We start from the raw sequence: 57671 nt of genomic DNA, 5'->3' as shown, positions 1-57671 counted from the left end.
AGCATCAACACGACGACTTCGTCCTGTGTTCGGTCTGGTACGAAGACGATGTACGCAATGTGGATGCGTCCGCCACAGATGAAGAAGCCAGGGCTGCATTACGCCATGCCGCCCGACACCACGATGCGGATCAGGGTATAAACTGGGACTCCCTGAAAACCGCGCTGGATGTCATACGGCAGTAACGTACCGCGTTAAATCCGTCCGCCATTAATTCCTTTCTTTTATTCACAGAGAACTAACGATGAGAATTTTACCTGTATCCCGAGAACGGGAGGCGCAGTCCTGCCCGTCGCCTGTGACCGTCTGGCAGACTCTGCTTACATACCTGCTGGACAAACAGTATGGCCTGACGCTCAACGACACGCCGTTTGGCAACGATGGCGTGATCCAGGAGCATATCAACGCAGGGATCTCACTGTGCGATGCCGTAAATTTTATCGTGGAGAAATACGACCTGGTGCGCACCGATCGTCGCGGCTTCAGCGCAGAAAAGCAGTCACCGCTTATCAGCAGCATCGATATTCTTCGTGCCCGTAAGGCAACCGGGCTGATGACCCGCAGCGGCTACAAAGCCGTCACCAATATCACTGGCGGCAAATACAGCGGGGAGGTCCAGTGAAGCTGTCCGTTAACGTGGAAGCCGACACCATCAACGTTCTGGCCCTTAACATGGGCCGGATTGCCGTTGATATTGATGGTATTGAATTATCTGAACTGATCGCCGCAGTAAACCTGAATGGCTGTACGCTGCGGATCGCAGATGAACCGGGGAAGATTACCGTGGAATCACCTCTGCCCCCTTTTACGTCATTACCGGGGATCTGCTGCAGCACCGCGCACATCACGGCGGAAGACAATTCGCTGCTGTATGCCCTGTCGCATCAGGATCTGGATTATGGCGAGTCCGAATGGATCCATTATTCAGGCTCCGGCTACCTGATTCGCCTGGAGGCGTGGTCGTTTCCGGTATTACGCCTCAAACGTCTCGGCCTGTCGAAAGCCTGCCGTCGCCTGATAGTGACGCTTATCCGTCGCTACACCGTTGGCATTATTCACCTTGATGCCTTTGGGGCGTTGCTGCCGGGCTTTGACATTTTCGACTGGTGAATCTTCTCACCAGTAACCATAGGGAACATCTCATGCTGACATTAACCACCGAAACGGCACTCGATATTCTGATTGACTGGTTGCGTGACAACATCAACTGCGACACACCAATTATCTTCGACAATGACGAAGACAGGACGGATTCAGCCGCACTGCTGCCATGGATTGAGCAGGCACGAAAGGATGTCTGCGAACTGCGTCAGTTACGGGGGGGACTGACCGTGCGAACTGGCAACGTTCTCTGAATGGCATAAGCGCCAGCACAGGGGCTGGCGCGTTTATCGGTTCATCATCAGTTGATACAGGTGTTCACTCAGACAACGAGTATGGCGGTAACACCAGACCGGAGAGGAACGTCTGTGCCGGAACAGGTCGCGGCAGCATGCCACCAGAATATCATGGGCTATATCGCTGGTCGGGAGTGCGCTCAGTTCCGGGGCGTTCAGTAAAATAAAGCATCTCTCCGGGAGTCTGTCTGCTGTATCGCCTTTCAGAAAATAACCGCCCATATACAGCAACACAGCCAGCAGACGAAACTGCCGGGTGAGTACCGCTTCGGTATCGCGGTAATGCGCGGCTATCCACAGGCACTCCAGCCTTATAAACCGTCTGGCGCGCCGGTCAAGCTCGCCACCTTTATCATACCAGCGCTCGACAATATCCCTGGCAGAGCGGAAGGTACCATCACCTGTTGTTGCTGTCTGCCATGACCGGGTCAGAAGCGTTGCGATGTCCATTCCGTTAACGTCGCCCCTGCGTAATGGCTGTGGAAATCCGCGTACAGAAGGAAGATAAATGTTGCGTGCCAGCTTGAGGAGGAAAAAGATATCGCTCAGGCAGCTTATGCCGGGCAGTAACTGGCGACAGGCTATCCGTGTGCGAAAGCGGATACACAGCACCTGTTGATTGCTGACTTTGCGGCGGTACAGTCCGAGAAAATGGCGACTCTCCACCAGGGCATGTCTGACCAGAGCGCGTCGGGTAGCACAGTGTTGCTGTTGCGCACTGAGAGCGAGAATATCAGCAATCACGTCAATATAGCTGGCTGCACGAATATCGTAATAATCCTGACGGTGGGTAATGGACTCGGGATTGCTGATATAGGTGTAGTCTTTGCGGTCTGCAAAATAAAACCGACCGTTACCGGCAGCGAGGTGGATGGTCCAGAGAATGTCTTTGTGGCTTTTGCCTTCCTGGAACCGCAGGTTATGTTCGCGGATATACGCCGAACGGGTGAACTGCAGCCACAGGTAATGCGGCCATTCCCGCTGCTTCACACAATGGCGAATCCACTGCTGACCGGTGAGAGACTGGTTGTAAGGCTGTTTGTGGTGCACGGGGGAGCGTTGATAACCGGTACTGTCGGCTCGCCATCCATTGAACACGGTAACATCGGCCTGTGATTCACGGGCCATTCGCAGCCGCCCCTGCAGAAAATCTGCCGTAATTCGGTCATCGGCATCCAGAAATACCACCCACTCGCCACCGTGAATTGCCAGCGCGGCGTTACGTGCGGCATATACCCCCTGATTTTCCTGATGAATAAGCATCAAACGCTCATCGGTGATGGCGCTGAGTATGGTCCACGTTTCGTCGGTGGAACCGTCATCCACGACTATCACCTCCATGCTGAGCATCTGCTCGCTCAGGAGTTTGTGCACCAGGTGGCCGATGGTAGCCTGCGCATTGAAGGCCGGGATAATGACGCTGACATCAATTTCAGGCTTCATACCGACTACGCTTTCCCTTCGCTGTCATCTTTCTGACGCCTGACGGGGATAATGTGTTTTTCTCTGATTTCCTGCTCGGTATCAAATAAGCACTCGTCACAGAATTCTTTATCGAGCCCGAAAATCCGGTCCAGAACACACCTTTTCTTATTACAGCGTGCGCATCTTTTCATCACATCATCCGTTACGTTATTTCACTGCCGTGTTCTCAGGACAAAAGCCGGTCGCCCCTCGTCAAGACAGGAAATTCATTGATAAACAATTAATTAAATTCTTTTTCGGGATTCTGGCACAGGGACTGCACGGATGGATAATTCATTTTGCAGATCAATTTTCGAAAATCGATCGGTTACATCGATCGATGGTTTCGCTCCCTGTTTTACCCGCAATCCCGCTAACCCCACTGACGCATAACCCCAGGCCCGCATTCGTTGCGGGCCTTTTCTATTTATGGATATTTAACATGCAGACTGAAGCCGAAGTATTAACTGACCATACCGACGTGATTTGCTCGACCAGCATTAAACGTATAGTCACCGGACGTAACGCTGTGCTGGCGCAGATTGAGACGCTCATGCAACAACTGGACGATATCTCGACGCTGACTCGCAGCATCAGCGGTAAAACCGCTCTGGACTGGGCAATGAAGCAGGACTACCGCTGTGGCTGCTGGCTGATGGAGAAACCAGAAGCGGCGATGAAAGCCATTACCCGCAATATTGATCGCGGTATATGGCGGGATTTGATGAAGCGATCAGGGATGCTAAGCCTGATGGATGCCGCTGCTCGTGAGCAGTGGTACAACAGCCTGGAAAAGGAGGACATTCCGGTGGTCAGCGAAGCGAATATCCTGAGTACCTTTGAGCAGCTTCATCACAACAAACAGGAGGTCTTTGAGCGTGGCATCATCAATGTGTTCAGGGGATTAAGCTGGGATTACAAAACCAATAACCCCTGTTACTTCGGCAAGAAGATTATCGTTAACAATCTGGTGAAGTACGATAAATGGGGCTGTGGCCTGAATTGGGGCTGGCGGCGTGACCAGTTAGCCGATCTGGAGCGCATGTTGTTCATGCTGGATGGTAAAACCATTCCCGATAACCGGCACGATGTGACTATCCGACTGATGGATTTTATTCGCGATAACCCGCATCAGCAGGTCTTTGAGGATGAGCTATTTACTATTCGCTATTTTCAGAAGGGGAGCGGACATATCACGTTTAAGCGTATGGATTTGGTAGAGAAGATGAACGATATCATCGCGAAGCACTATCCGGGAATGCTGGCTGCTAAGTGAGTGTAAAAGGTCTTCTCTTTTGGGCAATGGTCTTTCAAATCTTCCACACTTATTTCGAATCTTCATCTGAAAACACATAAATGTGTATTTACGCTTTTTTGTGTTTTAATGCTTGTCACCAATCTCATCAGAAGAGCGATGCCATGTTACAGAACAACATCAAACAGCTTCGTACCCAATTGTCGATCACTCAGCGCGAACTGGCGTTTATGGTCGGCACCAGCCAGCAGCAAATCCAGCGCATCGAAACCGGGAAGGTTGCAGCAAAGTTGGGCCTTGCTCAGGCAATATGCAATGCTCTGGATAAACCTCTAAACGTCGTGTTCCCGGAAAGCGATCGGTTGATAGACGACTTCCGTAAGAAGCGTCGTAAAACCGATGAAGATCTTGAGGTAATAGCTACAAGTGGCATTGAAATGGATAGCGGTCTCTGGACCGTAAAACTTTGGCTACAGGGGCTGCAGGACTATTTATTATTGCCCATCTCTGCTGCGGATAAGCGGCGGTTTTATTATTATTTCCAGGAAACAGCTAGCCCAAATGTAGAGCGGTTTTTTGTCTTTGACTCGGACCAGTATCGCTATGCGTTAAATATGCGTGAAGTGGTATTTCACCAGTTCTTGTCTGATGGCCTACCGCCAATCGTTGCTGAAGAAGATGATGATTACGAAGATGATTATTTTAATGTCCATATCACCTTGGTGAACGGTGGCCCAGTGATTCCACTGAGCGTTGAGCCTGATGCACCGCAAAACGAAGAGACGGATGATATCGGTCAGTTGAATGCGTTCTTTGAAAAGCTGGACTGCGAACCTGAAACCACAGATCGTTATATGTTAACCGATGAAGACGGTGAAGATGCTTTTATCCGTATTGGTTCTATTGCCATGGTGCGAGTCGTACTTGGCGCGCTGGAGCCTGTGGAAGAGGATGAAGAGTAGTTTTTAGCTAGCTGTATTCACAGGGAATCGCGTTGAGTATACATGTGAGTATACATTGTGATTGATTGTTTTTATAAAATTATTTTTTTCAATAGGTTATGGCTTAAATCTCGGTGCGGCCTTCCCCACACACCCTAATTCGGCTAATAAAGCAAGCACCTCCCTGTGCCTCAAAACCCCTTACCCCCGCCTTCCCCGCATCAACTCCTTTCTCTCAACCATCACCCCATCCTTATAATACCGGCTTGGCCATATCGCTGATGGATGCTTCCCCAGCGCCTCTGCAATCAAATACTCACCCTTCGGCCATGGTCGCGACAGCGCATTAGCCAGTGTCGAAGAACTCAACCCCGCTGAACGTGACAGCGCAGCCAAAGATGTTCCTTTTTTACGTAAACCCGCGATGATATCTGCCGGATGCCAGTCGTGCATAATGAATCCCTCCATCGTTATTTGTTCAGTTAACGATTTGATTTTAGAAGGTGATTTTGAGGCTGGATACTACGAGTTTCGTAGCAACTGATAGTGATAAATGGAAGTCAGACAATCCTTTTCCACACACAAATACACCCAACAAACTCCCAAACCCGCTCCCTCGCACCCCTTGCCATCCCCTCATCAAACGTCGCGCTCTCCGCATCGCAAAACCCATGATGCGCATCGAACATGCAGCACTGCACCAACGGGAACTGCGCCAGCGTTTGCTGCAGCACGCTGGTGTCAAACGCCGGNGGGAGCCGTAGTGGCAAATCACGCCGTCGCACAATCCGCTTCGGGCGGCCAGCCAGGCGAGGGTAGCGCCGACGCTGTAACCGACGACGATAAGCGTGGTGTACTGCGCGCGTAACGTCTCAAGCAGCGAGACGACCGGCGCAGGGTCAAAGCCGACCTGCTGTGTAAAATGGCGATACGCCATCTCCTGCTGCGCATAAGTAAAAGGCGCGGTGTGGGGAAATAGGGCGGGGGTAAACACGTCGAATCCACGCCCTTGCCACGTCTCGCGCGCACGCTGGATGTGCGCGTTGATGCCATAGATTTCATGCAGGATGACGACAGCCTGACGGCTGGAAGCGGCCACGGTGGGGTTAGTCGTCCGCTTTGTGCGCCCAGGCTGGCATCGCGGTCAGGTATCGCTTCGCGCGCTTGCGGGCCTCTTCGGGGCCGACATGCTGCCAGCTGTCGAGAAACTCCGCCGTACCGGCAACGGCTTCTTCCCAGGGTTTCAGGTTCCCTTCTTTGTCGCTGCAATAGTAGCAATATTTATCGCTGGCGCTCGGCTGGTCCATCACGGACATCGGTACGCCGCAAGCCTCACAGAACTTATCGAATGTTGGCATGGTACTCTCCTTGTGTGGTGTTTGTGGTTAATAAATATACTTATTTTCCCGCCCCTGGAATGCCGTGTCAGATCAAACAATCCTGATGAGAACGTCACAATCATTGACGAAACGTATATATGTTTCGCTTAGGGACTGATACGCTCTGCACTCACTCATAAAACAAGGGACTGTTGTGCTGGAAATCTTTTCTTAACCCGCTGAAAAGTATCGCTCCGATATTTTTCGCATAACAAACGTAATGGTTCGTTTTTTAACGGACTCAGTTTTGTATGGGTTAAAGAAAGGTACAGTATGCAAGTCACATGGACGGTCAGCCCTGTGGGCTACCAACGGATTGCCAGACGCTGCCCGGCGTGCAACACAAAACGCGATTTTCTCCCTGCCGGGGCGTTTCGAATGAATTCACAGAAAAAGATACTCGATGTCTGGAGTATTTATAAATGTACCCATTGCGAATACACCTGGAATATCAGCCTGTTCTCGCGCCTGCCGGTGAGTCGCATTAATCGCGATCTCTACAGCAGGATCATGGCGAATGATAAAGCAACGCTTGAGTATTTTTCTCATGATGATCAGATCCTGAAGCGCAATAATGTCGAGCTGTCAGGGGTGCCTGAATTTCAGGTTCGGGAGCAGTGGTCCGCCGGTCACCTCTGCAATAAACGGCTGAAGATTACCGTCAGGCTACGTTGTTCGTTTCAGGTCAGTCTGTTGTCGATTCTCAGGAAACAACTTTTCCTCAGCGCCAGCGAAATAAAACGGCGGGTTGTCGCGGGGGAAATTGTCGGCGTCACGCTGAAGGAGCTTAAATCCACAACACGGCGGACCAGTGGGTTCGAGATAGGCATTTCTGTCGGTGCATTTTACTCCGCCAGAAAAATCGATTTACGCAACACTGGAAATCCGAAAAACTGAAAAAAGATGCCCCGGTAAAGGGGCATCGTCACAATTTAAGAACAAAGTCAAAAAAGGTTAAGCAGCGCGTAATCGTCAGTCGGGGAAGAAAAAAGGGATAATTATCACATTTCACTTTCCATTAACAAATATGTTTAAATAACACTTTGGTGGCAGGGTTGAGAAAACAAATCAATGGAAAATGTAAAATAACGTTACTGGATTTATGTTGTATTAAGAACTTTCTACACTCTCCGCGAGATCTTAATTTCTCATTTCAAATATCCGAAGTATATGTGGTTGATTTATCTCTCATTGTTGCAACCGATAATGCTCCTTGTTAGAATCTTCGTTAATATCTGCGGTCTCTTTTGATAAAAACCACTGATGGTGCTTTTGCATCTTATCCCGGATGACCTGACCATATTTTTCCAGCGGTAGTAACAAATGCCTGACTTTATAAATTGAAATGCCGCACTGGTCGGCAAGTTCCCTTGTAGACAGACCTGCAGTGCTATGCTTATTTAGTAGATCGAGAATAAATACTTGTTCCGGAACCCTGACCGTTGCGAAGCCACTTATTCCCGTTTCCACCGTCAACCGCTGTAGATTGTCCAGAGGAGCGTTGTAGTCCTGATGTAACGCACCTGAGTTGTAAGAACACAGTGAGAGTTTCATTTTGCAGACTCCAGGGTTTTAAAGGAGTTTACAGTATGCAACTCCGTCCGGCTGACTAGCAACGTTAGCTGAAGATTGACGTGCAAATAGAGTTTTTATCTGATATTTACTTAGTTTTATTAAGAAAGCTCTATGTAGAAAAAGGAAATGCGGTTTGGTATGGAGGTGACATGAGGTTCGATATAGAAGGATTTATTACTTTTGACACCGAGGATGCCTCACTCGTTAACGTGTTGACCGGGGATTGCATTGAATTATCCCAGACGTCGACCCGCCTGCTGGCGGAATTGCTTGATCATCACGGCGATCTATTGTCACGAAACGAAATTTTCCAGTCGGTGTTTGATAAATATGGCGCACGGGCGTCAAACAGCAACCTGAATCAATATATTTCTACGCTGCGCAGAAACCTGTGCGATCTTGGCGTGGAAAAAGAAATCATCGTCACGGTACCGCGTATCGGATTTAAAATATCTGAGGAAGCGATTATCAATAACGATCGCGAGTACCGGACCCCTTGTCTTGAAGAAAAACAGGCGGAAGCACCGGCGCAATATCCCATAACGCGCTACCGGCCGCTGTTCACGAAAGCCCTGATCGTCGCGTTCGTGTCTATGCTGCTGCTTATTAACGTTGAGTTCAGCCGGGTCGATAACAGCACACAAAAAGTCGTACAGGATAAATGCCGAATTTTTATGCCGTCTGCACTTTCATTGCAGGATGTCACCGACAGTTTTAATTTAGCATCGCAACCATTAGATTGCTCTTCTATTAAAGATGTTTATGTATATAGACAGCAGATAAAAAGTACCATTGGCAACTATATGCAATTGCTGATCGTTGAGTGTAAGCGGGAAAAAAGCAACTGCGTCAGTTTTTACGTCAGAGAACAGCGCAATGTTTAAAAGAATCGCAATGCCAACCGTTTTCGTGATCATAATACTGATCGTTTCGACCGCACTTTATGCCCGGCATTCGACTTTTTCGTGTATATCGCAATTTTCTATTGTGCGGAACATCAATACAGTTAATACTCGTTCAGAAGGTCTGGTGTTTGTTGACCTTAATGATGAAGACTTACTCATCAATATTGACGGACTGCTCACGAAAAACAATAAAAAGTATATTATATCGCGAACGCTCAAAGTGAAATATAAAACCTATAACGAGCGTGCTAATTTATATAAAATATTGCATGTCAGAACAACCCGTGATGATTCTGATAATGTGAATGATGAGATTGCTAATGATTTATTATTTGGGGAGGGCACGAACGAAAAACTTATTTTTATTAAGAAAGTCAACGGTGACGTAATCTTATTTGGTAACCACACCTTCCCGCAGTATGGCTGCAAGCGACGTTAATGGGTGCGGTTTTGCTTAATTGAAGCGCAAAAGTAAGTTAAAATTTCTTAATTATGATGAATATAAACCTCATAGAGTCACTGGCTTGCATCTCTAAAATAATAGACATGATCAACCCCAGACTTAACTTACATCATGTCAGAACGGCGTTTATCGCCTGGCATTTAGCCAGAGAATCACATTTTACGCTGGCGCAATGCCGGAAAACGCTGCTGGCGGCGCTTCTCCATGATATTGGCGGCCTGGACGAAGAGTCGCGGCTGCAGCCGCTCAGTTATTATGATAACGAACTTAACGATCACGCGGCGATTGGCGGGGAATTACTGGCGAGCGTTCCGTTATTGAATCCGTTACAGCAAATCGTGCGTTATCATCATATCCGCTGGGATGAAGGTAAAGGCGAAACGGTGAATGGCAAACGCGTACCGAAAGAAAGTCATATCATTTATCTTGCTGACCGAATCGATGTCCTGATTGCTCGCTACCGTGCCGAAGACCTTTTAGCTGAAAGAGACGCCATCACGGATATTATTGTGCAGGGTGAGCATTCGCTTTACAAACCTGAATATATCAACGCGTTCAGAAAAATAGCGAGCTGTGAACATTTTTGGTTAATGATGACGTCGACCGACTTCGACGAGTACATCAACGAAATACCCCGAATTCACAATGATTCGATTTCATTACATAATTTCCGCGATATTGCCGGAATGCTGGCGTTTATTATTGATGGCTTTAGTCAGCACGGGGTGCAACACTCGCTGGTGATTGGCCGAATATCAGGATATCTGGCACAAGAAATGGGCATTGCCCCTGTTCAGTGCCTGAAAATAGAAATCGCGGGGTTGTTGCATAACCTGACGTCGCTCGCGCTGTGTTCCGCGCCGGCCCATACCGGTGATGAAAACGTGGTCTGGGAAGTGCTTTCGCCCATCGAAGCCATCAGCGATATTGCCTGCTGGTGCAAGCGGCAAAAAAATGAGGAGGGCGCATCCGCAAACCTCCCCGAAGTGAATATCCTCAAGGCCAGTATTTATCTGGCGTCGCTGCTGCCGGAAGTCACTTTATTAACGGAATTCAATGCGCGTGTCGGGGAAACGGCGGAAATCGCGCCGGAACTGGCGGACCTGATCCGCCAGCACAGCGCCAGGCTGCTGCAAATTTTCCATGAATCCGTCAGGGAACGNGCTCGTGCTGGTACAGCACATTAATCAGTTAAGCCGACACTAGACGGATAAACCGCCGTCCACCACCAGCGTTTGCCCGGTCACGTAATTGCTTCCTTCCCCGACCAGAAACGCCGTGGCTTGTACCACGTCCTGCATGCGCCCGAGTCGACGCAGCGGAATATGCTGACGCAACGCCTTCAGTTTTGCTTCCGGAATGGTCTCGACCATGTCGCCTTCAATCAACCCCGGCGCCAGGCAGTTAACCCGAATCCCAAAACGTCCGACCTCCAGCGCCAGTGAATGCGCCAGCCCGATCATCGCCGCCTTGCTGGCCGCGTAAGCCGTCTGACCGCTGTTGCCTTTAATCGCTGAGACGGACGACATCAGCACGATGGCACCGCTGCCCTGCGTCATCATGGCCGGAAGCAAATGCCGGTTCCAGTTCACAATCGAGATCAGATTGTTGTTCAGGATCGTCTGCCAGTCTTTCGCGTTCTGATGAATATGCAGCGCATCCAGCGTCATTCCTGCGTTATGGACGATAGCGGCAGGCGCGCCGAATTCATGAATGAGCGATGTCGCCACCTGCTCCACCCGCGCTTCGTCGCTGCCATCGCAGCAAACCCCTTTAACCCAGGTGGAGGGGTTCAGCCCCCGGGCGAGCTCCAGCGTGTGGGCGATGCCCACCTCGCTGCGCCCGGTGAAGGCAATATTCCACTCCGGCAGCAGGTGCGTCACCAGCGCCTGACCGATCCCCCGGCTTCCCCCGGTAATAAGCATCCATTTCTGCGTCATATTATCCCGCCATCTGTTTTTCAATCGTCTGGCAGAGTTCCTGCAGCGTCATATGCGGGTTCTGAATAAACATCTCCGCCGTCAGCGTTACTGAAAATTCGCGTTTCGCCAGCACCATCAGCTCGACGTAATCGAGGCTGTCCAGCTCCAGCGCGGGCAGGGTGGTGTCGGGCGTCAGCGCATCGGGTTCCAGATCTTTGGCGTCGCAAATCATTTCACTGACTTTGGCGTAAATAGTGTCGTATTGACTCATGGCATGCTCCTTCGTTTATTGCGCGGCAGTGGGGCCAACTTTCAGGGTGATGGCGCTACTGATATCGTGGTGTTGATAACGGGTCTGCGCGACGATACGCACAATGGCACCGTGCTGCAGATCGCCCACCAGCAGAGCCGGTAAAGTATGAATTTCCAGGGATTCCGGTAGCGCATCTTCACGCCAGGGGGCCAGCAGTTGGCTGTCGAAAACCACTTCCTGATGGGTCTGCACCACCGGGTAACGTGAAAGCAGCGAGGCAAAGCTGGCGCAGTGCGGCAGCATGGCCGCGATGGCGTCCTGACGTAACAGGCTGTCGTCCTGAATCAGATGGCGAAACAGCAGCGCATCCAGAAAATGCCACTGTTGCGCCGTTGGCAGCAGCGGCCGGAATGTCTCCTGCAGCGCCACCAGCGTGGGGTTATCCAGCAGACAGCGGCTCTCCGTGGTGGCGGTCGGAAAGCGCGTTTCTGGCGTCAACTGGCAGGAGAGAAACACGTGCCCGGCGAGAACGTCGGTTATCACCGCCGCCCCTTTTTTGACCCCCTCGTGCGTCAGAATGTAGGTGGTGTCGTGCAGTAATGGTCGGCGCAGACGGGCGGTACATCTCAGAAACGGCGCGCTGTCGACCGCCGGGCTTATCGCCCGCTTAATATCCAGTAGCGCCCGCATGCCGTGTACGCTCAGCGCCGTGCCGCCCTGCGTTTTCACCCATGCTTCATCAAAATGCACCGGGTTGTAATCCCCCGAAAATGCCGCCCAGCGGTGGGCATCATCGAGGGTGTAGAGCAGCGACATCATACGTGCTTCTCCAGGATCAGCGCCGCGTTCGCGCCACCAAAACCAAAGCTCAGGTTCAGCGTCCGGCGCAGTTCGGCAGGGCGATGACCTTCGACGATGTAATCGAGATCGCAGAGCGGATCCGGCTGCTGATAGTTCGCTGTGGCGGGCATCACGCCGTGTTCAATGGCCTGCAGACAGACGATGCTTTCGAAACAACCCGCAGCGGAGATCAGGTGCCCCGAATACGATTTGGTGCTGGAAACCGGCGTCTGGTACGCCGCATCGCCGAGGGCAATCTTCAGCGACTGCGTTTCGTTGATGTCGTTCAGCGGCGTCGAGGTGCCGTGGGCGTTGATATAGTCAAGCTGCTGCGGCTCCAGCCCTGCCTGCTGCAGCGCATGGGTGATGGTCTGCACGCGGGCAAGGCAGTCGTCCGCTGGTGAGGTAAAATCCCAGGCGTCGGAGAAGTTGGCGTAGCCGGTGATTTCACCGAGGATCGTCGCCCCACGCGCCAGCGCGCTTTCGCGTTCTTCAAGGCACAGCACCGCCGCGCCTTCCGAGAGCACAAACCCGCTACGATGGGCGCTGAACGGGCAACTGGCTCGCTGCGGATCTTCAGTCTCTTTGCTTAACGCCCCCAGCACATCGATGTTCCACACGGCGCAGGTGCTGGTGAGCGACTCGCCGGCACCGGCCAGCATCATGCTGGCTCTGCCGCTGCGGATCACTTCAAACGCATCGCCAATGGCGATGGTGCCGGTGGCGCAGGCGGCAATCACCGTATTCTGATAGCCATTCAGCCCCCAGAACTGGCTGCAGGCGGCAGTGGTGACGCTGGGCATAGAGAAAAAACAGTTAAACGGCGAGGCCACCCCGGTCGAGGAAAATTCATCAATCGCGTCGTAGCTTTCATCGAGCCCGGCCCAGCCGGTGCCCATGATCACGCCGCAGGCGAGGGGACTATAAAACGTCTGTGGCGGTTCGTTGCCAAACGCCATTGCCATCGCCTGGCGCGCCGCCCCCAGCGTCAGGCGGGCAAAGCGCGGAAGCCGACGGCGAATCGCGGCGGGAACGCCTTTGAGGTCGGGCTCGTTATCCACCAGGCCGAGGAAATGGGTGTGGATATTCTGCGCGGTTTTGTCGACGTAACGGTAACCCGGACGATGTTCCATGATCGCCTGCCAGCTTTCGTCCGCCGTCGCGCCAAGCGGGGTGACCGCGCCATACCCGGTGACGACAACACGCTTCAACTCATTGTTCCTGTTCATCATTCGTTATCCTGTATTGTGTTTCGCCACCCCCTTGCGCCAGCCACAGTTGCAGCGTGGCGTAGAGGTAGTCGTATTGCGTTTGCGCGAGCGAATTTTCCAGCGTCAGCAAATCGTCCTGCGCATCCAGCAGGGTCTGAAAATCCACCGCGCCCGCGCGGTAGCGGCTCTCCGTCAGCCACAGACGCTGCTGGCTCAGTGCCAGCGACGCCTGCAGGCGCGCCCGCTGTTCTTCGGCGCTGAGCCGTTTTTCCATTGCGTTATCCACCTCGGCGAGCGCCGCATAGGCCGTGCTGCGAAAGGCGATTGCCGCCTGTTTCACCTGCAAATCCGCCTGCTTAACGGTGAGCGTCATGGTGTTCCATTGAATGAACGGCAGCGCCAGCGAGCCGCCGACGGTACGAATGGGATCGCTGAACCACTGGCTGAAAATCTGGCTCCCGGCGTTCAGCGCGGCATCCAGCGACAGCGTGGGGTAAAAGCTCAGGCGTGAGGCGTCATACCCGGCGAGCGCGGCACGCAGGCGGGATTCCGCCGCCTGAATATCCGGGCGACGGGCAATCACATTCAGCGGCGTTTTTTGCAGCACCGGCACCCGCTGGCGGGCATCCAGAATCGTCGTTTCGTCAGCGTGCTGCTCCGCCGGGCGGTTCAGCAGCAGCGCCAGCGCGTTGCGGGCGTTATCTCGCTGCTGCTGTAGCGCGCGAAGCTGATTCTGACGGCTGAGCAGCGACTGCTGCGCCTGCAGTAGATCCAGTTGCCCGACCTTTCCGGCACGATACCAGGAATCCACCTGCTGCACGGTTTGTTCAGAAATGGCGATCCCCGCCAGCTGATTGCGGATCTGCTGGTTGTAGAGGGCGATGCTCCAGTACAGCTGGGCGGTGGTGCCGATGGTCGACAGTAACGTCGCGTCATAATCCTGTTCGCTGGCCACCGCTTCCCATTCGCTCTGCTCACGTGTTCGCGCCAGTTTTCCCCACAGATCAAGCTCATAGCCGATGGTGATGCCACTGCTGTAGGTCTCCTGCGCCGTGGGGTTGCGGCGCAGGTTTTTGCTGTTGCTCGCCGAACCGCTCACCGCCACGTCCGGCGTCAGATTCGTTCGGGTCAGTCCGGCGGCNATCCCCCGCGACAGCCGGGGATCGTCAAACCGCTGCCACCAGTTTTTAACCGCTTGCGCCGTTTCCACACCGCTCGCCGGTTGCCACTGGGTGGGCAGCGACAGCAGCGGGCGCTGATAATCGCTGCGGGTGACATGGCCGCAGCTGGTCAGCAACATCAGGGCAGGGAGAAAATACGTTATTTTCATTCGCGGGCCAGTGCCTCTGTCGGGTTGAGGCGGGCTGCTCGGCGCGCCGGGAAATAGCCAAACGTCAGGCCGATCAGCGCGGAAAACCCGCAGGCCATCACCACCGGAAACGCGGTGAAGACCATCGAAAACGCATCGGTGAAGAGGGNAAGCCCGCCGAGGGCGCAGATCATCACCGCCTCAATCAGAAACTGGTTCATGATATCCAGCGGGCGCGCGCCGACGGACAGACGAATGCCGATTTCATGCGTGCGTTCAGTGACCGACACCAGCATGATATTCATCACCCCCACGCCACCCACCAGCAGGGAGATCGCCGCAATGGTGGTGATCAGCAACGACATAGAGTCCGAGGTTTTTTGCAGGGCGTTCGCCAGCTGATCGTCGGTCTGGGTAAAGAAATCTTTCTTGCCGTGCTCGCGGATCAAATGCCGTTCGGCTTTCTGCGTTGCGGCCTGTGGCGTCAGGGTTTCCTGAAAACGCAGGGTGATGGCTTCAAGCGGCTTTTCGCCGGTGATACGGTGCTGGAGCGAGGTATGCGGCACCCAGGCCGCCATAAATCCGCCCACCACTTTCGGGCCGGGTTTCGTCGCCACGCCAATCACCCGCCATGGAGCACCGGCGATCTGGACGATTTGCCCGAGCGGATCTTCACCGCCGGGAAAGAGCGTATCGCGCCCGGTTTCATCGAGGATCAGCACCGGTTCGCCGTCGGCGACGTCGCGGGCGGTAAAGCCGTTGCCCTGCACAAACCGCAGCCCCTGCAGGGAAAAATAGTCTTGCGACACCCCGGACAGCATCATCGAAGAATCAAGGCCCTTGCGTACGGCGAGGGTCATGCTGCTGACCATCGGCGACACGCCTGAGATCCACGGCAGCTTTTGCAGGCTGCTGACATCTTCCATCGACAGCGCGCGCTCCATGTCCGGGCGTTTGGTCCCCCAGCCGGTGCCGGGGCGAATTTCAAGCGTGGTATTGCCGAGCTTGCCGATCTCACTCATGATCGCCTGTCGCGCACCTTCGCCCACCGCCATCGACGACACCACGGACGAGATGCCAATGATAATGCCGAGCATCGACAGAAACGCGCGCATCCGGTGGCCGAGCAGCGAACGCCACGCCATGCGAACCGACTCATGCACGCTGCGCCCCAGCGAGGCGCGCCCGTTATCCTGTTCNAGCAATGTCGCGATCGTGCGTGACGATGATGACCGTATGGCCGCTGGCGTGGAGCTGGTGGAGCACCGCCATCAGCGCCTTGCCGTTAACGCTGTCGAGCGCCCCGGTCGGCTCATCCGCCAGAATCACCTGCGCGCCGTTGATCAGCGCCCGGCAGATGCTCACCCGCTGCTGCTGCCCGCCGGACAGCTGCGCCGGGCGGTGCTGCAACCGGTCTTCAAGTCCGAGTTTTTGCGCCAGCGCCCGGGTGCGGGCAACGCGTTGCGCTTCTGGCATGGCGGTGTACAGCGCCGGAATGGCGATGTTTTCTTCGNNTCGGCGAGACGGAGGCTGTCGGCGTTATGCACCGCCGTACCGTTGATGATCACCTCGCCCGCGGTGGGTTTGTCCAGGCAGCCGATGATATTCATCAGCGTGGATTTCCCCGACCCGGACGCGCCGACGATGGCCACCATTTCTCCGGCGGCGATCGACAGCGATATGTCGGTCAGCACCGGGATCGTTTGCGTCCCGGCGGTAAATTCACGGTAGACGTGGCGTAAGGCGATAATCGGCTCCATGACTTACCCCTGCACCGTATCCTGCGCCACCACCACGCGATCGCCCGCCTGCAACCCTTCCAGCACCTCTGCGTACTGGCGATCGTTAATGCCGATCCGAATGGTGCGCTGCTGCGTTTTGCCGTTCTCGAGGAGAGTGACCCGATAGCTGTCCGTCGCCAGCGCCTGGCCGAGCGCAGCCACCGGGATGCGCAGCACGCCTTTGGCTTCGGCAATCTGAATAAACACCTGCGCGGTCATGGCGGTTTTGAGTTCGCGTTGGGTGTTGGGAATATCAAACGTGCCGTTGTAGTACACGGCGCTCGACTGCTGATTATTCATATTGCTGCCAGGCTGCTGCTCTTCCAGCGCTTCCTGTGGTGCCGGTTGCACAAACCCCATCGTGCTGGTGTAGAGTTTGTCCGGGTTGGCAATCACATAAAAACGTAGCGGCTGGCCGGGGCGGATTTTCTGAATGTCGGCCTCGGAGATCCGAGTCTGTACCAGCATGGAGTCGAGATCCGCCAGCACCAGAATGGTCGGCGCCATTTGCGATGACACAATGGTTTGCCCCTCATGGGTGACGATCCCGAGCACNTTTTTTCCCGCCATTTCCGCCTGCACAATCTGCGAATCGCTCACCTCAATCTGCTGAACCTGCGCTTCATATTGCGCTTTCGCCTGTTCAAAATCGCTGCGCACACCGGAGCCGTCGCGCATCATTGCCTGCTGTCGAGTGAATTCAAGACGGTAGCGCTGCAGCGTGGTTTCTTCGGCGCGTTTCTGCGCCCGGGCGCTGGCCAGTTGCGCTTCAGCGTTATTCAGTTCGGACTCCTGAATGGTGGGGTCGATCTCCGCCAGCAGTTGCCCTTTTTTCACTTTGTCGCCGAGCCGTACGTAGAGCTTGCGCAGCTGTCCGTTGACCTGCGCCCCGACGTTGACCTGCACCGCCGGTTTGAGGATGCCGGTCACCAGCACCTCTTTCTCGATATCGCCGGTATCGACCGTTTCAACATGCAGGTTCTCAAAATACCCCCCCCTGCCAGTAACCAACGGGTGTTAAGACGCCATCGCTTCATGCGGTCAGTTCCTTCTTCACGGGCAGAGAGGTTACGGGGCTGACCAGGCGGGTGAGTTGCCCGTCAGCCAACTGGTAAATGCGCTGAAACCCGGCCAGCACCTGATCGCTGTGGGTGACGACAATCAGCGACTTGCCGGTGTTGCGGCAGTGGGTATGAATGGCGTCCATCACCACGGCGGCGGTGTCGTCATCCAGGTTGGCGGTGGGCCGCGTCGAGCAGCAGCACCGGACGCGCGCTGTACAGTGCCCGCGCCAGCAACAGGCGCTGACGCTGCCCGAGTGAGAGCGCGGCATGGCTTTCGCGGATCAGCGCGTCGATGCCGCCCGGCAGCGCCTGCACCACATCGCCCAGCGCCAGCGACGCCAGCAGCGATTCAATGCGCGGGCGATCCCGTTCGCGATATTGGGCGTCGAACAGGGTGATGTTTTCGCGAACCGAGGNNGTCCCCGGCGTAGCACGTCCCGCGCTGGGGTGCGAACAGCCCGGCAATCAGCCGCAACAGGGTGCTTTTCCCTGCGCCGGATTCGCCGACAATCGCAATCTGCTCGCCAGCCGCCAGTGAAAGCGATACCGAATCAAGAATCGGTTTTGCCGGATCGTAGTCATAGCAAATGTCGTCAAAACGCAGATCAGGTACGGTTGACGCGGGCTCCGTCAGCAACGGCGCGCGGGTGGCTTCGGCCTGCGGGAACAGGCTGTGCGCGCGGGTATCAATCACGTGCAACTGGGATTTCTGAATAATGGAGAAAAAGATCCGCGTGACGTAAGAGGTAAAAATCTGCCGCAGAAAACTGTAGGCAAAGAAGTCGCCAAACGAGATGAGTTTGCTGTGCACCATCGGCAGCACCAGCAGCATAAACACCACCATCTCAAGGCTGCCGGTCAGCTGATAAAGCCCTTCCTTCACCTGTTGATAGACTTTTTGCTTCTGCAGGCAGGCGAAAAGATCGCGGCTGAACCAGGCAAACTGCGCCTGGCGGCGGTTTTCCATTCCGGCGGTTTTAATGGTCAGAATGCCCTGCAGCGTCTCCATAAAAAAATCGTTGAGAGCTGCACTTTTCAGTTGTAGCTGCTGGGTGTACCAGCGATCGCGGAACACCGCCCAGACGCTGATAAGCCCCATGAGGGTCACGCCCACCGCCGAAATCGCCGCCAGCACCGGGGCAATCCAGAACATGATCGCCAGCGCGATGGCGCAGATCACCCAGTCGGAGCGCAGGCCGTTATCAAGCTCAATTTTCTGCAGCAGCCCCACCTGCCAGGCGGTAAAACGGCTGTAAANAGAATAACCCAGCCGTAGGGGAAGTCGCTGTTATCCACGCTGGAGAAGGCCTGGTTGATGGCGTTGCTCACCATCGTGGGCATCAGGAACAGCGTAAGCGAGACCAGGAACGTCAGCAGCATCAGGCGATAAATACCCGGCACCACGGCGNNACCGACAGCCGGGTTCATCACGCAGACGTGACTCCCTTTGCGCCAGGCGAGCAGCACATAATGGCTGGCGCCATAGTGCAAAATAGCGGGCAGCGGCAGCGTGCTCAGCTCATGGTGTTCAAACAATACCGGCGTGGTGGCTATCCCCAGCCGCGCCAGAATGGCCATCAGCGAATCCAGCGACGTGCCATGGTCAGACGCCGGAAACAGGTCGCGCAGGGTCTCCAGCGAGACGGTTTGCCCCTGGGTTTGAGCCAGCATCGCCACGCAGGCGAGGCCACACTCATTGGTCTCTTCCTGATAAATTATTTCGGGGATCGTGCTTTTCATGATGCGCTTAGTGATTAATAAAATAGAGAGAATGGCTGTGCCAGAGCAGCCAGTCCTGCGGGTATTCGCCACCGGCGGGTGAATGTGGATCTGCAGGCCGTGGTCGTAACTGAGGTGGTAAAAAATCACCTGCGCACGGATCACCCCGGACAGTCGCACCACCCCGTGATGCAATTTCGCCGCACGGCCAAACAGGCGGCATGGCAGTTTCGCTTCCAGCGCGCCTTCCGCTTGCAGGGTGTAGTCGGGGGAGATATCCGGGAAGATGATCATGTTCTGCTTGCCGGCGGCAACATCGGCGATCAGCGACATCAGGTTGCTGGCGAGCGTTTTGTTTTCCTGATGAATCGAGCAGTAATCGAGCTGAACACCGCCGAGTGTGCGGGCGTGCTGGTTATACCGTTCGGCGCTGNGGCCGCCGCCTCTTCCAGCAGGCGGCGACGCACGGCAATCCACACCGCGTTAATCGTTGACGTCTCGCCAGTCAGGCAGCGGAAATTCTCCGTCGCCACGGCATTTTGTAAACGGAACGCGCGCCCGCACAGGCCCAGCGCGCAGAGCGCCCGCGCCACGCCCAACACCACGGCGATCGGCACGTAGCGCACGATGTTACGCAGCGCGGCGAGTTCACCGCGCGCGACATCCTGGCGCAGGCCGTAAAGCCGCGCCATGCCGTTTTTAACGCTGAACACGCTCCAGAGAATAATAAACCTGACCACGGCGCTTATTTTCCCCCGGTGAGCAACTGCTGCATCCGTTTGGCAAAGTCAGGGAAATCGCGNAATGTCGTAATGTCGGGTAATCTCCGCCATATTTGCCAGTCGCGCTTTTACCGCGTCGCTCTGGCGGGTGGCCTGAAATTGTTTGACGTCGATATTATTTTTAACCAGCCAGGTCAGCAGGGTTTGTTCATCGGCCAGATTGACGTTGCGTGTAATAATGGCGTTATAGGCGCTGTCGCGAGTCTTTTCTTCCAGACCCATCTCTTCGAGCGTGGCAAATACCGGGGCGTACGCGGCAAGCCCATTGGTGTCGCTGGTAATATGAATGGTTTTAAATACGGCACCCGGCGGCAGTGTGCGGGTAAATTCTGTCAGATTTTCTTCATTAGCGGCGCAATAATGGCAGCCGTAGGACATCACTTCAATAATACTGTTATCGTCTTTAATGGGGCTGTTTTTAACCTGTTCCGCGCTGACCTCACGCAGAGCCTGCGTTTGGGTGTCGTCCGTCGCAAAGGTATTAAAAACAAAAAGGTGATAACACAGTACCGTCATCAATGCCGAGACGATAATAAGAAACAGGGAATAGCTAATAATACCAGCACGTTTGAATTGAATAGCCATGATCATCTCGCAACGGGGAAAAAGAAAACCCCGGAGAGCAGACGCTCCCCAGGGGTGTGCCAATTAACGATAACGGTTCGGGATACCGCCGCATTTGCTGGCATCCGCGTTTTGCATCGTGGTGGTGGTGCCGTGCTTGTCGCTGCAGGTGGTAACCAGTTTACAGGAGGTGACACCGCCTACGGTCACGTTCTGGTACACACTTTCACAGGTCTTGCAGCAGCCACCCACGATGCCAGCAGCTTCAAATGCAGTCAGTTTTTTCATCTTTGTTTTCCTTATCCAGGTTGTGGTTTATATGCAATTGCTTGCAACGAATTACCGGTGATGGACTGCACCGGTAAAATTGCTCAGGGAATGATGCCTTTTATGGCAGCAAACAAATCAATGTTGTTACGTATATTCAGCCTTTTCATTAAGTGGCGTTTTATATAACTCAGCCGGCGCACATCAACATTCACCTCACTGGAAATTTGTGAAAGTGATTTCCCTTTGATAATTTCTTCCATCAGCCACCACTCATTGCCCGATATGGCATCATCGGTGTGGTTACGCAGTCGGTTGTGCGTATATTGTGTCAGTGAGTCGCTGAAGCAATTTCCATTGTGCTGTTTGTGTAATAAATCCTGAAAAAAACGTCGGGCATATTCAAGGCTCTCATGCTTGTGCAGCCAGTGCGCATCAGGCAGCAGCGAATAGAGCGTAATAAAAAGCGGCATATTGTGTTCGTTTAATAAAATAATGAGCTTTTTATTCTTATGCTGACAAAATCCTTTCATTAAATGCAGCGCATGAAAACGCTCACGCGGCAGACTGTCCAGATCGCAAAACAGCCACAGGTGCCGTTCGTGACTACTGTTGTCCCGCATCAGCGCCATCAGTTGCGAATAATCATTCGAGGCGGCATACACACACGGGTTTTCCCTGGTGAACAAATGCAGGGTGAGCGTGATTATCCCCTGCGAAAAAAAGCGATTCTTGTCGTAAATGAAACACTGATACGTCATGCTCCAGATCCCTGTCGAGCCGCTACTGATAATTCAGGGTGTAATTCGCCGTGGCGGTAAATGGCCCGGTGGTTAATGTCCCGTTCGCTAACGCGTCTGGCTCCGCTTCCACGAAGGCCTGAAAGTGAAGCTGCATCACGGTGTCGGTAATGGCCTTCGGGCTGGTGGCGATCCCTAAGCGAACCGGGGTATCGTCCGCTTCCAGCAGGCCGATGCCCACGCCGCTGGCGTTATCTGGCGCGGTGGCCTGAATCGCCAGCCGGTCCGTCATCACCGTGTTCGCAATGCCGTTAAACGTCACGGTGACGGAATTGAACGTCGTCGGGTTACAGTCCTGCAATTTGATGGCGAACGGGATCGGCGTGGTTCTTCCGACGCCGTACAGCGATTTGATGGAGATCTCACCGAAATCCACCGGCACGCGTTCAGACTCCGGCGCAATGCTGCACGGATACGCGATCACCAGCCCTTTAAAACTGAGATCGCCGCCCATCAGTTCCCCCAGCGCCAGCACAGGTGCCGGGAGTGAGGCGGTCAACAGCAGGGCAACGATGGTCGTCAGTCGGTTCATATTCCCTCCTTACTGGAATTCAGCCACGATCGTCGCGGACGCGTGAAATTCACCTTCCGGGATCACCGACGTGGTGCTTCTGGCGATGGGGGCCGCGGTGAGATTCCAGTCCCCTTCGTTATTGGTGAAGCCCGGAACGTTATAAAACGTGTTTGGCGCGATCGGCGTTCCCTGGCGATCTTTTAAGGCGATCCCCAGATCCGAACGGTCCACACTGCCGCTGGTGCTCAGGTATTTTCCGTCCACAAACGCCGGGTTGGGCTGCTGGATGCCAAGTTTGATGTTGAGCGCGCCCTGCGAGAAACTCCCGCCTTCGCACTTCACATGAATAGGCACGTTCTGGCTGTAACGGGAGCCATCCAGCAGGTTTCCCGAGCCGGGAATGGTGCCGAAATCGACGACGATCGGTGACCCCTGGTTGACGGTGCATTTGTCCGGCACGGTCAGCACGCCTGAGGCAATCGTGATCCGCGACAACGCGGTCTGCCCCATCGGCCCCGGCCCCAGGCGGCCAAACAGCCTGGCGATCTCCGAGCCACGTAAATTGACACCGTTGATAATGGGTTTGGTGATCATAAAGGTCACCCGCCCCCTGGCGCCGGAGGCGAATTCGTTCTGCAGAACGGTGCTGGGCACGTTGCAGTAGTTCTGGTCCACCTGGTTAGAGACGTTTTCGAACGGGACGGTGATGTACTGCCGCAGGTTGCCGCCGATATAGATCTCAATTTTGACATCCATATAATCGTTGAGCTTGAGATAGCCCGGCGCTGAGCCCGACTGATTGAGCGTCGCCTGCGACATAAAATAGACCGGCTGATTGACCATTGGCTGCGTACAGTAGGCCCGCCCCTGGAACATTCCCGCCAGATCGAATTCATCGGTAATCGTGGACCCGGCCTGGTTATTGGTAATGTCCTGGTTATCCAGGTTGATCAAATAGTCATAGGTGCCGTTCACCGGGATGATCTCACCGTCCACCGCCAGACAGGCGGCCGAAGTGAGCAGCAGAACACCAGGCAGCAGGTTCAGTGACCGTCTCATTACAGATACTCCATTTTCAGGCGAACCAGACCGCTGAACTCACCGGCGGTGACCTGCCGCCCGGTGGATTCCAGCGCAGCGAGGAAATTCAGTTCGCTGTCGCCAGGGTTCACCAGGTACGGCGCGTTGGTCTGATTCACGTCCAGCGGGTTGCCTTTCATGTCCATCAGGCGAACGCCCGCGCCCTGCGTGGTGCCGGTGGTGCGGATCAGATGACGGTTGTTGATATCGGATTCGCCGATGAATGTCACTTGTACCGCCTGCTCACCGGTGCTGTACGCCCGCCAGTCGTTGCCGGTGGTTTTTGACGCGATGCTGCTGCGTGCCTGGGTTGCGCCTTTCAGACAATCTTTCAGGTACAGCGTAAAGCGCACCGGCTGGCTGCGATCGCCCGCCTGGTGGAACTGCCGGGCGCTGATCTCGCCCATCTCGATATCCTGAATGCGGCTTTGTGTCATCAGCACGCAGGGAGAGGCGTACACATAACCATGAAACCGGACAATGCCGCTCTCTTCGCTGGCACTATCCCGATTGTTGTGCGACGGCAGCAACGGAACGTCTGCCCAGGTCTGAAAGGTCACACCCAGCGCCAGCAGGGCAAGTAAGGGAAGTTTATGTGGCATGGTCAGGTTCCTTCTTCATTAACCCTGCTGTGCAGGCGGCAACGCTTTACAGGTGTTGCCATCGCAGCGGTATTTCAGCGCCGGGTGACCGCCATAGTCGTTCACATACATCATCGAAAAATTGCTGATGCCCGCCTCGGTGATGGTGAATTGCTGGCTGGATTTCGGCGCAATCATGATCCCAGGGAAGCGGGTGATTTTGCTGCCCGCCGCTGTCGACAGCCCGATAATGGTGACGTAGTAAGGCGTCGGGTTCTGCGCGGTCATTTGGGTGCCGTTCTTGTGGAACACCACCTGATCCTGCCAGACCTCGCTTTTGCTCTTCGGGATCACCGCCGCCGGGCGGTAAAACAGCTTGATGCGTGACTGCATGGCCAACTGCAATGTGTTGGGTTTATCCGGCTTCGGCGGGATCTCTCTGACATTGAGATAGAACAGACTCTCTCTGTCCTTCGGCAGATTTNTTTCTCCCCGCCGTTAATGCGCTGCAACGGCGGCAGTACATGCAGCGGCGCGGTGATCTTTTTGCCGTGCTCGTCTTCCACCCATGACTGGGCGAGGAAGGGGATATCCGGGCTGGTATTCGAGAGATTCGCGCTCGATGACGCCTCTTTTTCCGTAATAATGACGCGCGTACGATCGAGGGAAACGCCCGCCTGAGCGCCGCTACCGATCGCGCTCAGTACAAGGGCAGCCATCCAGCATCCGTGAAGTCGTTTGTTGCTCATTTTTGGCCTTTTATTACAGTAAGATAACTTGTTCTGATGCGGCTTAGCGGCATGGCAACAGCGTGTCTGCCTGCTGACCGGTAGTGCCTGGCGGTATCGTCACCTGACACTGTTTTTTGCCGCCCCACATCACGTTCAACGTTTCGTCAGGATTCACCCCGGCCAGCCACGCCTGGCCGTTCTCCAGTACCATCGCCACGCTGACGCCATCGCCGTTATAGACTTCTGCGCCGAACGGCGGCTCGCTGCCATCGGCCAGGCGCAGGGTGCCCATCATCTTCATCCCTTTCGCCATGCCGAATGCCTGATAACCAATGGCTCCTTCGGTGAGCGTCGCGGTGCTGATGGCCTTCGACGGCTCGATATCGCCATCCATCGCATCGACGTCTACGCGGGTATCGAAGCTGTTGTAGCTCACCACATCGGGTACCACGGCGATCCCGGCGCTGTTGGTGCGTGAACGTTCGCCATTGAGCGGTACGCCGCCTATGCCGTTGGTATCCACCATCACGCGGGCGGTGTTCATCGTCGCGCCGCTGTTGTGCAGCGCCGCGCCATGACGCGTAGCGGTAAACCCGCCGCGCAGTGTGGTGCCTATCGCCATGTACTGATTTTGCTGATAGCTGGCGTTGGTATTGATTTCAGCCAGCTGCGAACGGTGCTGGTAGTAACCATCGACACTCGCATTGCCGCTCTGGCTGGCCCCGGCACGAATGCGCCACAGATTGTTGTAATCGCTGTTGTCGGTGTAAGACGCCATCGGGCTGGTCTTGCCGTTGTTGGTCTGAACATCAAGCCCCGCCCATCTGTTGTCGCCCACCGGCACTGAAATCGAGAAGGCGATGGAATCGTCTTTGCGCCCTTTATAGTCGGTGCGGTACGCGGACAGGTTGGCGGTAATGCCGCTGATATTGCCGATGCGGAAGGAGCGCCCAATCGCGAAGCCGTAACGATCCTGGCTACGCCTGTCCCAGTAGTTCTGGTGCGTATAGGTCACGAAAACAGTAGTGGCTTTGCCCGGCTCGTCGGCCCAGAACGTTTTGTTACCCGTGATGGTATAAAGCTCTTTTTCACGTCCCAGATGGTCGTACCCCTGATAGCGTTCATCGAGGTATTGCGCCATGGTGCGGAAATCTTCCTGCGAGAAGCGGTAACCGGCGAAGGTGATCGAGCTGTTGTACTCTTCGAACGTTTTCGCGTAGCTCAGTTTATAAGAGGTGCCTTTGAGGCGTTCGCCTTCGCGGTTGCGGGTCCAGGATTCGGTGGCATCGACAGAAATGGCGCCCAGGATGCTGAGGTCGCGACCGATACCGATTGAGGCCGCCGTGTACTCTCTGCCGGAAGACTGCAAACCGCCATACAGCGACCAGGCGTTGCTGATCCCCCACGAAAAATCGCCGGAGAGGAATGACGGTCCCTGAATTTTGTGGTTATAGCGTGACGGCGCACCGCCGGAGACGTTGTAGCGCACGTAGCCCGGACGGGTGAGGTAAGGAATGTTGGCGGTGTTCACCTGGAAGGTGGAGACCGAGCCATCCTGTTCTTCCACACGCACATCGAGCACGCCGCGTACTGAACTGCGCAAATCCTGAATATTAAACGGACCGGCAGGGACGGTGGTTTCATAGATCACCCGGCCGCTCTGGCTGACGGTGACTTTGGCGTTGCTGCGGGCGAGGCCGTGAATTTCTGGCGCGTACCCCTGTAACGCTGGCGGCAACATGCGCTCGTCGCTGGCGAGGTTAACCCCGGTAAACCGCACCGTGTCGAACACCTGCGAGTTCAGGTAGATTTCACCCAGCGTCAGTTTGGCGGCCATCATCGGCAGCGGACGGTAGGCGTAGAGTTGGTTCCAGTCGAAATCGAACTGATGGTTTTCGCTGTAGTAGCTGGTCTGGTATTCGCCGCGGACACGCCAGCCGCCGATATTCACGCCCGCCTGGCCATAGCCGGACAGTGAGCTGTAGTTATCGCTGTTATCAAACTGGCGGGTTAACTGGCCGTTCAGGCTGTAGTCGAAAATGAAACCGGCAATGCCTTCATCCCAGCGTTCGGGCGGCGTCCAGTTGGGGTCGTTGTATTTCATCCATGCCTGAGGCACGGTGATTTCCAGCACACCGGCATAGTTGCTTAATTTTGCCCCCGGCAGGCTTTGCAGGACATAGCAGTTTTCATAGCGTTGCTCGACTTTCAGTCGCGCGTCTTCTTTTAACGCCAGCTTGCTCAGCAGATCGCCGTTGATACACGGCAGCGTGCTCTTGCCTTCCGGCGCGTCGATGTAACGAATTTTCTCCTGACCGACCGGCTGGCCGTTAATCCGGATATCCAGCAGGTAATCGCCAGGCGTGACGTAGTTATCCGTAGCAAAACGGGACAAATCGATACGCGTGCGGTCCGCCGCATCCAGGACGTCGGTATTAAACTCAACGCTGTCATCAGCGTATACCGTCGCGGCATAACAGATGCTCATGACCTGTAAGGCAATTATCGTTATTTTTGTTTTTAACGTAACCGACATGATTTTTCGTCCCAAAAAAATCCGTTGAGAAAGTTCAGCGTCCCGCCACGGAATAATTAATTTTATTTATTAGTTGTAATCCATAAATACCTGGGCGATGGCATAGAACTCGCCAGCTTTAATATGTTGTTGAACCGGTACCAGTGATGCAGTGAATTTTAATACGTTATCTTCATCACTCAGTTCATAACCCATAGAGGGTTTGCCGATGGTTAATATTTCGCTGTTTCTGTCGCGAAGACGAATACCAAAACCGTCTGCCGCGCCGGAAATTAATAGCGTCGTGGGATCAGAGTCAGTGGCATTGCCAATAAACGTCACGGTGGCATACGGAAAATGCGAGCCGCCATTGCCGCTTTTCACCACCGTACAACCGGTAAGGCGGACAAGAAAAGGACGAGTGACGTTACCTTCCTCATTCTGATTAATCAGGCTGGCGGAGACGTCACCGAACTCCACTTCGATATCGCGGCTGGCGGGGTCAATCGCGCAGGCCGCTTCGATGAGTTCACCGCTCATCGACAATTTACCCGGCGTCACCGTAGAGGCAGAAGCATGAAGTGAACTCAGCAGCGCACATGATAAAACGGGCAATAAGAGTGCCTTGCTTATCGTCATTCTGTCCCTCCCTGACGCGGTCATCACACTGAATAACGTGCGGGAGCAGCTCCCGCACGCCAGGCTTCTGAAGGATTACTGGTAATCGATCTGGAAGTTAATGGTGGACTGGAACGCACCGGCCATCACGGTTGCCGTGGTGCTTTCCGCTTTCACGTAAGCCACGAACGGAATGGTGTTAGTACCGTCAACCAGCGTTACCGCGGTGGTCGGCTGGCCCCAGACTACATCCTGGCTGGCGCTGTCACGCAGACCGATGCCCGCGCCAGACGCTGTGCCGGAGGTGAAAGCCGCCAGCGTGCCGTCAGTCGGGTTGAGGCTGGTTGGGGTATACGAAACGATTGCGCTGCTTGCCACAGTGGTATCACAGTGCTGCAGTTCGATGTTCTGATGAACGTTACCCGCACGTGCACCGTTAGCCAGAGCAGAAACAGGAATCTGGCCGAAATCAACGGTAACCGGGCTGGAGTTTGGTGCCAGACCGCATGCGGTATTCACCAGTTCACCCTGGAATTCAATCATCCCGTTGGTGGTGTCAGCCAGAACTGACATAGAACCCAGAGCAGCAGAGAAAGCAACAGCCATAGCGACTTTATTCATATTCATAACAATATCCTGTTTGTACAAATTTCCTGAGAAATAAAGAGTCATAACCTCGCGATCAATAATTCGCTCTGTTGTTAAAAACTCTTGGTTTTGTTCCAGCAAAGTCCATATTAATAATTAAATAGATAACCATTTCGTATTTAATTATTGATCCTCCGTTGAACTGATTCGGATGCTATCAAATCAAAAATTGGCTTCAAAGCACTACAATCCCTGTGGAGATATATACGCATTTATAACTCGCAGATAATTCATGACGAGATTTATATCTCGCGAACCCGTGCGATTTATCCTAAAGGTATTGCCACATCCAATATTTTGCGCAAAACATCGCGGGCTGGTAAGCCGATCATTGACCAATGACAAAGCGGCATCGCGTGGGGTCTCACTATAATCCCCCGTCCTCTTCATACGAGTAACCCGCTATGGCGTATCAACTGAATCTGAACTGGCCGGAATTTTTAGAAAAATACTGGCAAAAACAACCTGTTGTGCTGAAAAATGCCTTTCCGGGCTTTGTCGATCCGATTACGCCAGATGAGCTGGCCGGGCTGGCAATGGAGCCGGAAGTCGACAGCCGTCTGGTCACGCATTTTGACGGTAAATGGCAGGCCAGTAACGGTCCTTTTGAGCATTTCGACGGCCTGGGGGAAACCGGCTGGTCGCTGCTGGCGCAGGCCGTAAACCACTGGCATGCGCCGTCCGCTGAACTGGTGCGTCCGTTCCGCGTGCTGCCGGACTGGCGTCTGGACGATCTGATGATCTCCTTCTCCGTCCTGGGTGGCGGCGTCGGCCCCCCCCGCCGCTGGCGGGTGGGCGATAAACTGCCGATGCGTCAGTTCTGCCCGCATCCGGCGCTGCTGCACGTTGATCCGTTTACGCCGATCATTGATGAAGATCTTGAGTCGGGCGATATCCTCTATATTCCGCCAGGATTCCCGCATGACGGCTTCACCCATGAAACCGCGCTGAATTACTCGGTGGGTTTCCGTGGGCCGAACGGCCGTGATCTGATCAGCAGCTTTGCCGATTACGCGCTGGAAAACGATCTCGGCGGCGAACACTACTGCGATCCGGATTTAACCTGTCGTGAGCATCCGGGTCGGGTGGAAGAGTACGAACTTGACCGTCTGCGCGACATGATGATTGATATGATCAACCAGCGCGAAGATTTCACCCAGTGGTTTGGCCGCTTTGCCACTACGCCGCGCCACGAGCTGGATATCGCGCCTGCGGAACCGCCGTACGCACCGGAAGAGATCTATGATGCGCTGATGGGCGGGGAAACGCTGGCGCGTCTGAGCGGACTGCGGGTGCTGCACATTGGCGACAGCGTCTTTATTAACAGCGAACGTCTGGATACCGTCGACGCCACGGCGGCTGATGCGCTGTGCCGTTACACCGCTATCAGCCAGAACGAGCTGGGCGCGGCGCTGCAAAACCCGGCGTTTGTGGTCGAGCTGACCGAACTGGTAAATCAGGGTTACTGGTTCTTCGACGAGTAAGTATCACCTCAGGCACGGCGTCCGCAACGCCGTGGACGTGCGCCCAGCCGGTCATCACGTTATTGTCCGGGGCATCCGCCAGCGTCGGCAGCGTCATCAGTTCAATCGTCGGGCCTTCGTCGAGGGTAATGAAATAGGACTCAAAGCCGGGATTGTTGCGGCTTTGGTATTTTTCATTCGCCTTGCCACCGAAAAAGGTCTGCCAGAATGCGGCCTGCGCGTCGAGATTGCGGGTCCAGAGCGCAACGTGGGCAATTTTCATCTTCAGTCTCCTGTCATCACCGCCATGAGGGCTAATAATTTACCGTCAAAGGTATCACTGACCGGCCATTCCTCGCCTGGGATTTTACGGATATCGCTGAAGCCGCATTCCGCCAGCAATTGCTGATACTCATCGTCACGCCAGGCCATCATCCGGCTACTGAAACGCGTGACGCCGCCGTTGTCCTCCAGCGCCCAGAAAAGCGTGGTGCTGACCTGCGTCGTCTCATCCCACTGGTTTTCGGTGAGCAGCAGATGCGGACGGTCGAGAAACAGCCCCACCGGGCACGGTTGCCAGTTCCGTTCCGCCAGCCCCTGGCGTTTCACCTCAGCGAACGTATGCACTTCCAGCAGCAGTTTTCCGCCCGGTTTCAGCCATGATGCGCAGCGGCGGAGCAGGGCGCGCGTATCCTCTGCGCTGAACACGTTCAGTTCGCCAAAAGTCATCATGATCAGGTCGTACGCCTGTGTCGGGGCAAAGCGCCGGACATCCTGCTGATGATAGCTGATGGCGAGCCCATGCTGGTGGGCTTGCTGACGTGCCCAATGGATCGCCGCCGGGGAAAAATCAACGCCGGTGCAGGCAAAACCGCGCTGCGTCAGACGCTGAGTGTAGAACCCCGGGCCGCAGCCGAGACGCCCGCGCGACCCACGCTACCTGCTGCTCAATCACCGGCAGTTTGCGGCTCGCCCAGTCATGATCCTGAGAAAGATGATTGTCCAGCATGCGCTGGCTGAAAGCGGCGTCATCCCACGGAATTTTGCCGTCGTCAGCGGTGAGGGGTGTGGGGTATCGGGTAAAAATGATATCGCTGATATCCATATGCTCTCCCTGGAAAACCCCGCCTTCCGGCGGGGGCTGATTTACTTGTCGATCCATCCAGTCATGCGGGTGAAGTTAAAATAGCGGCCCGCTTCCACCGCCATCATTCCCCGATCGCGGATAGCAAAGGGATGATTGCAGCCGAGCCATGATTGCCAGGCCGCGTCTGTCACTTCGCTTTCGGCGCAGAGATCCATCCTGAGAAAAGCGCTCTGCTGCCACAGCTGCCGCCACCAGTCGACGGTGAAAAAGTTCATCCCTGACTGCCAGTACGGCGCCATTTCAGGTGGAACGCCATCGGTAAAGGGCGCTTTCAGACCGGGAACGACCACTGCCACGCGCGCGCCGGGTTTAAGAAACGGCACCAGGTTGGTATCGAAAAACGGCGAACTGGCACCGAAATAGTGCCAGGCATCGATGCTGATCAGCGCGTCAAAATGGTCTTCCGGAAACGGGCGGTCGCGGGGCAGGTCGTTGACGTCCTGATGCAACGCCGTGATCTGCTTCTCCAGTCCAAACTGGGTGAAGCGCTGCCGGTTGTCCTCGGCGGCGATCCACAAATCCATCGCCACCACGTCAACGCCGTAGCGACAGGCCAGATGAAGGGAGGTCAGGCCAGTGCCGCAGGCGAGATCGAGCACCCGCATGCCGGGTTTCAGGTTCAGGGAACCGGCCACTTCGTCGGCCAGCATCAGGGCATTCGGCCCCATCATATTGTCGTTAAGAAATGCTTCAGAAATCATCACGTTCATCTCACTCTCCTTAGCGGTTATCCAGTTGGGAACGCACGTGGTTCAGGCCAGTGGTATTGATGCGGTAAGGCTGCCCGTTCACGGAACGGATCAGTTTTTTGGTTCTGAGTTTTTTGAAAACGCTGAGCGTGCAGTCACTGAGCAGCAGCCCTTCGCGGGTGTAGCACTCAACGTCGGTGACGCGGCCAGAGGCGTCGCGGGTATGAATGATGCGCCCGCCTTTGGCGAGCACGTGCAGGGTACGTTGTTCCTGACGGGAAATATTCATGCTGAGAAATACCTGTAATCATCATGTATGCAAAAACGAGCCAACACCCGCAGGTGTTCGCGTTATGTCTAAGCGCAGCGATAACCAGTCCGGCCCGGGCGGGTCGGCAAGCTGATTATCTGATGGTTACAATCTCCAGCATCAAAACCTCGGAGCGAGATGAAAAGATATTTACTGGCTGAATGATAACATGATTTTTCATAAGGTCATTTTTCGATGCCAGAAATGTGATCTGCTGACGGCCAGACGCCGCCAGCAGCGTGGGTGTTACAGGAACAGCAGTAAAAAGTGAAAGCGGCTCTCAATGGCGAGGGCAATGCTGTCAGACACTGCCGGGATTGCCATTAACATCAGGATCAGCGCGCTCAACATGCAGCGAATCAGGAGGCTCATGGGTTACTCCTCCTGCTGGCTCTTTTTCACCTTGCGCATCAGCAACCACATGCGCACGGTGCGCGGCGAGCGCTGACTCGGGTTTTCCGGCACCAGTCCGGTGTTGTGTTTGTGGTAGCCATTGAAAAACAGGTTCAGCAGCACGGCGCTGATGGTTGCCAGCATGATCCCGCTGTGCAGCAGCGGCTGCAGCTCCGACGGAAACTTAGAGAAGAAATTCTGCGACAGCGTTGGTGTCATGCCCACGCCGAGGCTGATGGCGACGATGTACAGGTTGTAGCGGTTGGTGGTGTAGTTGATCCTCGCCAGAATGCGGATCCCCGTCGCCAGCACCATGCCGAACATCACCAGCCCGGCACCGCCCAGTACAAACTGCGGAATGGACGCGACCAGCACGCCCATTTTCGGCACCATGCCAAACGTAATCAGAATGGCGCCCGAAGCGATACACACCCAGCGGCTGTAGACCCGGGTAACGCTGACCAGCCCGATGTTTTGCGAAAACGAGGTATGCGGGAAGCTATTAAAGATCCCGCCGAAGATGCTGCCGACGCCGTCCACGCGCAGGCCACGAATGATGTCCTGCGAGGTCAGCTTGCGGCCGACGATTTCGCCGAGCGCCAGGAACATGCCCATCGATTCAATAAACACGATGATCATCACCGCCGTCATGGTGAGGATCGACACCGGATCAAACACCGGCGTGCCGAGCGCCAGCGGCGTGACGATGGCAAACCATTTAGCGTCATGCAGGCCGGTGAGATTCACCTCGTTCATCAGCATCGACAGCACAAAGCCAAAGACGATCCCCAGCAGCACCGCGACGTTGGACATAAACCCTTTGGCAAAACGCGTCACCAGCAGAATAAACAGCAGCACGGCAAACGAAATGCCGAGATACACCGGGTTGCCATATTCCGGGTTGCCTTTACCGCCTGCCGCCCAGTCGATCCCCACCTGGATGATGCTCAGCCCGATAGAGGTGATCACCACACCCGTGACCAGCGGCGGAAACAGCGGCATCAGGCGACCAATCACCGGGGCGAGCAGAGTGGTGATGCAACCAGCGGCAATGGTGGCACCGAAGATCCCCATCAGACCGATGTCAGGATTAATGCCGATGGCCAGCATTGGCGTGACGGCGGCAAAGGTGACGGACATGATCACCGGCAGCCGGATACCCATAAAGCGGCCGACGCCGACACACTGCAACAGCGTCACGACGCCGCAGCAGAAGAGATCGGAACTGATCAGCAGCGCGATCGTCTCCTTACTTAATCCAAGCCGGTCGCCAATCATTAACGGTACGGCGACGGCACCCGCGTACATAACCAGAACATGTTGCAGCCCAAGAATGATCAACTTCCCTGGTGACAGAATACGATCCACCTCATCAGTTGTGTTGGGGCTGCCAGAGACCGATGGTGGCTGAGAATCAATGGCGCTCATAACGAAATCTCCTTGTTATCCCGCAGCGCGATTTTGCAAGATCGGCTGAGTAGAGTGCGNNTGTCCCAGCCGTTGAGGAAACGTCCTTTTCTCAAATTGAGAGAAAATTAATCATTCTGACTCGCTCAGTGATTCACTTGCGAATTTTTATTGCCGCCGTGTTGCTGGCCTTTTCGGCGTAATTTTGAGGTACATCGCAAAAACGGTGCATGTTTTATGCACTGAGAAAAAAGCGTCTGATTATTGCATTGCGTTCCCTGCTGATATCAAAAACAAGAAAAGGGACACGAATGAATAAGTTCATCGTCGCCGATGCGGCAGAGTGCATCGGCTGTCATGTGTGTGAAGTGGCCTGCGTAACATCGCACAGTCAGGATGCCTGGCCGCTGGCGCGCCACGCGTTTACCCCCCGCATCCACGTCGTCTCGCAACAGACGGCGAGCAATACCACCACCTGTCGGCATTGCAACGATGCCCCCTGCGTCACCTCCTGCCCGACCGATGCGCTGCGTGTTGAGAACCACAGCGTTCAGCTCGACAGGGCAAAATGCATTGGCTGCAAAAATTGCGCGATTGCCTGCCCGTTCGGTGCGATTGAAATGGTGTCGGGCGAGGGCAGGGCGCCGCTGCTGGCGCAGAAATGCGATCTCTGCCAGCAGCACCCGTCCGGGGAACAACAGTGTGTCGCCAACTGCCCCACCCAGGCGCTACGCCTGATGGATGAAAGCGGGCTACAGACGCTGCAACGCGAGCGGCAAAGGCGGGCGGCGCAAGGGCAGAACACCCAGCCTGTGGTGGCGAAAAGCCGTGAATTCCTGAAAAAACCGCCGCGCAAAGGGGCGGAAAAGCACCCGGCGGAAGTGCGGAAAACCCATTTTGAGGAGATTTACCGTGGGCTGGATGGCAACGAGGCGGACTACGAAAGTTCACGTTGCCTTTATTGCTCGCAAAAAGCGTGGTGCAACTGGACCTGCCCGCTGCATAACCACATCCCGGATTTTATCCGCCTGGTGAAGGAAGGAAAAATCATTGAGGCCGCCGAACTGTGCCACCAGAGCAGCTCGCTGCCGGAAATCTGTGGCCGGGTCTGCCCGCAGGACCGACTCTGTGAAGGGGCCTGTACGCTGAAAAATCATCATGGCTCCGTCACCGTCGGCAATCTCGAACGCTACATCACCGACACGGCGCTGACCATGGGCTGGCGACCGGATGTAAGCGCCGTGTCACCGCGCGCTGAGCGGGTGGCGGTGATCGGCGCCGGACCCGCAGGGCTGGGCTGCGCCGATATTCTGACGCGTTCGGGCGTGCAGGTGGACGTCTTTGATCGGCATCCGGAAATTGGCGGTCTGCTGACCTTCGGCATTCCGCCCTTTAAGCTCGACAAGGCCGTGCTGAGCCAGCGGCGCGAAATCTTCAGCGAGATGGGCATTCACTTCCACCTCAACACCGACATCGGGCGCGATGTGTCTTTCAGCGATCTGGTGGCGAACTACGACGCCGTATTCCTCGGTGTGGGCACCTACGGGCTGATGGCCGCCGGTCTTGACGGCGAAGACGCCACCGGCGTGATCCAGGCGCTGCCTTATCTTATCGCCAGTACCCGCGAGGTCATGGGGCTGGACGAGAGCCCGGAATATCCGCTGACCGAAATCAAAGACAAGCGCGTGGTGGTACTTGGCGGCGGCGATACCGCAATGGACTGCCTGCGCACCTCCGTTCGCCGTGGTGCGGCCAGCGTCACCTGCGCCTACCGGCGTGACGAACTGAGCATGCCTGGCTCGAAAAAAGAGGTAGTGAACGCCCGCGAAGAGGGTGTCGAGTTCCTCTTCAATGTGCAACCCAAATACATNNCGGCGGTCGGGCTGATCCGTACCGAAATGGGCGAGCCGGGGCCGGATGGTCGACGACGTCCGCGTCCGGTGGCGGGTTCTGAATTCGAACTTCCCGCTGACGTACTGGTGATGGCGTTTGGGTTCCAGGCGCACGAGATGCCGTGGCTGCAGGGGCATGGCGTCGAGCTGGATCGCTGGGGGCAAATCATCACCGGCGGCAAAGGCCGGGCGAGCACACAAACCACTAACGCAAAAATCTACGCGGGCGGTGACGCCGTACACGGCGCGGATCTTGTCGTCACGGCGATGGCGGCGGGCAGGCAGGCCGCTCAGGAGATGCTGGCGAGTTTTCGCCTGAAGGAGGCGGTATGACACGCTTTATCGTTGCCAGCGCGGACGACTGCATCGGCTGTCGTACCTGCGAACTGGCCTGTGCGCTGGAACATGAGCCGGGCGTCACGCAGTTATTGCCGCGACTGACCGTGATGCGGTTGAGTCAGCTCAGCGTCCCGGTCATGTGCCACCAGTGTGAGAACGCCCCGTGTGTAGCGGCGTGTCCGGTGGCGGCGCTGACCCTGGGTGCGGAGGCTGTCGACGCCGATGATTCGCGCTGTATTGGTTGCCAGAGCTGCGCGGTGGCCTGCCCGTTCGGGGCGATCACCATCGTGACGGCAGAAAACCGCCATCCGTTTATTGTGAAGTGTGATGTGTGCGGTCAGCGTGATGCCGGACCTGCCTGCGTGGAAGTCTGCCCGACGGCCGCGCTGAGCATCATGACCGATGAAAAGCTCGCGGCAATGCAAAAGCAGCAATTAGTGAAGNGCGGGGCCGTTTGTCAGATGGCCCAGCCACCCGCGTAGAAGATAACCAGTACCACCGCGATCGCGATCGTCCCGATATTCAATTTTTGCCATTCCCGCGCAAACACGCGCCCGACCACCAGCGTCACAAAGCCGAGCATAATGCCGGTGACGATGTTACAGGTCAGCACGATAAACACCGCACACACCAGCCCCGACATCGCATCAATAAAGTCGTTAAAGTCCAGCTTCGAGACGTTACTGAGCATCAGCAGCCCGACGTACATCAGCGCGGGTGCGGTGGCGTAACCGGGGATCAGATACGAGAGCGGTGACAGGAACAGCACCAGCAGGAACAGCACCCCGACCACCACCGCGGTGAGACCAGTTTTGCCGCCCGCTGCGGTTCCCGCCGCCGACTCGATATACACCGCCGCCGGTGCCGCACCGACCAGACCGGAGAAAATGGAACTGACCGAGTCGCTGGTTAACGCTTTGCCGCCATTGATAATTTGGTTGTCTTCATCAAGCAGATTGGCCTGTCCGGCGACGGCGCGAATGGTGCCGGTCGCATCAAAAACAGCGGTCATCACCAGCGCCAGAACGCTTGGCAGCACATACGGCTTCAGCGCACCCATGATGTCGAGAGTAAAAATCAGCGAATTGCCTTTCTCATCGGTCAGCGACGGCATGGCCACCAGCCCGTGGTATTTCACCGCCGGATCAAAAATCAGCCCGATTATCGAGATGCCGATAATGGTCAGCAGGATCCCGCCGGGGATTTTGCTTTTCTCCAGGCCAAAGATCATCGCTAAACCCAGCAGGGTCATCATGACGGGGAAAGAGGTAAATGCCCCCAGCGCCACCGGCATGCCGTCGAGCGGGTTCTTAATGACCAGCCCCACGCCGCTGGCGGCAATCAGCAGCAGGAACAAACCGATGCCGATCCCGGTACCGTGGGCGATCCCCATCGGCAGGTTACGCAGGATCCACGAGCGAATGCCGGTCACCGAGATGGCGGTGAAAATCACCCCCATCAGGAATACTGCGCCGAGCGCCACGGGAATCGAAATTTGCTGGCCCAGCACNCGGCAAAACCCCGGCTTTGCCCAGCATCCCGGGAACCACGATCACCGAGTAGACCATCGCCAGAAAAGTGGTTAACCCCGCCAGGATCTCCTGGCGTACCGAACTGCCGCGTGCGGAAATTTTAAAGTAAGCATCCAGGCCGCCGCGCGGGTTAGCGGCGCCAGGTGTGCGTAGTGAATCGTCTGCCATAGTGGTATCCCCTGCAGAAAGTGATTTTTTTATCAGGTACGTTCATAAACCAGACGGCCATCGACATAAGTGCGGTAAATCGAGCGATCGTCGCCCAGGGTAATCATGACGAACAGCTTGTCGATGAGGGATGCCGAGTTGTCGTAGCGCAGCTGTTGAAGCGGCGTTGCGGTCGGCTCCAGCACGACAAAATCGGCCTCTTTGCCTGGATGGAAATTGCCAATACAGTCATCGAGACCCAGCGAGCGGGCACCGCCCAGCGTCGCCAGATAAAACGCTTCATACGCCGATAGCCGACACCCCTGAAGCTGCATCACTTTGTAGGCTTCATTCAGGGTCTGCAGCATGTTGAAGGTGGTGCCAGCGCCGATATCGGTCCCGACGCCAACGGCGACTTTCTTGTGCCAGGCTTTTTGCAGATTGAACAATCCGCTGCCGAGGTACAGGTTGGAAGTCGGGCAAAAGGCGATCGACGAATGGGTGTGGCTGAGGCAGTCCCACTCTTTTTCTTCCAGATGTACGCAGTGGGCGAAAACGGAGCGTTTCCCGGTCAGCCCGTAGTGGTGGTACACGTCGAGATAGCTCTCCCGCTCCGGGAACAGTTCTTTGACCCACGCAATCTCTTCCACGTTTTCACTGAGATGCGTATGCACCCAGGTGTCGGGAAATTCTTCACGCAGCTTTTGCGCCATTTGCAGTTGCTCGGGCGTGGAGGTGGGCGCAAAGCGCGGTGTGATGGCGTAGAGCAAACGGCCGTTTTTGTGCCAGCGTTCAATCAATGCTTTGCTTTGCTGATAGCTCGATTCGGCGTCGTCCAGCAGGTACTCCGGTGCGTTGCGGTCCATCATCACCTTACCGGCGATCAGTCGCATATTGAGGTGGCTGGCCGCTTCGAACAGCGCATCCACCGACTGCGGGTGCACGGTGCCGAACACCAGCGCCGTTGTGGTGCCGTTGCGCAGCAGTTGCTTGAGGAAAAAGGAGGACATTTCCCGGGCGTAATCGAGATCTGCGTAGCGTTGCTCCGTCGGGAAGGTGTGTTTGCTCAGCCATTCCAGCAACTGTTCGCCATAGGCGCCGACCATTTCGCACTGTGGATAATGGATGTGGGTATCGACGAAACCCGGCACAACCAGCTTACCGCGGTAGTCACGAACGCGAACGCTGGCGGGCACGCGGGCTTTGCCGTCCTGCCACTCACCAAACCATTCGACTTTTCCGTTGCGAACCAGCAGTAAGCCATCCTCAATGAAACGCAGCGCGGATTCGATCTCTTCGGGATGTTCCACCGTGCGGGTGACATCAAGAAACGCGCCGCGAATGGCTTTAATGGTGTGTTCTCCTGACATACATAATTCCTTAGTTATTCCAGTTCGTTAACGCTGGTGGCGGCGGTTTTAGGCTCATCACGACGAAGCGGAATGAGCAGGTTGAGCGCAATGGCTGTCAACCCTCCGGCGCAAATGGGGTTTTCCACCAGCACGTACAGTGACGCGGGCAACACCTGAAAAATGGCGGGGTCGTAAGAGACGCCAAGACCCAGGCCTAATGAGGTGGCGACAATCAGCGTTTCCCGGCGTCGCAGCCCGTTGGAGATGATGATGCGGATCCCGGCGATGGCGATCATCGAGAACATCAGCGTCATGGCGCCGCCAAGCACCGGCGCCGGGATCGTTGTGAAGAAGCGCCCGATACCGGGGAACAAACCAAGGACGATCAGCATGATGGCGATAAAGCGCCCGACGTAGCGCGATGCGACGCCCGTCATCTGGATGACGCCGTTGTTTTGCGCAAAGGTGGTGAGCGGCAGGGAGCCGAGCGCGGAGGCAATGACAGAAACCAACCCGTCCGCCAGCACGCCGCCTTTCAGGCGCGATTCATACTCTTCGCCTTTAATTGGCCGCTGCGACACCATGGCGGTGGCGGTGATATCGCCCACGGCTTCCAGCACGCTCAGCAAATAGATAGTGCCAACTACCAGGAAGTGATGAAAATTAAAGGAAAAACCAAACTTGAATGGTTGAGGCACGGTGATGATCGGCAAATTGCGCAGGCTGCTGAAATCCACCATCCCCAGGAAAAACGAGACTACATAGCCCACCAGCAAACCGATGGCGATGCCGCTCATGCGTAACAGCGGGCTGCGCATACAGTTGAATCCAATAACGACTAACAGGACCAGTAGACCAACGCCGATATTTTCGTAATTACCAAAGGTGCCGCTGCTCTTTGCCGCAAAGCCGCCGCCGAAATCAATAATGCCGACTTTGATCAGGCTCAGGCCGATCATCAGCACCACAATGCCGCTGACGGTGGGGGTAATCACGCGTCGGAGGTAGGGGAGAATAAATGACGATCCGACCACCAGAAACGCGCCGACGAAGGAGACACCCAGCAGGGAGGACATGATTAATTCTTCGTGTAATCCGTCGCTTTTCATGCTGCTGCCAAGGGCGATCATCACAGTCACAAAGGAGAAATTGACCGACTGGATCGACAGCAAGCCGGAGCCGATGCAGCCGTAGCGATGGACCTGCAGCCAGGTACCGACGCCGGAGGCGATCATCGCCATCGACACCAGGTAGGCAGTGGTATCGGTTGAGAGTTGTAATGCGGTACCGACAATAAGCGCCGGGGTGACCATAGGCACAAAGATGGCGAGCAAATGCGTGATGGCGCCAATCATGCTCTGGTTTACGGGCGGCTTATCTTCCAGCTGATAAATAAGATCTGAATCAGTTCGGGTAATATCAGACATCCCTTTACTCCTTCCTGGTAAATTTGATTATCTGATTCAACTGATAACTATCTGCTAGCCAGTAACAGCGTCATACCGAGGGCAGACAGCCCGGTGAATTCATTTAATGTGGGTTGTGATGTCGGGGCCGCACGCGACCCCGGGTCGTTACAGTTTTCCAAGCGCGGTGAGTATTTTCTCCGGCGTGAAATGCCATTCGCGGAGCCATACGCCGCAGGCGTCGTGGATGGCGGTGGCAATCGACGGCGCTGCGCCGTTGACGCCGATTTCAGAGATAGACTTGGCACCAAACGGGCCGACTTTGTCATCGCTCGGCACCAGCACGGCACGGAAATCGCGCGGGATATCGCCGATTTTCGGCGCGCCGTAGCTGCGCAGATCGCGGGTGATCGGGTGGCCTTCGTTGTCGTAAAGAATCTCTTCCGACAGGCTGTGACCGATGGCGCGCAGGGAGGCGCCATAGATTTGCCCCAGCGCCAGATCCGGGTTGACCGGCGTGCCGCAGTCGAGCAGCGCATAAAACTTCTCAAGGCGGATTTCGCCGCTGCGCAGGTTCACTGCCACTTCCGCGAAGTTCGCGCCATACGGGAACGCGAAGTCCGGGGTGATGTAGCAGGCCGAAGCGACCAGCGAGCCAAAGCCGGTGCCGGTTTCGCCTTTATGGGCAATCTCAGCAAAGCTCACTTCGCCGCGTTTGCCGCGCACGATGCCAGGCGCGACCAGCACCACATCTTCCCGCGGTTCGCCGATCATCTGCGCACCGTGGAACAGGATTTTTTCACGCAGATTTTCCGCCGCCATTCGCGCCGCGTTACCTGAGAAGCAGGTGCCTGACGACGCGTACGCGCCTTTATCAAACAGCCCGTGATCGGTATCGCCGGAAATGACATGCACATCGGCCAGCGGACAGTGCAGTACTTCGGCAGACAGCTTGGCGACCACGGTATCCAGCCCGGTACCGATGTCCGCGCCGCCGGAATGGACGATAAAGGTGCCGTCCGATTCGAGCTTGATCATGCAGTTAGCCTGATCGATATCAGGGATGCCGGATTTCTGCATGATGATCGCGACACCGCGCCCGATGCGCCAGTCACCGTCCTGCGGTTTAGGGGAATCCCACTGGATCAGCTCGCGACCCTGGCGGAGGATCTCCTCCAGCGCACAGCTGGCGGCGGTAGGAACAGACGTCGGCGCTTTCCCTTCACCAATTGCACCGAGGATCTTCAGCGGCTGACCTTCATGCACGCGGTTACGCTCGATGATCTCCAGCTGATCGATGTTCAGCTGTTCGGCCAGCTCTGCCAGCGCCATGGTGATAGCAAAGTTGCCTTTCGGTGCGCCATAGCCCTGATACGCGCCCGCCGGGCACATATTGCTGTAGTAGGTGGTGACCTGGAAATCGACGTTGTCGCAGGGGTACAGCGGCAACGACAGCGCCGGACCGTTGGACGGCACGGTAAGCGAGTGGTTGCCGAACGGTCCGGTATTGGCGCGGAAATCCATGCTGATCGCCGTCAGTCGCCCGTCTTTTTTGGCGCCGAGTTTGACCGTCACTTTCGCCACGTGGCGTGAGGTGTTGGCAATAAACTCTTCTTCGCGGGTATAGCGGAAATAGACCGGGCGACCGGTAACGCAGGTGGCCCAGGCGCAGACCTCTTCCAGCAGGATGTCCTGCTTCGAACCGAAGCCGCCGCCGACGCGCTCTTTGATCACATGGACTTTGTTCTGCTTCATGCCGACGATGCGCGCCACCTGACGGCGGACGTGCCACGGCACCTGTGTCGAGGCGTGGATCACCAGTCGATCGCCGTCCATGCGGGTAAAGCAGATGTGCGGCTCCGTCGGGCACTGTTGCGCCTGCGTTGAGCGGTAGGTGCGCTCGAGGATCACGTCCGCTTCGGCAAAACCCTGTTCCATATCGCCAATGTGGCCGTGCAGGCTGGCGGCGATGTTTTTGCGCGGGCGAGAACCGATCGGGAAATTGATGATCATGTGCTCGCCGCGCTGAGTCGCGTGGCGGTTGTCCTCTTCCAGCGTATCGGGCGCGCCAGCCACGTAAACGACCGGTTCGTCATGGACCACCGGCGCGTCTTCCGCCATCGCGTCGTCAATGGACATCACCGGTTTCAGCAGTTCATAGTCCACCTCGATAAGCGCCAGCGCGGCGAGGGCAATCTCTTCACTTTCTGCGACCACGGCGGCGATACGATCCCCGACATGGCGCAGTTTTTTGCTGAACATGCGCCGGTCGAGCGGTGACGGTTCAGGCGCGCTTTGCCCGCCCGGCGTGTAATAAATATCCGGGCAGTTAAGGTGCGTAATGACGTGAACCACGCCCGGCATGGCTTCAGCTTTGCTGACGTCAAGGCGGGTGATGATGGCGTGCGGGTGCGGACTGCGCAGCATCTTGATCACGCAGGCGTCCGGGGTGATCCGATCCTCAACGTAGCAGGGTTTTGCCTGCACCATTTTGGCGGCGTCGGACTTCGGGTGCACTTTGCCAATCACGGCCAGATCGTCGCGGAACGTTGGCGCATAGTCGGCGACCAGCGACGGATTTTCCTTACGCGCGACGGCGAGTTCGATGACCTGATAAAACTGCTGATAACCGGCGTCGCGGCTGAACAGCCCGGAAAGCGCATCGTCAATCTCTTCGCGGGTTGGAGTGGCGATCCTCTCCAGCAGATCGGTAATGATCAGCGCCGCGGCGGGATCGTTGAACCCGGACTGCACCACACCCACGTCAACCATCGCCTGCTGTACCAGGCTCAACTGATTCCAGCTTCCCAGCGATTCGGCGGTCAGCACGGTGGCGCGATCCAGTTGCGCGGCGATCAACAGCGAGGCGTTAACGATGCGGCCATTAAACAGGATGGCATCAGAACCGGCGAAGCCAAACCCGTCGTCGCTATTGCGTACGGAGTGCATGCCGAGCGAAAACAGCAGGCGCTGGACGTTTTCCCCAGGCGCCACTTTCATTTCCCGTGCACCGCCATTCAGAGTGAAATGAATGATCATGCTAATGCTTCCCCCATCTGCTGGCAGTCGGCGTAGAGATCCGCAACGACAACACCAGCGATATAGCGTTTGTAGGCGACGCTGCCGCGAATGTCTTCTCGCGGGAATACGGCGGCGCGAACGGCCATTTCCAGAGCCTCGCCTTCCAGCTGTTGTGCTTCGACGTCACGCANCGCTTCAGTCAGCGCCACGGCCGCCGTCAGCACGGAAAGGCCGGCATGTGAACGGCTGATCCTGCGGGTTGCGCAGGCGCGGAAAGGATCGCGAATGATGATTTCTGTTAACAGCTGGTCGTCCGGCGAGGCAAGCCAGGCTTCCAGCGGTAAGGTTTCGCCGTTGGCGAATACCAGCAGGGCATCCAGCGCCAGCAGAACGGGCAGCAGTACCGATTCCTCCTGACGGGCGGCGATCTCGCCGCCAAGGGTCGACTGATTCCGCAGATGGCGGGAGTCGATGAACCCCAACGCGTCGTGCAGCGCGTCAGGAATGAAATGCAGCTCTCGCAGCGTCTGGAGCCGAGTCATGAGGCCAATACGCAGGCAGCCGTTATCCCAGTCCGCCCAGTCGAGCGACAGGTCTTCGAGGGCAATCGCGATGCGTTTGTCCGTCCGGCCCGGCGTGGCGTTGAGCTTGCTGCCACCAGCAAACCAGACGGCCTGCTCTTTGTAGTGGCGTTTCAACTCCAGAGCCTGTTCGATGGAGTCTGGTCTGAAAAATTGCTCCCGCCCCGCGGCTGGCGGGGAGGGGCAGGGTTAGTTCAGCGCATCCATGCGTTGCCATAGCCGGGCGGCGACTTTTCTGGCTTCGGCAAAGATGGGTTCACAATCAAAGGTGAACTGCCGGTCTTCGTAGACCATCACGCCGTTAACCATCACGCTGTTAACGCTGCTGGCCCCGAGGCCAAAGGCGATATGCCCGGCAATGTTTTCAGCGATAAGCGGTGTCGGTGAGGCGTAATCGCAAATCGTCAGATCGGCCTTGTAACCGGCTTCCAGACGACCAAATTTGGCGTGGAAGTTGCGACTCAGCAGGGCGTTGCCGTTGCTCAGCGCGCGGGCAAAGCTGTCTGGCCACAGCGGGCCGCCAGCGTCGCGGTGTTTAAAGAAGGCGAATTTCATCTCTTCAAACATGTCCGAGCCGATACCGTCCGTCCCCAGCGCGAGGTTGCGAATTTGCGTCAGATGATGGTTGTAACCTACCTGGTTGTTCATATTGGAACGGGCGTTATGCACCAGGAAACCGTCGTGATCGTTGAGCAGACGAATGTCGTTTTCTGAGAGATAAAGGCCGTGCGCGACCAGTGTTTTACTGTTGAGCAGGTCGTATTCCGCCAGCCTTTCCAGCAGGTCTTTGCCGTAGTGATGGTGGCTGTGCGAGACGTCGTAGCGGTCTTCCGCCGCATGGATATGTAACCCGCGGTCCGTCGCTTTGACTGCTTCACGTAGCATCGACAGCCCTTCGTCGGAGACGGTGAACGGCGCATGCGCGCCGATATGCGCTTCCACCAGCCACGGTTCGCTGCCTTTTTCGCGCGCGCTGTCGATTTCACGGGCGAAGCGGATGTTTTCTTCCACGCCCGCCTGCTGCTCCTTCAGACCGCCGTTGCGATCGGTGGTCTCGAAGCAGGTCATGCCACGCAAACCCACTTTAAGGAACGCGTTGCGCAACTGGCTCAGCGAGCCCGCAATGTAATTAGGCGAGGCGTGGTGATCGATAACCGCCGTGCAGCCGCTGCGGATGGCTTCCATGGAGCACACCAGCCCGCTGTAATACAGCGACTCTTCATCCAGCGCGCGATCCAGCTTCCACCACAAATTTTTAAGGGTGGAGATGAAATCCGGGCAGGGGGCGATGTTGGCCTGAATACCGCGCGATAACCCGGAATAAAAATGGTTATGCGAGCAGACAATACCGGGCATCACCAGGCGTCCGTGCATCTCTTTCACATCCGCCTGTGGGTAGCGCTGGCTGAGTCCGGGACCGATGTCGTGGAGGACATCGCCTTCGATGGCGATATCGACGTTTTCCATGACCATTGCCGGGTAGAGCTGCGCGGCCGTGACGTTTTTCAAAATTAACATGCTTATACCTCCACGCTGCCGAGCAGATAATGATGGTGCTGATGCACTTGGCTGATGATGCGGCACACGTCGTCAAGCTGCGGTGGCACCTGGTCAAAGCTGCCCTGTTCATCAATGTTCAGCACCCAGGTCTGGCCTTCCTGGCGAACGTGGACGCGTGCGTCCTCGACCAGGAAACCGGGGTTGGTGCTGTTGGCGAAATCCTGTGGCAGGCTGAAAATGGTGAGTTTGTCTTTGTAGGGTTTGCCCTGCCACGGACAGAACTGCGCGCAGTTGCCGCACTCGTTGCAGTAGGCGTCCAGATGCAGCGTCTGATAACGGTTCTGGAACCCCGGTACGGCGATGGAGACGTTGGCGCGGTTCGGGCAGACATCCACGCATTTACTGCAGACGTAGTTGCATTCCAGGCAGCGGGAAGCTTCCTGCGCCACGAAGGCGTCGCGGTCGTCTTTATCCACCAGCGCAATGGAGATCGCCCCTTTGCGGCGATAGATATCCGCTGGATCAACGTTATTCCAGCGTTTGTCGCCGTAGTGCGAGCGGATGTTTTCCCGCGCCAGAATGACGTCCGTGGCTTTGCGGGCGTTGCCAATGGCAGAGACGATGGAGGACGGGCCACGTTGCACGTCGCCAATCAGGAAAACGCCCGGCTTGCGGGTTTCACCGTCGGCGTTCACCTCCGGCCAGCCGCGCGCATCCAGTGGAATGCCCATTGCGTCCAGCGCCTCAGTATCCTGCTGTTCGCCAATGGCGGTGATCAGCGCGTCGACCTGCATGGTGCGGGTTTCGTCGGTCTCTACCGGGCGGCGACGGCCTTTTTCATCGGCTTCACCCAGTTTCATGACACGCACGGTCAGCGTGCCGTCGCGGTCGAATTTTTCCGGGTTACTGAGGAACTGGAATTCAACGCCGTCATGCAACGCCTCTTCGTACTCTTCGCGCCAGGCGGGCATCTCCTGCAACGAACGACGATAGACGACGGTCGCTTTTTCGACACCCGGAATACGCAGCGCCGTGCGCGCGCAGTCCATCGCGGTATTCCCGGCACCCACCACCACAACATGCTTACCGAGCGGTAAGGTCTTGCCGAGATTGTAATCGCGCAGGAACTGCAGCGATTTCCACACGTTCTGGTTATCGCCCGCCAGCTTCACGCCGCTGTTTTTGGCGGTACCGGTGCCGACCAGCACGTATTTGAAGCCGTCCTGTTGCAGTTGCTCGACGGTCAGGTGCGGGTCACAGCCATAGTGGATGTTAACGCCGTGGGCGACCACGAAATCAATATCATGCTGAATAAGCTCGCCGGGAATACGGAACTGCGGAATGATATTTCTCACCACGCCGCCAGCGTTTTCTTCACGTTCAAACAGCGTCACTGCGTGTCCGGCACGGGCAAGGAAATAGCCCGCCGCCAGCCCCGCCGGGCCTGCGCCAATCACCGCGACCGGGTTCAGTGAGCCGGAGCCTGCCGGTTTGTGCCAGCGCTGCTGGTATTCGTTCCAGCCTTTTTCCAGCGCGACCTTTTTCAGTTCGCGAATGTTGAGCGCGCTGTCGTAGTCGAGACGCGTACAGTTGTACTGGCACTGGTGATCGCAAATATGACCGGTGATAGCGGGCAGGGCGTTGCGCTGGTAAATCAGCTCCAGCGCATCGGCATAGCGATGTTCGCCCATCAGACGGATGTATTCCGGGATGTCCTGCTTGATGGCGCAGGCGGTCACGCACGGGGCCACGTAGCAGTCGGTCATCGGCAGTTTTTCGCCGACGTCGATACGCTCTTCCGGCTTCCAGTGTTTCTGCGTGTATTCCATGCTGACGGCGCGATCCGCCAGATCGTTCAGGCGAGCAACGTCAACATGGTGCATCTCCCAGCCGTCGGCCTGCTCCAGTTCGCGCATGCATTCGCTCAGGCGCAGATAGCCGCCCGGTTTCAGCAGGTCGGTCGCCATGGTGATTGGCCGAATACCGGTTTCGAAAATATCTTTAATCGTGAGCTGGCTGGCGCCGCCGGAGTAGGAAATTGGCAGCTTGCCGTCGAAGGCGCGGGAGAGCAGGGCGGCAACGTTGATGGAGAGCGGGAACAGCGCGCGGCCAGACATATACATTTCGTCGCCCGGCAGCGCCCCTTTGTTGTTGATGGTGCCGAGCGTGTTTGTCAGCTTCACGCCAAACCCGAGCCCTTTCTCTTTTGCCAGCGCCATCAGGCGTTGCAGCATTTCCAGCGCCTGACCGATTTTCAGGTCGTGCTCGAAAGACGCTTCTTTCAGGCCGACATAGTCAAAGCCGCAGGTATCAAGAATTTCACGTACACGCTGATAGCCCAGCAGAGTCGGGTTGAGCTTCACAAAGGTGTTAAGCCCTTTCTCTTCCAGCATGTAGCGGCAAATCGCTTCGATTTCGTCCGGCGGGCAGCCATGCATAGTTGACAGGGTAACGCCATGAACCATCGTTGCCGGGATCTGTTCCGTCAGCGTCGCGAGCTGGAAGCGAATATCGTCAAGCTGGTGGCGGCGCAGGAATGCATCGTCGCGCAGCCAGCGGTCCAGCGTGTCGCGATACTGCGCGAATTTCGGATGCGCGGCGGCGTTCATCATGTTGTCGATGAACTGCTGCATCGGCGGCTGCTTAATGCCGTCGAGGTTGTAACCCACGCTCATGTTGAAAATGAAGGATTTACCGGCGCGGGTGGGGGTGAGCGGGAAGATGGTTTCCAGCAGATGCAGTACAAACCAGGCCTTCAGGTACTCGTCCCAGGCTTTCAGCAGCGTAAATTCGGTGGACCATTCGGTGTTGAAGCATTCGTCTTCAGCATCGATACAGGGTTTTTCCAGCTCGAGCCTGTCGAGGATTTGTACCGTTTTCAGTTCAATGAAACGCCCACCCGTCAGCCATGAGGTAATGATGTTTTGCGCGAGTTGGGTGTGCGGCCCGGCGGCGGGGCCAATCGGCGTCGCGCAGGTTTCACCAAACACACTGAGCTGATGCTCTTTCACCGGTGAATAGAACTGCTCTTCAGGAATACCGAAAATTGAATGGTGGTTCTGGTATTCATCAAAAATGCGCGTCAGAAGTTCCTCAAACGGAATGGGACGCATGATATCCCCCATAACCCTCTCCTTAGTTTCATATACACAGCGGTGTATCAGATGGAATCAACATGGCCGGAATGCAGTCACTCCGGCGGATTGGGTTAATCAGAGCAACATTCGCACCAGTTATTACCGCGACGGGACGGGAGAATGAAAAAATGTGAAGCGTCTCGAAAGTTAAGGCTGGTTTGTGAATTATCTCACGTTGGTCAAATGAGAATTACACTCACTCATTTCATGGCGGGGGTTATATTTCTCAAATATCATTTTTAGCTATCATAATGATAAATTCGCCTGCGAAGAGTTTATTTTCGGGCGCGCAAACGATTAGCTGGATAAATTACTGCCGATAATTATCTTGCAGCTTGATAAAATCTTGCGGCGTATCGATATCAAAAATGATTTCAGGTGCTTTCATTTCGATACAGCGATGTTTTCCGGCCAGTAAGGCGCTGCGCATTGAGCCGGTTTGGCGTTGATTAACGGCGGCGTGCAGCGTGGGCTGGTTGATCAAAACAGGGTGGCCTGGCGTGCCGTTGTGCTGGGGAATGAGCGCGTAATCACCGCGTAATTGCCAGAGTTTATTGAATATTTTCTCATTGAGACAGGGGATGTCGCCGTGGGTTATAAAGCAGTATTCGCTCTCTACGTGCCTTGCGCCTGCGATGAGAGATGAGAACAGCCCTTCGGTATAATCAGAATTATTGACCAGCAGCAGATTATCCGTTTCCGCGTAACGCTGATGTAACTCGTCGCCGCGAAAACCGGTGACTAAAATAATACGTGAGCAGAACTGCCTCGCATTTTTAATACTTGCATCAAGAATTGTTCCCTGTTGCCAGGGTAACATCATTTTCCACTGTCCCATGCGGGAAGATAATCCTGCGGCGGTAATAATGCAGTCGATGTGTTGCATAGGATCTCAATATAATCAGAAGCCGTTAAGCGAATGGGAAATATACCGCAACGCGAAACCTTGTTTTGTGATTTGGGTGCCTTTGTTCGCCCGCTGGTGATATCTGCCGTCGGGGCGGGCGGAAAAACCAGCACACTGTTCTGGCTGGCCGATCTTTTCCGCCAGGCGGGCAGACGCGTGCTGATCACCACCACCACGCATATGTTCATGCCCGCTGAGACGTGCCCCGTCATGCTGTGTCGCGACCCCACGCAGCTTCCTTCCGCGTGCTTTCAACACCCGCTGGCGGCCTGTTTTTCCCGCTGGTTGCCGGATCCCGGCAAAGTGCGCGGCTTTAGCCCTCAGATCATTGACGCGCTGGCGGCGCGTGCCGACTGTGATGTGATTCTGGTTGAAGCCGACGGCGCTCACGGTTTTGGTATTAAGGCGCCAGATGAGCACGAACCTTGCATACCTCAAGCCAGTCATTGCGTGATTGCGGTAACGGGCGGGGAAATGCTCGGGCAACCGGTGGGGCCAGGCAATGTACATCGCTGGCCGGTATTTTCCCGTATCACCGGTGCGGCGCCTGAAGATGTGCTGGATCTCCCGATGTTATTTCGGCTGATAAACCACCCGCTGGGTGCGTTTAAAGGCGTCCCGCCAGGCTGCCGTCGAATCTGGCTACTGAACCAGATTTCTCAAAATGAGAAATTCTCAGCGCCGCCGTTTTCCGCCGTGCTGGAGCATGGCGAGATCGATGCCATCTGGCTGGGTGCGGTACAGGAAACCCCGGCAATTACGCGCAGATTTGTGAGATAGCAACGTCGGGTACCCGGCGTTATTGAAGGGATATCCATTGAGGTTTTTATGAATATTTTCTCAGAAGCGGCAAAACTCGAAGAACAGAATCGACCGTTTGCCCTGGCGCAAATTGTGGACAGCCGGGGTTCTACGCCGCGCCACTCAGCACAAATGCTGGTGCGCGAAGACGGGACGATTCTTGGCACGATCGGTGGCGGGATGGTGGAGCGCAAAGTCATTGATGAAGCGCTCGACGCGCTGAGAGAGAAAAAACCGCGCATGTTTCACGGTCGCATGGCGCGAAACGGCACCGATGCCGTGGGGTCTGACTGCGGCGGTGCGATGTCGGTTTACATCAGCGTTCATGGCTTACGGCCGCGTCTGGTGCTGATCGGCGGCGGACATGTTAACCGCGCGATTGCCCAGGGCGCCGCGTTGCTCGGTTTTGAAATCGCCGTCGCTGATATTTATCAGGAGAGCCTCAACCCCGACTATTTCCCGCCGTCGGCAGAACTACTGCACGCCGACTCTTTTTCCGCAGCGGTCGACCAGCTCGATATCAAGCCCGACAACTTTGTACTGATTGNNGGGCGCCCCCCCCCCCGCCGTAAAGTGCAGGTGTTCCTGCGCCAGATGCGTGACAACGGCGTCGATGAAAACGACATTGCGCGGTTGCATGCGCCGGTGGGGTTCAACATTGGTGCCGAAACGCCGCATGAAATCGCCATCAGCGTGCTGGCAGAAATTTTACAGGTCAAAAATCACGCCGCCGGCGGGCTGATGATGGCCGCGCCACATCCGTCGCAGCATCAGCGTGTGGTGATCCGCGGTGCAGGGGATATCGCCACCGGCGTGGCGCTGCGTCTCTGGCATGCCGGGTTTAAAGTCATCATGCTGGAGGTGGAAAAACCGACCGTGATCCGCCGCAGCGTGGCGTTCGCGCAGGCGGTTTTCCAGGGCGAAACGCAGGTCGAAGGGGTGACGGCGCGGCGAGTCGCCTCTGCCGAAGACGCGATTAGCGCCGCCGACAGCGGGGTGGTGCCAGTGCTGATTGATCCGCTGTGCCAGTCGCTTGAGCTACTGAAACCGGGGTGCGTGGTCGATGCCATTCTGGCGAAAGAAAACATGGGCACCCGCAGCGACATGGCACCGATTACCATTGCGCTCGGGCCTGGCTTCAGTGCCGGGAAAGACTGCCATGCGGTGATCGAAACCAACCGTGGGCACTGGTTAGGGCAGGTTATCTATCAGGGGGCTGCGCAGGAAAATACCGGCATTCCCGGCAATATTCAGGGCCATACGTCCCGCCGCGTGATCCGCGCGCCAGTGGCAGGTGTGATGAATGCCTGCGTGCAACTTGGCGATATTGTCAGTGAAGGGGAGGTGATCGCCCGCATCGGTGATACCGAAATTCTGGCACCGCTGTCAGGAATGGTGCGTGGCCTGCTGAGCGACGGACTGGTGGTGAACAGCGGCTTTAAGATTGGTGATATCGACCCACGCGGCGCGGCGGCGGATTTTACCAGCGTCTCCGATAAGGCCAGAGCGATTGGCGGCGGGGTGCTGGAAGCATTGATGACGCTGATGCATCAGGGCGTGAAATCCACCCGCGAACTGGTGACAGTGGCATAAAAAATAGCCCCGGAACAGGTCATTCCGGGGCCGGTTGTTACTGGCTGATAACGGTGCCGGTCTTTCCTTCAATCCCTTCTTTGGCTTTGCTGAGCACGGTGATCAGCGCCTCACGCCCCGGGCGTGAACGGGCAAACGACGCGGCAGCTTCCACCTTCGGCAACATCGATCCCTTCGCAAAATGGCCTTCGGCGATAAAGCGCTCGGCATCGCTGAGCGACAGCCGGTCAAGCCACTGTTCGTTCGGTTTACCGAAGTTGATCGCTACTTTTTCCACGGCGGTGAGAATGATCAGCATGTCGGCATCAATCATTGCCGCCAGCGTCGCGCTGGCCCAGTCTTTATCAATCACCGCGCTGGCGCCGCGCAGATGGTTCCCTTCACGGGTGACCGGAATGCCGCCGCCGCCCACGGTGATCACCACCTGACCGGCTGCCATCATCGCTTTCACCGATTCTTTTTCGATGATATCAACCGGTTTCGGCGAGGCGACCACGCGGCGATAACCGCGACCCGCATCCTCTTTCATGGTGTAGCCCTGGCGGCTTAGCTGTTCCGCCTCTTCTTTGCTGAAGAAGGAGCCGATGGGCTTTGTCGGATTCTGGAACGCCGGATCGTTCGCGTCGACTTCCACCTGGGTGATGAGCGTTGCTACCGGAACGTGCATATCGCGAGACAGCAGCTCTTCGCGCAGCGCGTTTTGCAGATCGTAACCAATGTAGCCCTGGCTCAGCGCCACGCACACCGACATCGGCAGCATCGGCGTATGGGCCTCGGTTTTTGCCGCTGCTTCGAACGCCAGATTGATCATCCCGACCTGCGGGCCGTTACCGTGTGTGACAACAACCTGATGTCCCTGAGCGATAAGATCCACGATCGCCTGTGCGGTGAGTTTGACCGCTTTCATCTGCCCGGCAAGGTCATCGCCTAAGGCATTCCCGCCCAGGGCGAGAACAATTTTCTTACTCATCCATTCCTCTCTTTATGGTTATTGACCCGGCAGGGAAACGTTCCTGTCCACGGGTGATGTTGGTGCGGTAAATGGTTTGCGGCGCAGGAAGCGACCCTGCCCGGCGACGCCGGTAAAGACACCGTCGTTGTAGATGATTCTTCCGTGAGAGATCGTTTGCCGGATGGCGCCCTGGCATCCAAACCCTTCCCAGGGGGAATAGTCCGCGTTGTCGTGCATATCGGCATGGCGAAGGGTAGTGCGCTGGCGCGGATCGATAATCACGACGTCGCCATCGGCGCCCGGGGCGAGCACAGCCGTTTCTGCGGCCACAGGCCGAACAGTTTTGCTGGTGTGGCGCTGGTCAGCGCCACAAAACGCTCGGGGGAGATCCGTCCGCTCATCACGCCGTGGGAGAACATCAACAGCAGGCGGTTTTCCACGCCGGGTAAGCCGTTCGGGCAGCGGCTGAAATCGCCGCCGGACAGCTGCTGACGCTGCGCCATCGAGAATGTGCAGTGGTCGGTGGCAACTACGTCCACCGCGCCGTCGCTGATGCCGCACCACAGCGCGTCGTTGTTGCGCGCGTTGCGCAGCGGCGGGCTGAGGAGATATTTCAGCGCGTCTTCACGCTCGTAGCAGCGTTCGTCCAGCAGCAAATACTGCGGGCAGGTTTCCACCCATACCGGCTGGTGGCGTGCCTGTGCCAGACGCAGGTAATCCAGCCCCAGCCCGTTCGACAGATGGACGATATACAGCGGCGCGTTGCCGGACAGCTTCGCCAGGTTGATCATCCGCGCGATGGCTTCCGCTTCGCACTCTTCCGGGCGGCTCAGGGCGTGATATTTCGGCGCGGTTTTTCCGGCGGCGAGGAATTCGAGGCGTTTGCGGTGGATCACTGCGTCATTTTCTGGGTGTACGGTGGTCAGCGCGCCCGCCTGGTGCAGATGGCGCAGCGCCTGCAGCACCTCGTCATCATTCAGTTTGTACTGGTAAGTCAGGTAGAGCTTAAAGCTGCTGATGCCAGCTTCCACCATCGCCGGGATCTCATCGAGAATGGCGTGGTTGATATGCTGGATCACGCCGTGAAAGCTGTAATCAATCACCGCTTTGTGCGCGGCATAACCGTGATACACCTCCAGTTGGTGATGCAGTTTGCATCCGGCAGGGCCAAAACCCATGTGGTCAATGATGGTTGTTGTACCGCCACACGCGGCGGCGCGGGTGCCGGTAAAAAAATCATCACAGCTGCGGGCCATGCCCGTATCAATATTGAAGTGCGTATGAACATCAACCCCGCCCGGCATGACATAACACCCGTCGGCATCAATCACCTCACAGGGAAGCTCGGGCGCAATGTGGTCGGCAATCTGGCGAATCATGCCGCTTTCGATCAGCAGATCCTGTTTCGCTTTTCCGTCAGCGTTAACGACCGTTCCGTTTTTAATCAGTACACGCATAGCTGCAAACTCCGGCCTCCCGCCAGGACAGTGGCAGGAGGCATTACAGGTGATGATTATTCTGTTGCCAGCCAGCTCAGTGGGATAGCGGCGTACATCGCGGCGCAGGTCACCAGATGCGCTTTCCAGGTTTTTTCGTTCGGCGCGTGGGCTTCCGGCTCTTTACCCGGGCCGAAGCCAATCACCGGAATACCGTGACGGCCCATGATGGAGACGCCGTTGGTGGAGAAGGTCCACTTATCGACAACGGCAGCCTGACCAAACAGCCCTTCATAGGCGTTGCTCAGCGCTCTGACGGTGAAGTGATCCTCTTCCACTTTCCAGGTCGGGAAGTAGCACTCTGTCGGGTAGACCAGACCGGTCCACGACGGGCGATCGTAGTTGTACATCGACACCACGGCGTTCGCTTTTTTCACCGCCGGCAGGGCGCGGATCTCGTCCAGCGCACCTTCCCAGGTTTCGCCCCAGGTCAGACGACGGTCGATGGAGACCGCGCAACTGTCAGCCACGGCGCAGCGGCTCGGTGAAGTGAAGAAGATTTCGGAGACGGTCAGCGTGCCCTTGCCGAGGAATTCGTCATAACCCAGACGGCCAGAGAGTTCCTGCAGATCGTTCAGGATCGGACCCATTTTGAAGATGGCGTTATCACCGCGCTCTGGCGCGGAGCCATGGCAGCTGACGCCCTGTACGTCGATGCGGATCTCCATGCGCCCGCGCTGGCCGCGGTAGATCTGGCAGTCGGTCGGTTCGGTACTGACCACGAATTCCGGGCGAATGCCGGACTGTTCGATGATGTACTGCCAGCACAGGCCGTCGCAGTCCTCTTCCTGCACGGTGCCGGTCACCAGCAGGGTATATTCATCTTCCAGACCCAGATCTTTGATGATCTTGCCGGCGTACACCATGGAGGCCATCCCGCCTTCCTGATCCGACGCGCCGCGCCCGCCGATCAGCTCGTCGGTTTCCATCCCTTCGTAGGGATCGAAGTTCCAGTTTTTGATGTTGCCGATCCCCACGGTATCGATATGCGCGTCCATCGCCACCAGGCGCGGGCCGTGACCGATATAGCCTAAAATGTTGCCCATCGGGTCGATAACCACTTTATCGAAACCGACTTTTTCCATCTCTTCTTTGATGCGGTGGATCACGCGTTTTTCATCGCAGCTTTCGCTGGGAATGGCGATCATGTCGCGTAAAAAACGGGTCATGTCTTCCTGATAGTGGTTGGCTTTTTCCAGAATCAGTTTGAAGGGAATGTGCTTAGCCATCGGTAATTTCTCCAGTCCTTTCTGCCCCGCCTGGCGGGGTGAATATGTATAAATACGGTGGGATTAACGTGTTGCCGGGTGTTTGCCTTCCCAGACCACTTCCCGATAATGTTTCGCGTCGGTATCGCCTTCGGTGCTGATCACCAGCACTACCGAGTCGCGGTCCAGCCCCAGTTTTTGCATCAGGGCGTCGCGCTGTGGGTGGTAATGCACGGCGGCGAGAATGCCGGTGCCAACGGCGCCGGACTCACCGGAAATCACCCGCGGATCGTGCCCCAGCGGGTTGCCGAGTACGCGCATACCGAGCGCTGCCACGGAGCGGGTTCGGCTCGCCACAGGCCAGACCGGCCATGATGGTGGCCATGTCACCGCCAACGTTGACGATGTGCCCTTTCACGCCTGAGCGATAAAGGCAGTCGGCCAGTTCCGGCTCCACGACCACGGAGTGGAGATTGCTGGCGCCGTAGACATCCACCAGATAACCAAGCACGCCGCCCGCCATCGCGCCGACGCCGGCCTGCAGGAAGACGTGGGTTGGCCGGGTGATGCCCATCGACGTCATCTGTTCTACTGCTTCGTCCGCAAGGGTGGCGTAGCCCTGCATAATCCAGGTCGGGATTTTGGTGTAGCCTTCCCAGGCGGTGTCCTGCACCACCTCCCAGCCGTTTTCCTGCGCCACTTTCATGGTGTAGCGCACGGTGTCGTCGTAGTTCATGTCAGTGACGATGCATTCCGCACCGAGTTTCAGAATGGCGTCGACACGCTCCTGCGCGGAGCCCTTCGGCATGTACACCACGGCGTTCTGCCCAAGCTGTTTTGCCGCCCACGCCACGCCACGACCATGGTTGCCGTCGGTGGTGGTGGCGAAGGTCATTTTTTCTTTGATCGTGGTTTTGAGGGTGTCGAAGGAAAAATCGTCGATATTTAACTGATATTTTTCACATAACAGCCGCGCAATGGCGTAGGAGCCGCCGAGCATCTTGAAGGCGTTGAGGCCAAAGCGTTGCGATTCATCCTTAACGAGGATGTTTTTTACCCCCAGCAGCGCCGACAGGTCTTTCAGCGCATACAGCGGCGTCGGTTGATAACCGGTAATTTTTTGATGGAAATGCCGCGCCTGTTGCGCCTGCCTGCGCGAAAAGAGCGGTGACGTCTCGCCGTTGAAATAGCGATTGTCGGCAATATCAATTTTGAGAGAGAAAGCAGACATATTCTGTCCTTATCCTTCATAACAGTGAGGTACAGGCCAGCCCGCAGGCCGGCCTGACGTGTTATTTGAGGCGCGCTTGCGCTTCCTTGAGCAACTGGTCCAGCAGAAGGCCCGGCCTGGCGTATTTACGGGCGAGGATCATGGCGGCGATGATGTACGGCTTCCAGCTCGCCTCTTTGTAGGTCGCGATGCGGTATTTCTCGAAGACAGCTTCGGTTACTTCCCCTTCGGCACAGGACACGCCGGTGATATCCGCAGGCAGGCAGTGCATGTAGAGGGCGTTGCCGTTGCGGGTCAGCTTCATCATCTCTTCCGTGCAGTGCCAGTCTTTATGGTTGGCGTTCTGCGCCAGACAGGCTTTTTCCAGCGTTTTCAGGCCGTCGTGATCGCTGGCGCGCAGCAGTTCGGTACGTTTTTCCATGACCTTGTACGGCGCCCAGGATTTCGGATAAACGATGTCGGCATCTTTAAACGCGTCGGCCATATTGGTGACCTGGGTGAAGCTGCCGCCGGAGGCTTTGGCGTTGTTTTTCGCCACTTCAATGACGTCCGGGATCAGGTCGTAGCCTTCCGGGTGCGCCAGCGTGAC

General features: G+C 56.3%; 46 protein-coding genes and 11 pseudogenes (2 of these 57 cut by a window edge). 15 read left to right on the top strand and 42 right to left on the bottom strand.

The annotated features are described in order from the left end of the window. The 4 genes in view from GM30_RS14795 to GM30_RS14780 are tightly spaced (at most 59 nt apart) and all read left to right on the top strand, a layout consistent with a single transcriptional unit that may run on beyond the window. On the top strand, positions 1 to 185 hold the 3' portion of the coding sequence (locus GM30_RS14795) for a hypothetical protein (RefSeq protein WP_049849226.1). It extends 46 nt beyond the left edge of the window; 185 of the gene's 231 nt are visible here — the last part of the coding sequence; its start codon lies beyond the left edge, outside the window; its stop codon occupies positions 183 to 185. A 59-nt stretch (positions 186 to 244) separates the two neighbouring features. After that, on the top strand, positions 245 to 622 hold the full coding sequence (locus GM30_RS14790) for a TA system toxin CbtA family protein (protein WP_049849225.1): 378 nt from the start codon (positions 245 to 247) through the stop codon (positions 620 to 622). Further along, entirely contained in the window at positions 619 to 1110 is a 492-nt protein-coding gene (locus GM30_RS14785; RefSeq protein WP_049849224.1) for a DUF5983 family protein, read from the top strand. Before GM30_RS14790 ends, GM30_RS14785 begins: the two co-directional genes overlap by 4 nt. Positions 1111 to 1142: 32 nt before the next feature. Continuing rightward, positions 1143 to 1355: a DUF957 domain-containing protein gene (locus GM30_RS14780; RefSeq protein WP_049849223.1), complete on the top strand. Its 213-nt coding sequence runs from the start codon at positions 1143 to 1145 to the stop codon at positions 1353 to 1355. A 33-nt stretch (positions 1356 to 1388) separates the two neighbouring features. Here GM30_RS14780 and GM30_RS27710 read toward each other — a convergent pair whose 3' ends face one another. Next, positions 1389 to 2840: a glycosyltransferase gene (locus tag GM30_RS27710; protein ID WP_338011786.1), complete on the bottom strand. Its 1452-nt coding sequence runs from the start codon at positions 2838 to 2840 to the stop codon at positions 1389 to 1391. A gap of 463 nt (positions 2841 to 3303) precedes the next feature. Between GM30_RS27710 and GM30_RS14770 the strand changes: the two genes are divergently transcribed. Both GM30_RS14770 and GM30_RS14765 read left to right on the top strand, forming a co-directional pair. Beyond that, on the top strand, positions 3304 to 4137 hold the full coding sequence (locus GM30_RS14770) for a DUF4942 domain-containing protein (protein ID WP_049849222.1): 834 nt from the start codon (positions 3304 to 3306) through the stop codon (positions 4135 to 4137). Positions 4138 to 4280: 143 nt separating this feature from the next. After that, positions 4281 to 5078, top strand: coding sequence for a helix-turn-helix transcriptional regulator (locus tag GM30_RS14765; RefSeq protein WP_049849221.1), 798 nt, complete (start codon positions 4281 to 4283; stop codon positions 5076 to 5078). 180 nt (positions 5079 to 5258) lie between these two features. On the opposite strand, the gene GM30_RS24520 is transcribed toward GM30_RS14765, so the two are convergent. From GM30_RS24520 to GM30_RS14755, 3 genes and pseudogenes are all read right to left on the bottom strand, one after another. Further along, a complete protein-coding gene (locus GM30_RS24520) occupies positions 5259 to 5510 on the bottom strand; it encodes a helix-turn-helix domain-containing protein (RefSeq protein WP_072094117.1) in 252 nt (83 codons plus the stop codon). Between the two features lie 43 nt (positions 5511 to 5553). Further along, positions 5554 to 6156 (bottom strand): annotated as a pseudogene (locus GM30_RS14760) (dienelactone hydrolase family protein). A gap of 7 nt (positions 6157 to 6163) precedes the next feature. Beyond that, a complete protein-coding gene (locus GM30_RS14755; protein ID WP_049849220.1) occupies positions 6164 to 6415 on the bottom strand; it encodes a zinc ribbon domain-containing protein in 252 nt (83 codons plus the stop codon). Between the two features lie 294 nt (positions 6416 to 6709). Here GM30_RS14755 and GM30_RS14750 point away from each other — a divergent pair, with 294 nt between their 5' ends. Further along, positions 6710 to 7333 (top strand): DUF1062 domain-containing protein, encoded by a 624-nt coding sequence (locus tag GM30_RS14750; protein ID WP_049849219.1) that lies wholly within the window; start codon positions 6710 to 6712, stop codon positions 7331 to 7333. A gap of 291 nt (positions 7334 to 7624) precedes the next feature. Here GM30_RS14750 and GM30_RS14745 read toward each other — a convergent pair whose 3' ends face one another. Then, positions 7625 to 7990 carry a FaeA/PapI family transcriptional regulator gene (locus GM30_RS14745; protein WP_049849218.1) on the bottom strand — a complete coding sequence of 122 codons (366 nt, stop codon included), beginning with the start codon at positions 7988 to 7990 and terminating at the stop codon, positions 7625 to 7627. Positions 7991 to 8070: 80 nt separating this feature from the next. Between GM30_RS14745 and GM30_RS14740 the strand changes: the two genes are divergently transcribed. From GM30_RS14740 to GM30_RS14730, 3 genes are all read left to right on the top strand, one after another. Further along, a complete protein-coding gene (locus tag GM30_RS14740; RefSeq protein ID WP_238582653.1) occupies positions 8071 to 8895 on the top strand; it encodes a winged helix-turn-helix domain-containing protein in 825 nt (274 codons plus the stop codon). A gap of 145 nt (positions 8896 to 9040) precedes the next feature. Next, positions 9041 to 9355 (top strand): FidL-like protein, encoded by a 315-nt coding sequence (locus GM30_RS14735; protein ID WP_238582652.1) that lies wholly within the window; start codon positions 9041 to 9043, stop codon positions 9353 to 9355. A 53-nt stretch (positions 9356 to 9408) separates the two neighbouring features. Further along, a complete protein-coding gene (locus GM30_RS14730) occupies positions 9409 to 10566 on the top strand; it encodes an HD-GYP domain-containing protein (protein ID WP_476691088.1) in 1158 nt (385 codons plus the stop codon). Positions 10567 to 10581: 15 nt separating this feature from the next. Here the strand turns inward: GM30_RS14730 and GM30_RS14725 are convergent, their stop codons facing one another. The 18 genes and pseudogenes from GM30_RS14725 to GM30_RS14635 form a co-directional block, all read right to left on the bottom strand. Continuing rightward, positions 10582 to 11319 (bottom strand): SDR family NAD(P)-dependent oxidoreductase, encoded by a 738-nt coding sequence (locus GM30_RS14725; RefSeq protein ID WP_049849215.1) that lies wholly within the window; start codon positions 11317 to 11319, stop codon positions 10582 to 10584. Position 11320: 1 nt separating this feature from the next. Next, positions 11321 to 11572 carry an acyl carrier protein gene (locus GM30_RS14720; protein WP_049849214.1) on the bottom strand — a complete coding sequence of 84 codons (252 nt, stop codon included), beginning with the start codon at positions 11570 to 11572 and terminating at the stop codon, positions 11321 to 11323. A gap of 15 nt (positions 11573 to 11587) precedes the next feature. Further along, on the bottom strand, positions 11588 to 12373 hold the full coding sequence (locus GM30_RS14715; RefSeq protein WP_049849213.1) for a hotdog family protein: 786 nt from the start codon (positions 12371 to 12373) through the stop codon (positions 11588 to 11590). Further along, positions 12370 to 13623 carry a beta-ketoacyl-[acyl-carrier-protein] synthase family protein gene (locus GM30_RS14710; protein ID WP_049849241.1) on the bottom strand — a complete coding sequence of 418 codons (1254 nt, stop codon included), beginning with the start codon at positions 13621 to 13623 and terminating at the stop codon, positions 12370 to 12372. Before GM30_RS14710 ends, GM30_RS14715 begins: the two co-directional genes overlap by 4 nt. Continuing rightward, positions 13607 to 14935, bottom strand: a complete 1329-nt coding sequence (locus GM30_RS14705) for a TolC family protein (protein WP_049849212.1) — start codon at positions 14933 to 14935, stop codon at positions 13607 to 13609. Before GM30_RS14705 ends, GM30_RS14710 begins: the two co-directional genes overlap by 17 nt. Then, positions 14932 to 16674 (bottom strand): annotated as a pseudogene (locus GM30_RS14700) (ABC transporter permease). Before GM30_RS14700 ends, GM30_RS14705 begins: the two are co-directional and overlap by 4 nt. A gap of 3 nt (positions 16675 to 16677) precedes the next feature. Then, a pseudogene (locus GM30_RS14695) lies at positions 16678 to 17679 on the bottom strand (efflux RND transporter periplasmic adaptor subunit); the annotation flags it as partial. Positions 17680 to 17728: 49 nt separating this feature from the next. Beyond that, positions 17729 to 19499, bottom strand: a pseudogene (locus GM30_RS14690) (ATP-binding cassette domain-containing protein). A gap of 7 nt (positions 19500 to 19506) precedes the next feature. Next, a pseudogene (locus GM30_RS24515) lies at positions 19507 to 20218 on the bottom strand (ABC transporter). A 690-nt stretch (positions 20219 to 20908) separates the two neighbouring features. Continuing rightward, complete coding sequence (locus GM30_RS14675; RefSeq protein ID WP_049849210.1) at positions 20909 to 21112, bottom strand: DUF4762 family protein; 204 nt, start codon at positions 21110 to 21112, stop codon at positions 20909 to 20911. Between the two features lie 83 nt (positions 21113 to 21195). Next, a complete protein-coding gene (locus tag GM30_RS14670; protein ID WP_238158633.1) occupies positions 21196 to 21756 on the bottom strand; it encodes a helix-turn-helix domain-containing protein in 561 nt (186 codons plus the stop codon). A 118-nt stretch (positions 21757 to 21874) separates the two neighbouring features. Beyond that, positions 21875 to 22423, bottom strand: a complete 549-nt coding sequence (locus GM30_RS14665; RefSeq protein ID WP_049849208.1) for a fimbrial protein — start codon at positions 22421 to 22423, stop codon at positions 21875 to 21877. Positions 22424 to 22432: 9 nt separating this feature from the next. Further along, positions 22433 to 23464, bottom strand: a complete 1032-nt coding sequence (locus GM30_RS14660) for a fimbrial protein (protein ID WP_049849207.1) — start codon at positions 23462 to 23464, stop codon at positions 22433 to 22435. Continuing rightward, positions 23464 to 24087, bottom strand: a complete 624-nt coding sequence (locus GM30_RS14655; protein ID WP_049849206.1) for a fimbrial protein — start codon at positions 24085 to 24087, stop codon at positions 23464 to 23466. The genes GM30_RS14660 and GM30_RS14655 overlap by 1 nt, the downstream gene beginning before the upstream one ends. 18 nt (positions 24088 to 24105) lie before the next feature. After that, positions 24106 to 24815, bottom strand: a pseudogene (locus GM30_RS27270) (fimbrial biogenesis chaperone). Between the two features lie 43 nt (positions 24816 to 24858). Next, positions 24859 to 27333, bottom strand: a complete 2475-nt coding sequence (locus tag GM30_RS14645; protein ID WP_049849205.1) for a fimbria/pilus outer membrane usher protein — start codon at positions 27331 to 27333, stop codon at positions 24859 to 24861. A gap of 69 nt (positions 27334 to 27402) precedes the next feature. Then, entirely contained in the window at positions 27403 to 27951 is a 549-nt protein-coding gene (locus GM30_RS14640) for a fimbrial protein (protein WP_049849204.1), read from the bottom strand. A gap of 75 nt (positions 27952 to 28026) precedes the next feature. Continuing rightward, positions 28027 to 28557 carry a fimbrial protein gene (locus tag GM30_RS14635; RefSeq protein WP_049849203.1) on the bottom strand — a complete coding sequence of 177 codons (531 nt, stop codon included), beginning with the start codon at positions 28555 to 28557 and terminating at the stop codon, positions 28027 to 28029. A gap of 425 nt (positions 28558 to 28982) precedes the next feature. Here GM30_RS14635 and GM30_RS14630 point away from each other — a divergent pair, with 425 nt between their 5' ends. Further along, complete coding sequence (locus tag GM30_RS14630; protein ID WP_049849202.1) at positions 28983 to 30062, top strand: ribosomal protein uL16 3-hydroxylase; 1080 nt, start codon at positions 28983 to 28985, stop codon at positions 30060 to 30062. Here GM30_RS14630 and GM30_RS26765 read toward each other — a convergent pair. The 6 genes and pseudogenes from GM30_RS26765 to GM30_RS14605 all read right to left on the bottom strand — a co-directional run bounded on the left by GM30_RS26765 (position 29965) and on the right by GM30_RS14605 (position 34008). Continuing rightward, entirely contained in the window at positions 29965 to 30324 is a 360-nt protein-coding gene (locus GM30_RS26765; protein ID WP_049849201.1) for a VOC family protein, read from the bottom strand. The two genes, GM30_RS14630 and GM30_RS26765, sit on opposite strands and share 98 nt — an antisense overlap. 20 nt (positions 30325 to 30344) lie before the next feature. Next, a pseudogene (locus GM30_RS14620) lies at positions 30345 to 31146 on the bottom strand (class I SAM-dependent methyltransferase); the annotation flags it as partial. Positions 31147 to 31187: 41 nt separating this feature from the next. Continuing rightward, positions 31188 to 31898, bottom strand: a complete 711-nt coding sequence (locus tag GM30_RS14615; protein ID WP_049849200.1) for an SAM-dependent methyltransferase — start codon at positions 31896 to 31898, stop codon at positions 31188 to 31190. 10 nt (positions 31899 to 31908) lie between these two features. Next, complete coding sequence (locus GM30_RS14610; protein ID WP_049849199.1) at positions 31909 to 32166, bottom strand: YjhX family toxin; 258 nt, start codon at positions 32164 to 32166, stop codon at positions 31909 to 31911. A gap of 267 nt (positions 32167 to 32433) precedes the next feature. Then, positions 32434 to 32559: a hypothetical protein gene (locus GM30_RS27595; protein ID WP_274519063.1), complete on the bottom strand. Its 126-nt coding sequence runs from the start codon at positions 32557 to 32559 to the stop codon at positions 32434 to 32436. Positions 32560 to 32562: 3 nt separating this feature from the next. After that, a complete protein-coding gene (locus GM30_RS14605) occupies positions 32563 to 34008 on the bottom strand; it encodes a nucleobase:cation symporter-2 family protein (protein ID WP_049849198.1) in 1446 nt (481 codons plus the stop codon). Positions 34009 to 34298: 290 nt separating this feature from the next. On the opposite strand from GM30_RS14605, the gene ygfT reads away from it, so the two are divergent. Then, positions 34299 to 36212 (top strand): formate-dependent uric acid utilization protein YgfT, encoded by a 1914-nt coding sequence (gene ygfT / locus GM30_RS14600; protein ID WP_049849197.1) that lies wholly within the window; start codon positions 34299 to 34301, stop codon positions 36210 to 36212. Beyond that, the gene (locus GM30_RS14595; protein WP_049849196.1) at positions 36209 to 36700 is read left to right on the top strand and encodes a 4Fe-4S dicluster domain-containing protein; all 492 of its coding nucleotides are present in this window, start codon (positions 36209 to 36211) and stop codon (positions 36698 to 36700) included. Before ygfT ends, GM30_RS14595 begins: the two co-directional genes overlap by 4 nt. On the opposite strand, the pseudogene GM30_RS14590 reads toward GM30_RS14595, so the two are convergent. The 8 genes and pseudogenes from GM30_RS14590 to mocA form a co-directional block, all read right to left on the bottom strand. Next, positions 36676 to 37918 (bottom strand): annotated as a pseudogene (locus GM30_RS14590) (NCS2 family permease). The gene GM30_RS14595 and the pseudogene GM30_RS14590 overlap by 25 nt on opposite strands. A 32-nt stretch (positions 37919 to 37950) precedes the next feature. Then, on the bottom strand, positions 37951 to 39267 hold the full coding sequence (guaD, locus tag GM30_RS14585) for a guanine deaminase (RefSeq protein ID WP_049849195.1): 1317 nt from the start codon (positions 39265 to 39267) through the stop codon (positions 37951 to 37953). A gap of 14 nt (positions 39268 to 39281) precedes the next feature. After that, positions 39282 to 40676: a nucleobase:cation symporter-2 family protein gene (locus GM30_RS14580; RefSeq protein ID WP_049849194.1), complete on the bottom strand. Its 1395-nt coding sequence runs from the start codon at positions 40674 to 40676 to the stop codon at positions 39282 to 39284. Positions 40677 to 40823: 147 nt separating this feature from the next. Then, a complete protein-coding gene (locus GM30_RS14575; protein WP_049849193.1) occupies positions 40824 to 43694 on the bottom strand; it encodes a molybdopterin-dependent oxidoreductase Mo/Fe-S-binding subunit in 2871 nt (956 codons plus the stop codon). Continuing rightward, positions 43691 to 44416: pseudogene (gene ygfM, locus GM30_RS14570) on the bottom strand (molybdopterin-dependent oxidoreductase FAD-binding subunit); the annotation flags it as partial. The pseudogene ygfM and the gene GM30_RS14575, both read right to left, overlap by 4 nt. A 30-nt stretch (positions 44417 to 44446) precedes the next feature. Then, positions 44447 to 45781 (bottom strand): putative aminohydrolase SsnA, encoded by a 1335-nt coding sequence (ssnA, locus tag GM30_RS14565; protein ID WP_049849240.1) that lies wholly within the window; start codon positions 45779 to 45781, stop codon positions 44447 to 44449. Beyond that, on the bottom strand, positions 45778 to 48882 hold the full coding sequence (gene ygfK, locus GM30_RS14560) for a putative selenate reductase subunit YgfK (protein WP_049849191.1): 3105 nt from the start codon (positions 48880 to 48882) through the stop codon (positions 45778 to 45780). Before ygfK ends, ssnA begins: the two co-directional genes overlap by 4 nt. A 322-nt stretch (positions 48883 to 49204) precedes the next feature. After that, on the bottom strand, positions 49205 to 49780 hold the full coding sequence (gene mocA, locus GM30_RS14555) for a molybdenum cofactor cytidylyltransferase (RefSeq protein ID WP_049849190.1): 576 nt from the start codon (positions 49778 to 49780) through the stop codon (positions 49205 to 49207). A 33-nt stretch (positions 49781 to 49813) separates the two neighbouring features. Here mocA and yqeC point away from each other — a divergent pair, with 33 nt between their 5' ends. Next, positions 49814 to 50581, top strand: a complete 768-nt coding sequence (yqeC, locus tag GM30_RS14550; RefSeq protein ID WP_049849189.1) for a selenium cofactor biosynthesis protein YqeC — start codon at positions 49814 to 49816, stop codon at positions 50579 to 50581. A gap of 48 nt (positions 50582 to 50629) precedes the next feature. After that, positions 50630 to 52195, top strand: coding sequence for a selenium-dependent molybdenum cofactor biosynthesis protein YqeB (yqeB, locus tag GM30_RS14545; protein ID WP_049849188.1), 1566 nt, complete (start codon positions 50630 to 50632; stop codon positions 52193 to 52195). 37 nt (positions 52196 to 52232) lie between these two features. On the opposite strand, the gene arcC is transcribed toward yqeB, so the two are convergent. The 5 genes and pseudogenes from arcC to ygeW all read right to left on the bottom strand — a co-directional run. Further along, on the bottom strand, positions 52233 to 53165 hold the full coding sequence (arcC, locus tag GM30_RS14540) for a carbamate kinase (protein ID WP_049849187.1): 933 nt from the start codon (positions 53163 to 53165) through the stop codon (positions 52233 to 52235). A gap of 18 nt (positions 53166 to 53183) precedes the next feature. After that, a pseudogene (gene hydA / locus GM30_RS14535) lies at positions 53184 to 54604 on the bottom strand (dihydropyrimidinase). A 56-nt stretch (positions 54605 to 54660) separates the two neighbouring features. Next, the gene (locus GM30_RS14530; RefSeq protein WP_049849186.1) at positions 54661 to 55872 is read right to left on the bottom strand and encodes a YgeY family selenium metabolism-linked hydrolase; all 1212 of its coding nucleotides are present in this window, start codon (positions 55870 to 55872) and stop codon (positions 54661 to 54663) included. Positions 55873 to 55935: 63 nt separating this feature from the next. After that, positions 55936 to 57082, bottom strand: a pseudogene (gene dpaL / locus GM30_RS14525) (diaminopropionate ammonia-lyase). A gap of 61 nt (positions 57083 to 57143) precedes the next feature. Further along, a protein-coding gene (gene ygeW, locus GM30_RS14520) for a knotted carbamoyltransferase YgeW (RefSeq protein WP_049849185.1) crosses the window boundary here: on the bottom strand, positions 57144 to 57671 show its 3' end. 660 nt of this gene lie beyond the right edge of the window; 528 of the gene's 1188 nt are visible here — the last part of the coding sequence; the start codon falls outside the window, past its right edge; the stop codon is at positions 57144 to 57146.

The sequence above is a fragment of the Trabulsiella odontotermitis genome, from assembly GCF_001188485.1.
GTDB classification, from domain to species: domain Bacteria; phylum Pseudomonadota; class Gammaproteobacteria; order Enterobacterales; family Enterobacteriaceae; genus Trabulsiella; species Trabulsiella odontotermitis_A.
Note: the sequence above shows the minus strand (reverse complement) of the source record. Positions and strands in the feature narration are given on the sequence as shown.

Coding starts and splice junctions, on each gene's coding strand:
- GM30_RS14725 (WP_049849215.1), bottom strand. CDS start 11,319: ATGACGCAGAAATGGATGCTTATTACCGGGGGAAGCCGGGGGATCGGT.
- GM30_RS14580 (WP_049849194.1), bottom strand. CDS start 40,676: ATGTCTGATATTACCCGAACTGATTCAGATCTTATTTATCAGCTGGAA.
- guaD (WP_049849195.1), bottom strand. CDS start 39,267: ATGTCAGGAGAACACACCATTAAAGCCATTCGCGGCGCGTTTCTTGAT.
- GM30_RS14720 (WP_049849214.1), bottom strand. CDS start 11,572: ATGAGTCAATACGACACTATTTACGCCAAAGTCAGTGAAATGATTTGC.
- GM30_RS14750 (WP_049849219.1), top strand. CDS start 6,710: ATGCAAGTCACATGGACGGTCAGCCCTGTGGGCTACCAACGGATTGCC.
- GM30_RS27710 (WP_338011786.1), bottom strand. CDS start 2,840: ATGAAGCCTGAAATTGATGTCAGCGTCATTATCCCGGCCTTCAATGCG.
- GM30_RS14630 (WP_049849202.1), top strand. CDS start 28,983: ATGGCGTATCAACTGAATCTGAACTGGCCGGAATTTTTAGAAAAATAC.
- GM30_RS27595 (WP_274519063.1), bottom strand. CDS start 32,559: ATGAGCCTCCTGATTCGCTGCATGTTGAGCGCGCTGATCCTGATGTTA.
- GM30_RS14635 (WP_049849203.1), bottom strand. CDS start 28,557: ATGAATATGAATAAAGTCGCTATGGCTGTTGCTTTCTCTGCTGCTCTG.
- GM30_RS14780 (WP_049849223.1), top strand. CDS start 1,143: ATGCTGACATTAACCACCGAAACGGCACTCGATATTCTGATTGACTGG.
- GM30_RS14575 (WP_049849193.1), bottom strand. CDS start 43,694: ATGATCATTCATTTCACTCTGAATGGCGGTGCACGGGAAATGAAAGTG.
- GM30_RS14715 (WP_049849213.1), bottom strand. CDS start 12,373: ATGATGTCGCTGCTCTACACCCTCGATGATGCCCACCGCTGGGCGGCA.
- GM30_RS14790 (WP_049849225.1), top strand. CDS start 245: ATGAGAATTTTACCTGTATCCCGAGAACGGGAGGCGCAGTCCTGCCCG.
- GM30_RS14645 (WP_049849205.1), bottom strand. CDS start 27,333: ATGTCGGTTACGTTAAAAACAAAAATAACGATAATTGCCTTACAGGTC.
- yqeC (WP_049849189.1), top strand. CDS start 49,814: ATGGGAAATATACCGCAACGCGAAACCTTGTTTTGTGATTTGGGTGCC.
- GM30_RS14765 (WP_049849221.1), top strand. CDS start 4,281: ATGTTACAGAACAACATCAAACAGCTTCGTACCCAATTGTCGATCACT.
- GM30_RS14640 (WP_049849204.1), bottom strand. CDS start 27,951: ATGACGATAAGCAAGGCACTCTTATTGCCCGTTTTATCATGTGCGCTG.
- GM30_RS14610 (WP_049849199.1), bottom strand. CDS start 32,166: ATGAATATTTCCCGTCAGGAACAACGTACCCTGCACGTGCTCGCCAAA.
- GM30_RS14755 (WP_049849220.1), bottom strand. CDS start 6,415: ATGCCAACATTCGATAAGTTCTGTGAGGCTTGCGGCGTACCGATGTCC.
- mocA (WP_049849190.1), bottom strand. CDS start 49,780: ATGCAACACATCGACTGCATTATTACCGCCGCAGGATTATCTTCCCGC.
- GM30_RS14710 (WP_049849241.1), bottom strand. CDS start 13,623: ATGAACAGGAACAATGAGTTGAAGCGTGTTGTCGTCACCGGGTATGGC.
- GM30_RS14745 (WP_049849218.1), bottom strand. CDS start 7,990: ATGAAACTCTCACTGTGTTCTTACAACTCAGGTGCGTTACATCAGGAC.
- GM30_RS14605 (WP_049849198.1), bottom strand. CDS start 34,008: ATGAGCGCCATTGATTCTCAGCCACCATCGGTCTCTGGCAGCCCCAAC.
- GM30_RS14675 (WP_049849210.1), bottom strand. CDS start 21,112: ATGAAAAAACTGACTGCATTTGAAGCTGCTGGCATCGTGGGTGGCTGC.
- GM30_RS14660 (WP_049849207.1), bottom strand. CDS start 23,464: ATGAGACGGTCACTGAACCTGCTGCCTGGTGTTCTGCTGCTCACTTCG.
- GM30_RS14655 (WP_049849206.1), bottom strand. CDS start 24,087: ATGCCACATAAACTTCCCTTACTTGCCCTGCTGGCGCTGGGTGTGACC.
- ygfK (WP_049849191.1), bottom strand. CDS start 48,882: ATGGGGGATATCATGCGTCCCATTCCGTTTGAGGAACTTCTGACGCGC.
- GM30_RS26765 (WP_049849201.1), bottom strand. CDS start 30,324: ATGAAAATTGCCCACGTTGCGCTCTGGACCCGCAATCTCGACGCGCAG.
- GM30_RS14615 (WP_049849200.1), bottom strand. CDS start 31,898: ATGAACGTGATGATTTCTGAAGCATTTCTTAACGACAATATGATGGGG.
- GM30_RS24520 (WP_072094117.1), bottom strand. CDS start 5,510: ATGCACGACTGGCATCCGGCAGATATCATCGCGGGTTTACGTAAAAAA.
- GM30_RS14770 (WP_049849222.1), top strand. CDS start 3,304: ATGCAGACTGAAGCCGAAGTATTAACTGACCATACCGACGTGATTTGC.
- arcC (WP_049849187.1), bottom strand. CDS start 53,165: ATGAGTAAGAAAATTGTTCTCGCCCTGGGCGGGAATGCCTTAGGCGAT.
- GM30_RS14665 (WP_049849208.1), bottom strand. CDS start 22,423: ATGAACCGACTGACGACCATCGTTGCCCTGCTGTTGACCGCCTCACTC.
- GM30_RS14530 (WP_049849186.1), bottom strand. CDS start 55,872: ATGGCTAAGCACATTCCCTTCAAACTGATTCTGGAAAAAGCCAACCAC.